The 57,306-nt window shown below is 54.2% G+C and carries 55 protein-coding genes and 1 pseudogene; 37 read left to right on the top strand and 19 right to left on the bottom strand.

Translation table 11 applies throughout. The features are described from left to right. Position 1 precedes the first annotated feature (1 nt). Together rhlB and ACMHXI_RS08285 are read left to right on the top strand one after the other, a co-directional pair. Positions 2-1,315, top strand: a complete 1,314-nt coding sequence (gene rhlB / locus ACMHXI_RS08290) for an ATP-dependent RNA helicase RhlB (protein ID WP_025011564.1) — start codon at positions 2-4, stop codon at positions 1,313-1,315. Then, the gene (locus ACMHXI_RS08285; protein WP_025888238.1) at positions 1,316-2,245 is read left to right on the top strand and encodes an exopolyphosphatase; all 930 of its coding nucleotides are present in this window, start codon (positions 1,316-1,318) and stop codon (positions 2,243-2,245) included. Between the two features lie 86 nt (positions 2,246-2,331). Here the strand turns inward: ACMHXI_RS08285 and ACMHXI_RS08280 are convergent, their stop codons facing one another. The 13 genes from ACMHXI_RS08280 to rraA form a co-directional block, all read right to left on the bottom strand. Then, positions 2,332-2,868, bottom strand: coding sequence for a thioredoxin family protein (locus ACMHXI_RS08280; RefSeq protein WP_028781367.1), 537 nt, complete (start codon positions 2,866-2,868; stop codon positions 2,332-2,334). Positions 2,869-3,071: 203 nt separating this feature from the next. Further along, positions 3,072-4,082 (bottom strand): porphobilinogen synthase, encoded by a 1,011-nt coding sequence (hemB, locus tag ACMHXI_RS08275; RefSeq protein WP_025011566.1) that lies wholly within the window; start codon positions 4,080-4,082, stop codon positions 3,072-3,074. Next, positions 4,079-5,980: a diguanylate cyclase gene (locus ACMHXI_RS08270; protein ID WP_123117031.1), complete on the bottom strand. Its 1,902-nt coding sequence runs from the start codon at positions 5,978-5,980 to the stop codon at positions 4,079-4,081. The genes hemB and ACMHXI_RS08270 overlap by 4 nt, the downstream gene beginning before the upstream one ends. Next, complete coding sequence (locus ACMHXI_RS08265) at positions 5,973-6,776, bottom strand: TatD family hydrolase (protein WP_109247129.1); 804 nt, start codon at positions 6,774-6,776, stop codon at positions 5,973-5,975. Before ACMHXI_RS08265 ends, ACMHXI_RS08270 begins: the two co-directional genes overlap by 8 nt. After that, positions 6,773-7,276 (bottom strand): hypothetical protein, encoded by a 504-nt coding sequence (locus ACMHXI_RS08260; RefSeq protein ID WP_144190978.1) that lies wholly within the window; start codon positions 7,274-7,276, stop codon positions 6,773-6,775. The genes ACMHXI_RS08265 and ACMHXI_RS08260 overlap by 4 nt, the downstream gene beginning before the upstream one ends. Before the next feature lie 48 nt (positions 7,277-7,324). After that, positions 7,325-8,080, bottom strand: coding sequence for a twin-arginine translocase subunit TatC (gene tatC / locus ACMHXI_RS08255; RefSeq protein ID WP_025011570.1), 756 nt, complete (start codon positions 8,078-8,080; stop codon positions 7,325-7,327). A gap of 10 nt (positions 8,081-8,090) precedes the next feature. Then, entirely contained in the window at positions 8,091-8,498 is a 408-nt protein-coding gene (gene tatB, locus ACMHXI_RS08250) for a Sec-independent protein translocase protein TatB (protein WP_028781365.1), read from the bottom strand. 6 nt (positions 8,499-8,504) lie between these two features. Further along, complete coding sequence (tatA, locus tag ACMHXI_RS08245; RefSeq protein WP_025888247.1) at positions 8,505-8,750, bottom strand: Sec-independent protein translocase subunit TatA; 246 nt, start codon at positions 8,748-8,750, stop codon at positions 8,505-8,507. 59 nt (positions 8,751-8,809) lie between these two features. Continuing rightward, positions 8,810-10,459 (bottom strand): ubiquinone biosynthesis regulatory protein kinase UbiB, encoded by a 1,650-nt coding sequence (gene ubiB, locus ACMHXI_RS08240; RefSeq protein ID WP_025011571.1) that lies wholly within the window; start codon positions 10,457-10,459, stop codon positions 8,810-8,812. Further along, entirely contained in the window at positions 10,456-11,088 is a 633-nt protein-coding gene (locus ACMHXI_RS08235; RefSeq protein ID WP_044735309.1) for an SCP2 domain-containing protein, read from the bottom strand. The genes ubiB and ACMHXI_RS08235 overlap by 4 nt, the downstream gene beginning before the upstream one ends. A gap of 1 nt (position 11,089) precedes the next feature. Continuing rightward, positions 11,090-11,845, bottom strand: coding sequence for a bifunctional demethylmenaquinone methyltransferase/2-methoxy-6-polyprenyl-1,4-benzoquinol methylase UbiE (gene ubiE, locus ACMHXI_RS08230; RefSeq protein ID WP_025011572.1), 756 nt, complete (start codon positions 11,843-11,845; stop codon positions 11,090-11,092). Between the two features lie 270 nt (positions 11,846-12,115). Then, entirely contained in the window at positions 12,116-13,138 is a 1,023-nt protein-coding gene (locus ACMHXI_RS08225) for a formimidoylglutamase (protein ID WP_025888250.1), read from the bottom strand. A gap of 108 nt (positions 13,139-13,246) precedes the next feature. Then, positions 13,247-13,732, bottom strand: a complete 486-nt coding sequence (gene rraA / locus ACMHXI_RS08220) for a ribonuclease E activity regulator RraA (RefSeq protein ID WP_025011574.1) — start codon at positions 13,730-13,732, stop codon at positions 13,247-13,249. Positions 13,733-14,066: 334 nt separating this feature from the next. Between rraA and ACMHXI_RS08215 the strand changes: the two genes are divergently transcribed. The 3 genes from ACMHXI_RS08215 (at position 14,067) to ACMHXI_RS08205 (ending at position 16,047) form a co-directional block, all read left to right on the top strand. Further along, a complete protein-coding gene (locus tag ACMHXI_RS08215) occupies positions 14,067-14,309 on the top strand; it encodes a YgjV family protein (RefSeq protein WP_028781361.1) in 243 nt (80 codons plus the stop codon). Between the two features lie 121 nt (positions 14,310-14,430). After that, the gene (locus tag ACMHXI_RS08210; RefSeq protein WP_025011575.1) at positions 14,431-14,943 is read left to right on the top strand and encodes a phosphatase PAP2 family protein; all 513 of its coding nucleotides are present in this window, start codon (positions 14,431-14,433) and stop codon (positions 14,941-14,943) included. 9 nt (positions 14,944-14,952) lie between these two features. Then, positions 14,953-16,047 (top strand): MJ1255/VC2487 family glycosyltransferase, encoded by a 1,095-nt coding sequence (locus ACMHXI_RS08205; protein WP_144164019.1) that lies wholly within the window; start codon positions 14,953-14,955, stop codon positions 16,045-16,047. A gap of 43 nt (positions 16,048-16,090) precedes the next feature. Here the strand turns inward: ACMHXI_RS08205 and ACMHXI_RS08200 are convergent, their stop codons facing one another. From ACMHXI_RS08200 to ACMHXI_RS08185, 4 genes are all read right to left on the bottom strand, one after another. Continuing rightward, entirely contained in the window at positions 16,091-16,471 is a 381-nt protein-coding gene (locus ACMHXI_RS08200) for a gamma-butyrobetaine hydroxylase-like domain-containing protein (protein WP_025011577.1), read from the bottom strand. A 156-nt stretch (positions 16,472-16,627) separates the two neighbouring features. Next, positions 16,628-17,326 (bottom strand): NAD(P)H-flavin reductase, encoded by a 699-nt coding sequence (fre, locus tag ACMHXI_RS08195; protein WP_025011578.1) that lies wholly within the window; start codon positions 17,324-17,326, stop codon positions 16,628-16,630. A 65-nt stretch (positions 17,327-17,391) separates the two neighbouring features. After that, positions 17,392-18,873, bottom strand: a complete 1,482-nt coding sequence (gene ubiD / locus ACMHXI_RS08190; protein ID WP_054744491.1) for a 4-hydroxy-3-polyprenylbenzoate decarboxylase — start codon at positions 18,871-18,873, stop codon at positions 17,392-17,394. After that, positions 18,870-19,004, bottom strand: coding sequence for a hypothetical protein (locus tag ACMHXI_RS08185; protein ID WP_256873028.1), 135 nt, complete (start codon positions 19,002-19,004; stop codon positions 18,870-18,872). The genes ubiD and ACMHXI_RS08185 overlap by 4 nt, the downstream gene beginning before the upstream one ends. 85 nt (positions 19,005-19,089) lie before the next feature. On the opposite strand from ACMHXI_RS08185, the gene ACMHXI_RS08180 reads away from it, so the two are divergent. The 32 genes from ACMHXI_RS08180 to tldD all read left to right on the top strand — a co-directional run bounded on the left by ACMHXI_RS08180 (position 19,090) and on the right by tldD (position 55,351). Next, on the top strand, positions 19,090-19,599 hold the full coding sequence (locus ACMHXI_RS08180) for a hypothetical protein (protein ID WP_413734644.1): 510 nt from the start codon (positions 19,090-19,092) through the stop codon (positions 19,597-19,599). Further along, positions 19,596-20,258: an SDR family NAD(P)-dependent oxidoreductase gene (locus ACMHXI_RS08175; protein WP_413734642.1), complete on the top strand. Its 663-nt coding sequence runs from the start codon at positions 19,596-19,598 to the stop codon at positions 20,256-20,258. The genes ACMHXI_RS08180 and ACMHXI_RS08175 overlap by 4 nt, the downstream gene beginning before the upstream one ends. Positions 20,259-20,337: 79 nt before the next feature. Further along, a complete protein-coding gene (locus tag ACMHXI_RS08170) occupies positions 20,338-21,174 on the top strand; it encodes a thermonuclease family protein (RefSeq protein ID WP_260851828.1) in 837 nt (278 codons plus the stop codon). A 175-nt stretch (positions 21,175-21,349) separates the two neighbouring features. Next, complete coding sequence (locus ACMHXI_RS08165; protein ID WP_025011583.1) at positions 21,350-22,597, top strand: malic enzyme-like NAD(P)-binding protein; 1,248 nt, start codon at positions 21,350-21,352, stop codon at positions 22,595-22,597. Between the two features lie 191 nt (positions 22,598-22,788). Continuing rightward, positions 22,789-24,702 carry an RNase E specificity factor CsrD gene (gene csrD / locus ACMHXI_RS08160; RefSeq protein ID WP_144190979.1) on the top strand — a complete coding sequence of 638 codons (1,914 nt, stop codon included), beginning with the start codon at positions 22,789-22,791 and terminating at the stop codon, positions 24,700-24,702. Positions 24,703-24,922: 220 nt separating this feature from the next. Continuing rightward, positions 24,923-25,807 (top strand): MSHA biogenesis protein MshI, encoded by an 885-nt coding sequence (locus ACMHXI_RS08155; protein WP_144190980.1) that lies wholly within the window; start codon positions 24,923-24,925, stop codon positions 25,805-25,807. Continuing rightward, positions 25,804-26,403, top strand: a complete 600-nt coding sequence (locus ACMHXI_RS08150; protein ID WP_129979912.1) for a PilN domain-containing protein — start codon at positions 25,804-25,806, stop codon at positions 26,401-26,403. The genes ACMHXI_RS08155 and ACMHXI_RS08150 overlap by 4 nt, the downstream gene beginning before the upstream one ends. Continuing rightward, positions 26,400-27,059: an MSHA biogenesis protein MshJ gene (locus ACMHXI_RS08145; RefSeq protein WP_317058750.1), complete on the top strand. Its 660-nt coding sequence runs from the start codon at positions 26,400-26,402 to the stop codon at positions 27,057-27,059. The genes ACMHXI_RS08150 and ACMHXI_RS08145 overlap by 4 nt, the downstream gene beginning before the upstream one ends. An 88-nt stretch (positions 27,060-27,147) precedes the next feature. Beyond that, a complete protein-coding gene (locus ACMHXI_RS08140; protein WP_223828866.1) occupies positions 27,148-27,366 on the top strand; it encodes a general secretion pathway protein GspB in 219 nt (72 codons plus the stop codon). Continuing rightward, positions 27,366-29,057, top strand: a complete 1,692-nt coding sequence (gene mshL, locus ACMHXI_RS08135; RefSeq protein WP_186265060.1) for a pilus (MSHA type) biogenesis protein MshL — start codon at positions 27,366-27,368, stop codon at positions 29,055-29,057. Before ACMHXI_RS08140 ends, mshL begins: the two co-directional genes overlap by 1 nt. Before the next feature lie 8 nt (positions 29,058-29,065). Continuing rightward, positions 29,066-29,977, top strand: a complete 912-nt coding sequence (locus tag ACMHXI_RS08130) for an ExeA family protein (RefSeq protein WP_025888264.1) — start codon at positions 29,066-29,068, stop codon at positions 29,975-29,977. Further along, positions 29,974-31,329, top strand: a complete 1,356-nt coding sequence (locus tag ACMHXI_RS08125; protein WP_345869511.1) for a tetratricopeptide repeat protein — start codon at positions 29,974-29,976, stop codon at positions 31,327-31,329. Before ACMHXI_RS08130 ends, ACMHXI_RS08125 begins: the two co-directional genes overlap by 4 nt. Beyond that, entirely contained in the window at positions 31,326-33,080 is a 1,755-nt protein-coding gene (locus ACMHXI_RS08120; protein ID WP_107005199.1) for a GspE/PulE family protein, read from the top strand. Before ACMHXI_RS08125 ends, ACMHXI_RS08120 begins: the two co-directional genes overlap by 4 nt. Before the next feature lie 2 nt (positions 33,081-33,082). After that, entirely contained in the window at positions 33,083-34,303 is a 1,221-nt protein-coding gene (locus ACMHXI_RS08115) for a type II secretion system F family protein (protein WP_045282601.1), read from the top strand. Next, complete coding sequence (locus ACMHXI_RS08110; RefSeq protein WP_107352863.1) at positions 34,303-34,797, top strand: MSHA biogenesis protein MshF; 495 nt, start codon at positions 34,303-34,305, stop codon at positions 34,795-34,797. Before ACMHXI_RS08115 ends, ACMHXI_RS08110 begins: the two co-directional genes overlap by 1 nt. Before the next feature lie 65 nt (positions 34,798-34,862). Further along, complete coding sequence (locus tag ACMHXI_RS08105) at positions 34,863-35,465, top strand: Tfp pilus assembly protein FimT/FimU (RefSeq protein ID WP_044735297.1); 603 nt, start codon at positions 34,863-34,865, stop codon at positions 35,463-35,465. Between the two features lie 34 nt (positions 35,466-35,499). Further along, positions 35,500-36,018: a type II secretion system protein gene (locus ACMHXI_RS08100; RefSeq protein ID WP_025011848.1), complete on the top strand. Its 519-nt coding sequence runs from the start codon at positions 35,500-35,502 to the stop codon at positions 36,016-36,018. 17 nt (positions 36,019-36,035) lie between these two features. Beyond that, positions 36,036-36,536 carry a type II secretion system protein gene (locus tag ACMHXI_RS08095; protein ID WP_045282603.1) on the top strand — a complete coding sequence of 167 codons (501 nt, stop codon included), beginning with the start codon at positions 36,036-36,038 and terminating at the stop codon, positions 36,534-36,536. Between the two features lie 108 nt (positions 36,537-36,644). Beyond that, a complete protein-coding gene (locus ACMHXI_RS08090) occupies positions 36,645-37,112 on the top strand; it encodes a Tfp pilus assembly protein FimT/FimU (RefSeq protein ID WP_044735296.1) in 468 nt (155 codons plus the stop codon). After that, positions 37,102-37,602: a prepilin-type N-terminal cleavage/methylation domain-containing protein gene (locus tag ACMHXI_RS08085; protein WP_045282604.1), complete on the top strand. Its 501-nt coding sequence runs from the start codon at positions 37,102-37,104 to the stop codon at positions 37,600-37,602. The genes ACMHXI_RS08090 and ACMHXI_RS08085 overlap by 11 nt, the downstream gene beginning before the upstream one ends. After that, entirely contained in the window at positions 37,602-38,438 is an 837-nt protein-coding gene (locus ACMHXI_RS08080; RefSeq protein WP_146508372.1) for a PilW family protein, read from the top strand. Before ACMHXI_RS08085 ends, ACMHXI_RS08080 begins: the two co-directional genes overlap by 1 nt. Further along, positions 38,428-38,901, top strand: coding sequence for an MSHA biogenesis protein MshP (locus ACMHXI_RS08075; protein ID WP_071238664.1), 474 nt, complete (start codon positions 38,428-38,430; stop codon positions 38,899-38,901). The genes ACMHXI_RS08080 and ACMHXI_RS08075 overlap by 11 nt, the downstream gene beginning before the upstream one ends. Continuing rightward, a complete protein-coding gene (locus tag ACMHXI_RS08070; RefSeq protein ID WP_345845379.1) occupies positions 38,894-42,358 on the top strand; it encodes a DUF6701 domain-containing protein in 3,465 nt (1,154 codons plus the stop codon). Before ACMHXI_RS08075 ends, ACMHXI_RS08070 begins: the two co-directional genes overlap by 8 nt. A gap of 120 nt (positions 42,359-42,478) precedes the next feature. Next, entirely contained in the window at positions 42,479-43,921 is a 1,443-nt protein-coding gene (locus tag ACMHXI_RS08065; protein ID WP_345852348.1) for an inorganic phosphate transporter, read from the top strand. A 208-nt stretch (positions 43,922-44,129) separates the two neighbouring features. Next, entirely contained in the window at positions 44,130-45,179 is a 1,050-nt protein-coding gene (locus ACMHXI_RS08060; RefSeq protein ID WP_025011854.1) for a rod shape-determining protein, read from the top strand. A gap of 42 nt (positions 45,180-45,221) precedes the next feature. After that, complete coding sequence (gene mreC, locus ACMHXI_RS08055; RefSeq protein WP_345852347.1) at positions 45,222-46,100, top strand: rod shape-determining protein MreC; 879 nt, start codon at positions 45,222-45,224, stop codon at positions 46,098-46,100. Next, positions 46,097-46,585: a rod shape-determining protein MreD gene (gene mreD, locus ACMHXI_RS08050; RefSeq protein WP_025011856.1), complete on the top strand. Its 489-nt coding sequence runs from the start codon at positions 46,097-46,099 to the stop codon at positions 46,583-46,585. Before mreC ends, mreD begins: the two co-directional genes overlap by 4 nt. Position 46,586: 1 nt before the next feature. Then, the gene (locus ACMHXI_RS08045) at positions 46,587-47,189 is read left to right on the top strand and encodes a Maf family protein (protein ID WP_045282606.1); all 603 of its coding nucleotides are present in this window, start codon (positions 46,587-46,589) and stop codon (positions 47,187-47,189) included. Between the two features lie 131 nt (positions 47,190-47,320). Beyond that, positions 47,321-48,787, top strand: coding sequence for a ribonuclease G (gene rng / locus ACMHXI_RS08040; RefSeq protein WP_044735291.1), 1,467 nt, complete (start codon positions 47,321-47,323; stop codon positions 48,785-48,787). Next, entirely contained in the window at positions 48,787-53,097 is a 4,311-nt protein-coding gene (locus ACMHXI_RS08035) for a YhdP family protein (RefSeq protein WP_413734632.1), read from the top strand. The genes rng and ACMHXI_RS08035 overlap by 1 nt, the downstream gene beginning before the upstream one ends. Next, the gene (locus ACMHXI_RS08030; RefSeq protein ID WP_413734630.1) at positions 53,021-53,866 is read left to right on the top strand and encodes a carbon-nitrogen hydrolase family protein; all 846 of its coding nucleotides are present in this window, start codon (positions 53,021-53,023) and stop codon (positions 53,864-53,866) included. The genes ACMHXI_RS08035 and ACMHXI_RS08030 overlap by 77 nt, the downstream gene beginning before the upstream one ends. Positions 53,867-53,902: 36 nt before the next feature. Further along, complete coding sequence (tldD, locus tag ACMHXI_RS08025) at positions 53,903-55,351, top strand: metalloprotease TldD (RefSeq protein ID WP_028781336.1); 1,449 nt, start codon at positions 53,903-53,905, stop codon at positions 55,349-55,351. A gap of 988 nt (positions 55,352-56,339) precedes the next feature. Here the strand turns inward: tldD and ACMHXI_RS08020 are convergent. Together ACMHXI_RS08020 and ACMHXI_RS08015 are read right to left on the bottom strand one after the other, a co-directional pair. Next, positions 56,340-56,864: a hypothetical protein gene (locus tag ACMHXI_RS08020; protein ID WP_025011860.1), complete on the bottom strand. Its 525-nt coding sequence runs from the start codon at positions 56,862-56,864 to the stop codon at positions 56,340-56,342. A gap of 215 nt (positions 56,865-57,079) precedes the next feature. Next, positions 57,080-57,288, bottom strand: a pseudogene (locus tag ACMHXI_RS08015) (IS630 family transposase); the annotation flags it as partial. Between the last annotated feature and the right edge of the window lie 18 nt (positions 57,289-57,306).

Raw genomic sequence — 57,306 nt, 5'->3', positions numbered from 1 at the left:
TATGAGCGAAACACATTTATCCCAACAAAAATTTGCCGAACTGCCACTCCATCCTGAAGTAATTCAGGCACTTGCAGAAAACGGTTTCGAATATTGTACGCCTATTCAGGCGCTTTCCCTGCCGGTACTTTTGCAGGGCAAAGATATCGCCGGTCAGGCGCAGACAGGTACGGGCAAGACCCTGGCCTTTCTGGTAGCAACTTTTAACCACTTACTTTCTACCGACATCCCCGCAGAACGCCAACTTAATCAGCCCAGAGCCATCATCATGGCACCAACCCGGGAATTGGCGATTCAGATAGCCAAAGATGCCACCTTGCTGTCCAAACACACCAAACTCAAGGTGGGGATTGTCTATGGCGGCGAAGGCTATGATGCCCAGCGCAAGGTGCTGGACAAGGGCGTGGATATCCTGATTGGTACTACAGGACGCATCATAGATTACGTGCGTCAAGGAGTTATCAACCTCAGCGCCATTCAGGCCGTAGTGTTGGATGAAGCGGATCGCATGTTCGATCTGGGCTTTATCAAAGACATTCGTTTCCTGTTCCGCCGCATGCCGGATGCCAAAGACAGGCTCAACATGCTGTTCTCGGCAACCCTGTCGATGAAGGTGCAGGAGCTGGCTTATGATCATATGAATGATCCGGTCAAAGTCGAAATTGCACCGGAAGAGAAGACCTCAAAAAACATCAAGGAAGAGCTGTTCTATCCTTCGATGAAGGACAAGATCCCACTGCTGCTTACCCTGATAGAGGAAGATTGGCCGGATAAGGCGATAGTCTTTGCCAACACCAAGCATCAGTGTGAGAACCTCTGGGGCTGGCTCGAAGGTGATGGTCACAGAGTCGGTCTGCTGACTGGTGATGTGCCGCAGAAGAAACGTCTTAAGATCCTGGAGTTGTTCACCAAGGGTGATCTGGATATTTTGGTGGCCACAGACGTAGCGGCCCGTGGCCTGCATATTTCTGATGTGTCCCATGTCTATAACTTCGACCTGCCTGATGACTGTGAAGACTATGTTCACCGTATCGGTCGTACCGGCCGTGCCGGTGCCAAAGGGGTTTCAGTCAGCTTTGCCTGTGAAGAATACGCCCTCAACCTGCCGGCTATCGAAGACTATATCAAGCACTCGATTCCGGTAACTTCTTACGATGCCGAAGCTTTGCTCGATGATATTCCAGCACCGGTTCGTATTCATCGTAAGCATGCCGGACCACGTAATACCCGTGATCGTGGCCAGGGACGTCCTCAGGGAGCCCATCGTAGCGGCGGTCGTCCGCCTCGTCACGACAGGACCCGCAGACATTCCTGAATGCCAAAACCCGCCTACGCAGCCATAACCCTTGGCTCCAATAGCTTCAATATGCTGGTTGCCCGCACTGTCGGCGGCCAGCCCAAGGTTCTCGCCAAATACAAACGTAAGGTGAGGTTGGCCGAGGGAATCGAGGCCGATGGCAGTCTCAACCTGGCGGCATTCGAACGTGGCCTCGATTGCCTGGCCATGTTTGCCAATATGCTCGTGGAGCATCAAGTCGATGATGCCAATGTGGCCGTCATTGCTACCGCAACCCTTCGCTGTATCAGCAATGCCGATGAATTCAATCGTCGTGCTTTGCAAATATTAGGTCACCCGATAGAGATCATCTGTGGTATGCGCGAAGCCGAACTTATCTATCAAGGCATGGTGGCGACCACTCATGGTGAAGGGCGACGCCTGGTGATAGATATAGGTGGCGCCAGTACCGAGTTTATTGTGGGTGACGGTGAAAAGGTGCTGTTTAAAACCAGCCTGCCCATAGGCTGTGTCACCTACAATCAATGCTTTTTCACCTCAGCTCCCCTGCAACCGCTGGACTTTGACGATGTGAGAGACAGGGTGGATCAGACCTTGGCTGAACACAAATCGACTTTGAAAGCGCTGGGCTGGCATTCGGTGGTCGGCGCTTCCGGAGCAGTGCAGTCAGTGGTTGAAGTGTTGCAACACAGGCAGGAATCGGAAACTCTGACCCTGACGGTGTTGGAATCACTGAAGCAGGAGTTGTTGGCTCAGGAGAGCCTGACTCTGAATGGGATCAGCGGTCTGTGTCCCGAGCGGGCACCGACCTTTGCATCCGGTATCGCTATTCTGCTGGCGCTGTTTGAACTGCTGGGTATTGAACGCCTGCATTTATCCGGCGGCGCTTTGCGCGAAGGGGTGTTGCAGATGTTGGCCAAAAGGCAGTCTTTAGCACCGGCACAGTAAAAAGGACCTTCACCAGGTCCTTTTCTCATTTTTGGCTGCTACGGCCCGAGTGCACCATAGGTTACCCGGCCTAGTGGCTTGAAAGATTACTTGAGGATCTTGGCCAGATCCTGCTCCAGAGAGACTTCCGGGCGTTCAACGATACGGCCAATCTCTTTGCCATCCTGAAGCACAATAAAGGTTGGGATCCGCTGGAAGTCATATTGGGCGGCCAGGCCCTCCGGATCCTTTTTCTGGCGATCCACCCCGATATAACGCACCTGGATATTAGGGTTGGCCACTTGCTCCATGATACGGATAAAGCGTGGTGTTTCTCTATGGCAGTCCGGGCACCAGGTACCTATGATGACTACAATTTCTGTAGCTTTATCGACGGCTTTTATTGGGGCCAAGGCATCTGTCTCTACCTGATAACTCTGGTAGCCACTGCTGAATTCGGGTAATTCTGTCACCAGTTTCTGCGCTTCGACTGCGCCCGTTAAGATCACTTCCTGTTTCTCCTCGCTGCAGGTGGCGATAAAGCCTTCCTGTTTGTCTTCGAAACCACAACCGCCATTGGCCATAACCTGGCAACTGAAGAATAACGCGGTGGTGGCGAGTAACGCTTTTACATTCTGGTGCATCATACTACCTCGGGTGGGGTGACTCCATACCCTGATTCAACCATTGGTGAGGGATATGGCAAAGAGACAAACACTATGTATGTTAGCAAGATCACTAAATAATTTTGATCTGAACCAACAGGGGAGTCAGCGGGGGAATTAACTCATGCCGGGAATGGGGCAAATACAAAAAAGCCGCCTTGAAGGCGGCTTTGGAGTTCAATTTACTTGGCGTCTTTCAGCCATTGGGCGGCTTGCTTGGCAAAGTAAGTGAGAATGCCATCGGCGCCTGCGCGTTTGAAGCACAACAGAGATTCCATCACTATGGCTTTTTCTGCCAGCCAGCCGTTTTGAATTGCTGCCATATGCATGGCGTATTCACCGCTGACCTGATAGGCAAAAGTCGGCACACCCAGCTCGGTTTTGACTCTGCGCACTATATCCAGATAAGGCATGCCTGGCTTCACCATTACCATATCGGCACCTTCCTGGATATCCAGGGCGACTTCATGCAATGCTTCGTCCGAGTTGGCCGGATCCATTTGATAACTGTGTTTGTTGCCGCCTTTGAGGTTGCCGGCAGAGCCGACCGCATCGCGGAAGGGGCCATAATAGTTAGAAGAATACTTGGCGCTGTAGGCCATGATCTGGGTGTTGACATGGCCGGCGGCTTCGAGTGCCTGACGTATGGCGCCTATGCGACCATCCATCATGTCTGAAGGAGCCACCATATCGGCACCGGCAGCGGCGTGGGACAGCGCCTGCTTCACCAGAATTTCAGTGGTGACGTCATTGATAATATAACCGGTCTCATCGATGATGCCGTCCTGTCCATGGGTGGTGTAGGGGTCCAGCGCGACATCTGTCATCACGCCCAGCTGAGGGAACTCTGCCTTGAGCTCACGAACGGCTCTTTGCACTAAACCATCGGGATTGTAGGCTTCTTCGGCCATCAGGGACTTTTTCTCCGCCGGTGTGACGGGGAATAGGGCAATCAAGGGGATCCCCAGCTCTACCAGCTCTTCGGCTTCCTTGAGCAGCAGATCTATGCTGTAACGCTCAACGCCCGGCATGGAGGCCACCGACTCGGTACGTTTGTTGCCTTCGAGCACAAACATGGGGTAGATGAGGTCATTGACCGTCAACTGGTTTTCAGCCATCAGGCGGCGGCTGAACTCATGCTTGCGCATACGGCGCATACGACGCTGTGGGTAGGCACTGGTAATTATGTTCACTTTGGGCTCCTGGCTGGATCTGAAAGGGTATCTTGCTCGGGATCGAAGGCGTAGACCCGATCCCTGCCTGAATTCTTGGCACGATACAGCGCCTTGTCGGCTTGCTCCAGCAACTGGGTGATGTGCATGTCCGACTCTATGATGGCGACGCTGACGCCGATACTTGCCGTCAGAGGGATAGTCTGTTTATCCCAACTGACATCCAAGGCCGAGATGGCGTGACGTATCTGTTCTGCCACTCTCAAGGCCCCGCTAGTATCAGTATTGGGCAATATAATAGCAAACTCCTCACCGCCAAAACGTGATACCAGATCACTTGGACGCCTGAGGATATTCTTGAGGGTATCGGCAATACTCTTAAGGGTTTGATCGCCGGCCAGATGGCCATGTTTGTCGTTAATGGTCTTGAACCTGTCTATGTCCAGCATCAGCAGTGCCAGCGGCGTCTGTTGCCGACGGCTGATCCGCCCTTCGGCCTGCAGACGCTTGTCGAAGGTGGAACGATTTTTAACTCCGGTAAGGCTGTCTATTGTGGCCTGCTCGGTGAGCTTCTGGTTGGCTTCGTTCAGCTCTCTGAGCGCGATTTCCAGCTCCAGAGTGCGCTCTTGCACCATACGCTCCAGCTTCTCGTTGCTCTCGGCTTCCATCCTCAGGGTTTCTTCCCTGGCTTCGCGGATCCGCTCTGCCTGTTTCAGGGCTTCCTGCTGAATTCTTTGCTTGGCCTTGCGCTCATCGTTGTAGCGTATTGCCAGCACTGCTGCCATAAACACCACTTCGAAAGTGAGCCCCAATAACACTGGCGTTTGTGGCATCAAGGGCAGTTTGATAAGACCCAGATACATGAGACAGGAGACGAAGATCCCCAGCGTCATTCCACTCCAGGAGACGGTGTAGAGCTTGGCGAGTTTATTGCCACGCATCGCTTGCAGGATACTGAAAATCAGCAACATTAAACTCACTGACATCACTGAGATTATCTCAATATAGATGGCGAGTGCATAATCGATAAGCACAGTCGCGAACATCAGCAGTATGGCGCAGGCCGCCGTGTAGCGACAGGCCCTCAACATGCGAATGCTGTGATATTTGAGCTGTAATACCTTCTCGGTAAAGAGGATCCCAAAGGCGATAACCAGAGGAACCAACAAAGGGATCACATACTGTTGCAACTGTGGCACATTGGGCCATAGGTAGCGAAATGCCGTGCCATTGATGCAGGCAACCAATAGGGTCATTGTGAGCACATAACCGGCGTAATAGCTGTAACTGAAGGAGCGGGTAGTCACTGCAATGAACAGTGCAAACAAGCCTATAGCGGCCAGGGCACCTAACTGTATGCCATTGAGCATATTGCGGGTTTCATGGCTTTGCAGTAGCGCGTATGGCTCCCAGAGGTGAATAGGCAGATAGCTGCTGCCGGCCGTGGTCAGCTTCAACCAAAATTGGTGCTGTTCCTGCTGCCTGATGTCAAAGGCGTAGAGGAAGTCGGTACTCAATATGCTTCTGTGGCCAAAGGGTTGGGTATCTCCCAGAGTCAACTGACGTTTGAGACGACCATTGACGTAGTGGTAAACCTCCAGCCTGTCCATACTGGGGTTATTGAAGGCCAATATTCTGTTGAAACTGCCGGGTTCATCGGCGTAGAGGCTAAAGTTGAACCAGAGGCCATCGGTTCCCATGTCGACAAAGCTGTAGTCATTCGCTGGGTGCCAGGCTGAATCCGGCAGGTTGAGCACCTGGCTGAGGCGACTATCTGGGCCTTGCTCTGTTACTCGGGCACTGGGGCGCAAGTCCGAATCCAGCCCCTTTGAGGCTGAAACTTCGACGCTGGGCTCGGCGTTAACCGCCAGAGATAGCAAACTACAGAAGAGCAGCAGTACAGAGTAAGCATTAGCCATGGGTGCTCTCCAGCTTAAAGAAACGCAAGCTGTTGCTATAGCACTGGCGTGCCAGACTGTCCAGCGACTGACCGCGGATGTCGGCGACAGCCTGGGCTATATAAGGCAGATATTTGGGCTCATTGCGGCCGGATTTGGGCTTGGGTCTCATGCTGCGTGGCAGTAGATAGGGACTGTCGGTTTCCAGCAATAATCTGTTATCCGGGATCAAGGGCAGGGCGTTTACCAAGTCCTGCCCCCGGCGTTCATCACAAACCCAACCTGTCACGCCCAGGTACAGATCTCTGGCAATATAGTCCTCGGCCTGTTTGGGGCCGTCGGTAAAGCAGTGCAGTAGCGCCGCCGGTAGTGCTTCCAGATAGTCGTCCAAAATAGCCAAAAAGTCATCATGGGCATCGCGCTGGTGCATCAGTACCGGGTATTGTAGTTCTGCCGCCAGTGTCAACTGGGCCTCAAAAGCCTGGCGCTGCTGCCGGCGCGGCGAAAAGTCCCTGTTGTAGTCCAGACCGCATTCCCCTATGGCAACGACTCCAGGTTGCCTGGCCAGTTGCCTCAGTTCGGCGGCGCTCTCTGTCTGCCACTGGCTGGCATGATGGGGGTGGACACCAGCTGTGGTGTAGATTTTTTTGGGGTATTGTCGGCAAACCTGGATGCAACTTCGGCTTTCATCCAGATGGCTGCCAATAAGGATAAGCGGCGAGACACCTTGGTCCGCCGCTTCATTGATAACTCGATTGAGATCTTGTTCCAGGTGGCTGCCAATCAGATTGACAGCGATATCCAGGTATTGATTCACTGCAGACGCTTGACCCTGATAGTGCTGTTGCGCCCTTCAGTTCCCAACAGGAATGAGCCTAAGGCGGCTTTTTCGATATAAACTTTCTGCCCGGATTCCAGGCGGAAATTGCGGCTGTCGGTTTGTTTCCAAACCTGACCGTTACTGAAGCTGATCTTGAGGGCACCATAGGGGTCTTTACCGACCTTGCTGATGGTCAGGAAAATCTTCGCAACTTCGTTTTTCTTGCTGGCCTGGATAGTGGATTCCAGGTTGTCGGCACCGAAGTCGGCCACAGGATCGGCCTGGACACTCTTGGCCACAGGCGCAGCGGCAACCACTGCAGCCTCTGTAGGGGTGACTTTTGCATGGGTGACTTTGGCAGCCAGCTCATCGTAACAGATGAGCCGGTCAAGCTTGTCAGATAGGGAGGCACACTGAGCCAATTGCTGTTCTATTCCGGCCTGAGCCTGAAAACAAAGCAGTGCAGCAGTAGAGGCAGCAATCCAGGTTAAACGCATGAATATCATCCTTCTTTTATTCTTGTTTTTACCCTTGCTGCCCGCTGATTACGCTTGCTTTTCTTCGGTCTCGTCCTCGTCTGATTCATCCGAAGCCTTGCTGTAAAAACGGGCAGCCAAGAGTCCGCCCTCAAACAATAACAGCATTGGCACGGCCAGCATAGTCTGAGAAATAACATCCGGAGGTGTCAGTAACATGCCCACCACAAAAGCGCCGACAACGATATAGGGGCGTTTGGCTCTTAGGTCTTCCGGAGTGGTGACACCGGCCCAGCACAGCAAAATCACGGCGACCGGGATCTCGAATGCCAAACCAAAGGCAAAGAACAGCTTCAGAATAAAGCTCAAATAACTGCTGATATCGGTCGCAACCTGAACCCCTTCCGGAGCCACACTGGTAAAGAAACCGAATACAACCGGGAACACCACATAGTAGGCAAAGGCGATCCCCAAATAAAATAGCAGAGTACTGCTGAACAATAGCGGGACTACCAGACGTTTTTCATGTTTATACAGTCCGGGCGCAACAAAGGACCAGATCTGATACAGCACATAGGGTACAGCAATGAAAAAAGACAGTACCAGCGTCAGTTTAAAGGGAGCGAAAAACGGTGCGGCCACATCCGTTGCAATCATGCTGCCGGTATCCGGCAGTGACTGCATCAATGGGATCGCCATGTAGTGATAGATGTCGTTTGCCCAGTAAACCAGGGCGATAAACACGATGAGCACACTTGCTATAGCTCTGAGCAGTTTAGTGCGCAGTTCCAGCAAGTGGCTGATTAATGGCTGCTGTTGCGACATGCTTTACCCATTATTTAGTGTCAGTACCTGTCGGCTTGGGAGCCGTCTCGGTGGCAGGTGTCTTCTCCTCGACAGCGGCTTCTGCCTTGGGTGCTTCCTGGGCTGGAGATTTGCTGTCTTCAACCTGATAAGGACGGTTGACCGATTGGGCCGCCTCTCTCAGTTGGTCGATAGACTCCTGCAGTTCGGGAGACAGATTGCTGAGGCCCTTGCTCTCGGCCTTCTTCAGGTCTGCATGTAACTGCTCGATCTTGAGCTCCTGCTCAAGTTCATCTTTGACCGAATTGGCCATGCGTTTCATGGCACGGATCCAACCGGTAATTGAACGTACCGCTACCGGGAGACGTTCGGGGCCGAGAACGACCAGCCCCAATACCCCGATGAGCAGCAGCTCCATAAAGCCGATACCATCGAACATAGGGAATTACGCCTGTTCTTTGTCCTTGGATTCTGGCTTCTTATCAGCCGCCTGTGCTTTGGGGTCTGCCTGAGTGTTCTGTGCAGAAGTGTCCTCGATGGCCTTCTTGTCATCCTCACTGGACATGGCGTTCTTGAATCCCTTGACTGCTCCGCCGAGGTCGCCGCCCAGTGAACGCAGCTTCTTGGTGCCGAACAGCAGCACTACAATTAACGCGATGATGAGAAGTTGCCAAATACTGATACCACCCATGAAGGTTTCCTCTTAGATAATCTTGGTTCAATTATGAACCTTTAATTAAAATGTACTAATTAAAATTTCTTAATTTTGGGCCTGGATCGCCATCCAATAAACCACAGGATTGCTCCGGCTCCCATACTGACATAGGAAGGCCACAGTGTAGCGTCCTGACTGAGTGAAATCGTGCCACAGATCAACAAAATTGCGGATGTGATTAACAAATAATTGCTCTTGTGCGCTTTCTGCTGGTGCTTCAGATATTTGTCCAACATCTGCTGCTGAGCTCCAAGGAGATTTCGCCCCAGCTTCAGATTGTCATATATCAGCTCCGGAAACTCTGGAAGTTTATCAGACCAGAAGGGCAATTGTGTTTGCACTTTTTTGAACATTGCCTTTGGACCGACCTGTTCGGCCATCCACTGTTCGAGGAAAGGCTTGGCCGTTTGCCACAGATCCAACTGAGGATAGAGCTGACGTCCCAAGCCTTCGATATAGAGCAAGGTCTTTTCCAGCAAGACCAACTGTGGCTGTACCACTATGTGGAAGCGGCGAGCGGTACGGAACAGTTCCAGCAGCACATGGCCGAAGGAGATCTCATCCAGCGGCTTGTTGAACATAGGTTCACACACCACTTTGACTGCTTGCTCGAAGGCCTGAATGTCGGTATCGGCCGAAACCCAACCGGATTCCACATACAGCTGGGCGATACGGCGGTAATCACGATTAAAGAAGGCAAGGAAGTTTTCCGCCAGATAGCGTTTATCCGTGTCGTTGAGCGTTCCCATGATGCCGCAGTCCAGACCAATATAGAAAGGATCTTCCGGGTGCTCGCGGGAAATAAAGATGTTGCCCGGATGCATGTCGGCGTGGAAAAAGTTATCGCGAAATACCTGGGTAAAGAAGAGTTCCACCCCACGCTCGGCCAGTAGCTTGAGGTTGGTACCCTGGGCCTTGAGCGCGGCAACGTCCGAAACCGGGATCCCCTCGATGCGCTCCATCACCATCAGCCTTGGATAGCACAGCTCTTCATAAACATAGGGAATATAGAGGGCGTTGGAGTCGATAAAATTGTTGCGCAGCTTGACCGTGTTGAGCGCTTCCAGTTTAAGGTTGAGCTCTCCCAGAATGGTAGTGCGGTAGTCTTCCACCACTTCGGCCGGGCGCAGGCGATTATCCGGGCCGAGAATGGTTTCCAGCAGATTGGCACTCTGGCTCATCAGTTGCAGGTCGGCGAGAATGTTTTGCTCTACATTGGGGCGTAATACCTTGAGAACCACGGGCTTGCCGTTGGACTTGAGCGTTGCCGTGTGCACTTGGGAAATAGATGCCGAGGCCAGCGGGGTATCGTCAAAGTCGTCAAACAGGGTTTCTATGGGGGCCTTGAGTTCGGCTTCAATGGCTTCCCGCGCCAGCTTGGAGTCAAATGGCGGGACTCTGTCCTGCAACATGGCCAATTCATGGGCCCATTCATCGCTGAGCAGATCGCGACGGGTGGAGAGCATCTGGCCGAACTTGATATAAACCGGCCCCAACTCTTGCATGGCCAGTTTCAGCCGTTCACCACCGGCCTTGGATTTATGTTTGTTACGCAGCCAGAACAGACTGCGGCGCCAGAGTTTGAAGTACCAAGGGGTCAACTTTTTCGGCAACAGCTCGTCCAAACCATAATGCAGGGCAATGCTGATAACCTGATATCCTCTCTTGATACTGGCGAAACTCATGGGCTTTTCTTGTCCTTCAAATTGGCGAGTCGTTGTTCCAGAGCGTCCGTGGCGGCCGCAAGCTCGTCAATTTTGTCGCAATGGTGAATAAATTCAAGCCGATGAGGGGCTAATCTGTACTCTTCGGTGGTTAATTGCGCCAGATGGGATTGGGTCTTGTTAAAAACCCGGCTTAAATCTGCCTTGGCTCGCTGCAGACCACTTAACAATATATGAGTCGGGGCATCGCCCAGATACCGGGACAAAGGCTCGGCAAAGTCAAACCTGACCTGCTGCAGAAAATGGCTGAATGTTTGCAGCAAGGCGAGTTCCCCTTCGATTACCAGCTTATCTTGTTTGATAAGCTCGGTGAGGCTTTCGCCTTCGCCCAGGCGGTAGAGGGTGGTGGCATCGGCCTTGACGGTAACCGCTGCCTCACCTTCATAGCTGGAAAGCACCTGAATTTTTTTGGCAAACACTAAATAAAGCGGCCAGTTCAGTTGACTGAGTTGCAGACACAGGACTTTACCGTGCAGCGATTTCAACCGGGCATATTCGCCCTCGGCTTGGTCGGTGACTTTCTCTAGCGCCATCTCCAGAGCGGCGCAGCACAGCAGCCGCCACTGGGATGTCAGGCTCAGCTCATTCATCTCAGAACTTATAGCCTCGGTGCAGAGCCACTACGCCGTCGGTCATATTGATGTAATCCACCTGCTCCAGGCCGGCATCTTGCATCATCTGTTTCAGGGTTTCCTGATCCGGGTGCATACGGATGGACTCGGCCAGGTATTCGTAGCTGTCGGCATCTTTGGCAACCAGCTGACCCATCTTTGGCAGGATCTTGAATGAATACAGATCGTAGGCCTTACGCATGATCTCATGCTGTGGCTTGGAAAACTCCAATACCAACAACTTACCGCCTGGCTTGAGCACACGTTGCATGGAGCGCAGCGCCGCGTCTTTGTCGGTCACATTACGCAGGCCAAAGGCGATGGTGATGATATCGAAGTGATTGTCCGGGAAGGGCAGTGCTTCGGCGTTGGCCTGTACATAACTGACGTTGCCCACTATGCCCTTGTCGCGCAGCTTGCTGCGACCGACTTTGAGCATGGAATCATTGATATCCGCCAGGATAACCTGACCCTTGTCACCCACCAGGTGAGAGAACTTGGCGGTCAAATCACCGGTACCACCGGCCAGATCCAACACCTTCATTCCCGGACGGGCACCGGCGCACTCAATGGTGAAGCGTTTCCAGAATCTATGGATACCAAAAGAAGCAACATCGTTCATGATGTCGTATTTAGTGGCAACGGAATGGAAGACTCCGGCTACCAGGTCGGCCTTCTTATCGGCTTCGACAGTTTTATACCCGAAATGTGTACTCTTTGGTGAGTCTTCAGACATCAGTGTATTCCTATGACTAGCTCGTAGTGCAGCGAGTGTAAGCTATTGGTACAGCTTGCTGAATCTTTGCGCGGCCAAGCTGTGATCGCCGCAGTAAAAAATGCTGTTGGCCCCCAGGCCAGACTGCGCATTAGACCACAATATCCGCCGGGGGTGAATAGCCCCAGCCGCCATAGTATTCCCTATTGCGGCTGAACTTCGCTAAGCCGTCCTGCCTATTTGAGCACGGGCAAGCTTGGCGGTGCTAAAGCGAAAAGAGTGTGGCAGTGTTCAGACCTGTTTGGCCTGTAGATAGGCGTAAATCAGTTCGGCAAGGCACTGACCGACGGCCTTGTAGCCGGCGGCTAAACCTGCGTCGTGGCATGCCGGGGCGCCTTCGGCCAGATGCAGATAAACACTTGGGGTGTGGCGCGCCATATGGCTGACGTAATGTGCCGCATCCAACAACGGAATACCGGCAACGGTTGAGGCACTGGATGGCATCTGGGTTATGGCATCCAGATCCAGCTCTATGGCGACCGGTAGACCTGTATGACGCAGCTGGCGGGCAATGTCGCTCAGTGCCTGTTCTAAACTCAGCTCGCGACGTACCCAAATCTGCTGCAGGCTGTGCCAACTGCCTCCAAATGCCGTAAGTTGTTCCAGATTGGCTTCACTGTTTTTCAGTTCATGCAGCCCGAGCACGTGATAATGCCCCAGGGCGCCGTTGGCCGCGGCATAACTGAAACCATTGCCACTGTGGCGGCCTTCACGCAACCTGAAGTCTGAATGAGGATCCAGATTGACCGCCGCCAGCGGCTTGGATAATGCCGCCCGGGCGGCGCTGAGTAAGCCAAAGGCGTTGTTGTGGCCACCGCCGATGACGATGGGCTCAAGCCCGGCGGCAAAAACCGGAGTCAGGGCTTCGATGACCTGCTGATCCAGAGACTCCACCTCTTGTCTGAGTTGCTGACAATCATTGGCAGCATTGGCAACCGGGGTGATTTCCCCCAGCAGCAGGCATTCTTCACCACTTAAAAAGCGGTTGGACTGCAGATTAAGCAGCGCCGGCAACATGGCGGCAAAGGCCTGGTTGGCACCGCCTTGCCCTAGATTAGCCCTGGGCCCAAGGTCCTCCTTGATTCCGATAATGGCAAAACGGGCGCCTGCGGCTTTGGCCTGGGTCAGCGCATCCATATAGCTTGCCGCGCCTGGCAGCAGGCGCACTTTCTGACCCAGACGGGTTTCACCTTCTCTGGGGCTGAAAGATTGAGCCAGCTTGGCTTGCGTGATGGGGGAGAGCGGCAGTTCCATAGAATATCCCTTTCTCTGACGGGGCAAGAATAGCCTCTATTCTGGCCGAGGCTGAGCAAAAGGCAACAAAAAAGCCGGCAGAGGCCGGCTTTTGTGCAGAGGTCGTTATCAGTCGATATCCAAAGGCTCGGGAGAAAGAATCACCCCAGTGTTATCGGCATAGATATGATCGCCAGGCAGGAAGGTGACGCCACCGAAGTTCACCGGAATGTCCACTTCACCAATGGCATTGCCATCGGCACCAACAGGAATGGAGGCCAAAGCCTGGATACCTATATCCAGCTCTTCGAGGGCATCGACATCGCGCACGCTACCGTAAACGATAATGCCTTCCCAGTTGTTGTTGACCGCAACCTCGGCAATCGAGGCATCGATCAGCGCCCGGCGCAGAGAACCACCACCGTCTACCAGCAGAACCTTTCCTTCGCCATCGTCCTGCAATACATCGAGAATGAGGCCGTTGTCTTCGAAACACTTGATGGTGCTAATGGAGCCGCCAAATGAACTACAGCCACCGTAGTTGCTGAACATGGGCTCGACGACATCGACAACATCCAGGTACATGTCACAAAGTTCTGAGGTGTTGTATTCCATATTTACACTCCTGTTGAACCGCAGGGTCTGACAAGACCGCGGGATAACGCACTGAGTGCCAGTATATAAGGGATTCTTGAAAAGAAAAGTGTTATCAATCACGGTATTGCTGGATTTTCTCTCCGTTAACATTTGCGTGGTAATATTTCGTAACTCCTGTCTATATATGCAGCGTTTTTTGATGCAGCTCATTAAATAACGTATTTTTATTACAACTCTGTTGTGACTTTTGTTAGCATTGGCACCATTCAAACTTACTTAACTTTAACCTGCTTTAGGGGCACGGATCCCCCGTCAGGCTTATGGACGGCAGAGGGCCTTAATGAGGTGCCTTATGGAAGCTCTTAACACAGTTGAAATCGTTGGCTATTTTGCCTCCATCATGGTGGCCATTTCACTGATGATGAAGGACATTATCTGGCTGCGTTGGATCAACTTTACCGGTTGTACCCTGTTTGTGATTTACGGTGCAGCTATTTCTGCCTGGCCGGTAGCGGGGATGAACGCCTTTGTGGCTTGTATCAACATCTATCATTTGATCAAAATCTATCGTGGCCGGGCTACTGTCACTGCCTGATGTCATAAAAGCTTAGGGCAGGTGTCACCTGTCCGTCACACCCCTTGACTAGGCTCTTTACTGCTACACAGATTGGAGCCCTTGACCCGGCTCCTTACTGTCCACAGAAGGAGCCTCAGCCATGTTTACCTACCTTGCTGAACTCGATCTTCGAACCTTTCGCGCGCTGACACAATTTGGCCGCAAACATGATCTGGAAGCCAGCGCCCTCAAGTTTTCTGCATCGGGTAATGGTCCGCTTTACCTGTGTCTGGCGCTGCTTATGTTGCTGGAGCAGGATGGACAGCGCTTCTTCGCTTTGTTGCTGTTGGCGTATGCCGTGGAATTGCCTTTGTACCTGTTACTCAAAAATGCCATTCGACGTAAACGCCCATGTCATCAGGTTCTGGTGGGCTTCAGGGCCAGCTTTGAGCCCTCTGACAAATTCAGTCTGCCGTCCGGCCATACGGCGGGTGCCTTCGTGTTTGCCAGTGCGGTATGGCAAATTTACCCGCAGCTGGCAGTGCCGGCATTTATCTGGGCTGGCCTGGTTGGGGTTTCCAGAGTGTTTCTCGGTGTTCACTACCCTCTTGATATCTTGGCCGGTGCCCTTTTGGGCTGCAGTGCCACTCTCATAGCAGTAGTTTGGATATAAGGACTATCAATGCGGATACTTTACGGCGTTCAGTGCACAGGGAATGGCCATTTAAGTCGCGCCAGAGTAGTAGCCAAATCCTTGGCAAAGCACGATATTCAGGTTGATTATTTCTTCAGTGGTCGCCAGCCGGAGCAGTTTTTTGATATGCAGGCCTTCGGCGATTACCGGGTCTGTGCCGGGCTGACCTTTGTGACTCAAAAGGGACGGGTCAGCATCCCCAAGACACTGATGCACAATTCCGCCATTGAGCTTTGGCGAGACATTCGCGAGTTGGATCTCAGTGGCTATGATCTCTTGCTCAATGACTTTGAGCCGGTTTCGGCTTGGGCCGCCAGGCGTCAGGGAGTGCCCAGCATAGGCATTAGTCATCAGGCTTCCCTCAAATACCCTGTGCCCAAAGTAGGAAACTCCTGGTTCAACGACTGGTTGCTGGAAAACTTCGCTCCCGTGGATCAGGCATTGGGGTGTCACTGGCATCACTTTGGTTATCCGATATTGCCGCCCTTTGTCGATGTCAGCCGCTGCGCCGTGGAACATTCGCACGATATTTTGGTGTATCTACCGTTTGAGAGCCCACAAGCTATCGCCGAATTATTGCACCCTTTCCATGACTACCGTTTTATGGTGTATCACAGCCAGGCGGCGCCAGTTGCTTTACCTGAGCATATTCTGTGGCATGGTTTTGATCGTGAAGGTTTCAAGGCCGATCTCGCCAGCTGCGGTGGGGTGATAGCCAATGCCGGATTTGAACTGGCCAGTGAAGCCCTGACCCTGGGTAAAAAGCTCTTGGTTAAACCCTTGCTTGGGCAGTTTGAACAGCTGTCGAATGTGGCCGCCCTGGAGCTGCTGGCAGCGGCCGACAGCATGATGACGCTGGAGCCGCAAACGGTGAAACGTTGGCTCAAACGGGGTAGCCCTGAGCCGATTAACTACCCGGATGTGGGCGATCTGCTGGTGCCTTGGCTGTTGGCCGGCAATTGGCAGGACAGCCAATCGCTGTGCCGGGAGCTATGGCAGCAGGTGACATTACCCGACACCTGGTTTTCCAAGCAGGATGCCAGGGCGCTCAGCGGGCTGCCTTTGGGCTCGCTGATCCGCTAGCAAAGGTACGAATAAGTCCTCGTGGAATCTGTTCGCACCTTCCTCAGTTATATTTGATATTCATGCTGATCAGGGCTTCACGGCTGCCCTTTTCGGCACGCAGCCGAGCCAGATATTGTTCCCAGAGTTCGGTGTGTTGGGTGCAGAGCTGGTGCAGTATCTGCCAGGAATAGAGGCCGGTATCATGGCCGTCGTCGAAGACCAGCTTCACCGCATAATTGCCGACCGGCTCAATGGCGCTGATGTTGACCTCTTTCTTGTGAGTCACCAGCTTGGGGTTGCCATGGCCGTGTACTTCGGCCGATGGAGAGTGAACCCGCAGAAATTCGCAGCTCAGCTGATACTGACTGCCATCATCGAAGCCTATCTCGAGCAGTTTGGATTTACGCTTCAGTTTCAGTGATGTGACTTGAGGATGACTCATGGGAACTCCATTGTGTCCGGGGTTTCTGTGTATCTGTTTATTCTATGTCAGAGCGCTGGGACTGTGCACCCCGATGGATGAGAGCTGACACACATTAATGGTGGCAAAAAATAGCGGCCGCTGGCAGCGGCCATTATTGGATAAAGATGAAGACAGTTATTTGATAAAGGCGAATGCATCGCCGTAGAGGTGGGCTTCATCCAGTCCCATCTCGCGGAACAGCTCCCGCGCGGCACCGACCATGTCGAAACGACCGGCAATATAGATGTCATAGCCCACCAGGCTGACAAAGTCCGAGCGTATCTGCGCCAGCAGATTGGCCTGTTTTCCTTGCCAGTCGGCCTCGGCCTGTTCTACTACCGGCACGAAGTGCAACCAAGGGTGCGCTTGATGCCACTCTCTGGCGATGGCTTCGTAGTACATGGCTTCAGGATTGCGGCAGCCCCAATAGAGTAGGGTTTCAACCTTTTGCCCCAGGGCGATTTGCTGCTCTACCAGGCTCTTGATATAGGAGAAGCCTGTACCACCGGCAACCAGCAGTCTGGGCCTGATACTCTGGTGTCTGAGGAAGGCTTCACCGCCCGGAGCTTCGATATCGATATGGCTGTTGTTTCTCAGCCGCTCGACCACTTGCATGGGATAGCTCTCGCTGACGGCTGCGCCTATGTGAAGTTCTATGAGTTCGCTGCCGGGAGCCGAAGCTATGGAGAAGGGACGCTTGTCTTTCTCACCCATTACCACACACAGGTATTGACCGGCTTTGAACTCCAGCGGTTTTTCGGGGCGCAGCAATACTTGGTACACAGCGTCATTGAATGGGGCAACTTTCTCTATCTTACAGCGGATGCTATTCATCGAACTTCCTTTTTACCTCTCTGTTGAAGGCTTATTTTAATAATGGCTAAAGCAGTTATTGCGGATTATAGGGTAGCTTGGTCTTCTATGCCCAACTGCTCCCAAATCTCGTCCACTCGCTGTTTAACCTCTTGGTCCATCACTATTGGGGTGCCCCATTCGCGGTTGGTCTCACCTTCCCACTTATTGGTGGCATCCAGGCCCATCTTGGATCCCAGTCCCGCCACGGGTGACGCGAAATCCAGATAGTCAATGGGTGTGTTGTCTATCATCACAGTGTCGCGGCTGGGATCCATCCGAGTGGTTATGGCCCAGATAACGTCCTGCCAATCGCGGCAATTCACGTCTTCATCGACTATGACAATAAACTTGGTATACATAAACTGACGCAGGAAAGACCAGGCTCCCATCATCACCCGCTTGGCATGGCCGGGATATTGTTTGCGGATGGAGATCACCGCCATCCGGTAAGAACAACCCTCCGGTGGCAGGTAAAAGTCGACGATTTCCGGATACTGCTTGCGCAGGATAGGAACGAAGACCTCATTGAGTGCAACCCCGAGCATGGCCGGTTCATCCGGTGGTCTTCCAGTGTAGGTGCTGTGGTAGATGGCGTCTTTTCTGTGACTGATATGGGTCACGGTAAACACAGGGAAACTGTCGGTTTCATTGTAATAACCTGTGTGGTCACCGTAGGGGCCTTCCACCGCCATCTCCTCGGGATCGATATAACCTTCGAGAATGATCTCACTGGTGGCCGGCACTTCCAGATCGCAACTCAAGGCCTTGACCACTTCGGTGCGCTCACCGCGCAGCAGTCCGGCAAAAGCATATTCACTCATGGCATCGGGCACTGGAGTGACGGCACCGAGAATAGTGACAGGGTCGCTGCCCAGAGCCACTACCACAGGATATTTTTCACCTGGGTGCTGCTGCTTGAAGTCGGCAAAGTCCAATGCCCCGCCTCTGTGTGACAGCCAGCGCATGATCAGCTTGTTTTTGCCCAGCAGTTGTTGCCGGTAGATCCCCAGATTCTGGCGTTTCTGTCTCGGCCCTTTGGTGATGGTCAAACCCCAGGTTACCAGTGGTGCAACATCGCCGGGCCAGCAGTGCTGAATGGGCAGGGCGGTCAGGTCGACCTGATCGCCTTGCAACACCACCTCCTGGCAAGGGGCGTTACGCACTGTCTTGGGCGGCATGTTCAGCGCTTGCTTGAACATGGGGATCTTGGCAATGGCATCCTTGAAGCCCCTGGGTGGCTCGGGCTCCTTGAGAAACGCCAGCAGTTCGCCCACGTCCCGCAGCGCCATGGGATCATCCTTGCCCAGCGCCATGGCGACCCGCTTCGGAGTACCGAAGAGGTTCACCAGCACGGGCATCTGTTTGCCCTTGGGATTTTCAAACAGCAGGGCCGGGCCACCGGCACGCAGCACCCGATCGGCTATTTCGGTCATTTCAAGATAAGGATCAACCGGATAGCTGATACGCTTGAGTTCACCCTGACTCTCGAGGTGATCGATAAAACTGCGTAAATCCTTAAAACTCATGTGGAAATAGCCTCGCTGCCGAATGCATTAATGGCGCGCACTATAGCATTAATCCCGGCAGCGGTTAACTGCTGTCGCATGGGGGAGCAGAGACAAACAGGCGCCCCTTGGCTGAATGCACGCTGAGTCATCTTTATTTCTCCTGCGATTCACTGATGAATCCGGGCGCCAGCCGTAGTAGCATGAAAGCTGCGGGCCTTGAAGCCTGGAGGCTATATGAAACGAGCATTTTTCCTGAGTCTGATACTGATGAGTTTGCCACTGGTGGCTGCTGCCAGGGATAACTCCCATGCCGAGCGCCACTATCAGGGTGATATTCATAGAGGAGATGACAACCGCCGGCATAACCATGGCTCACGAAGTCATTGGGGCCTGTATTGGGGCGTTAACAATCCCTGGCTATCGCCCTGGCGCTACGACCCGTGGAATCGTTGGCAGTGGGATGATCCTTGGTACAGAGATCGCTGGCAGCGCCCCTATGTATATCGCAGGCAACCCAAGCCGGAGCCTGTGGTAGTGGCGCCACCGCAGCGAGTAACGACTCACTTTGAAACCTTGGCCGATACAGGGAGTCGTGCCAGCCTACCGGCCAATGCCAGGGTGATACAACAGGGTAATCTCACCTTGTATCAATGGCAGGGCAAAACCTATCAATTTGACTGGCAAAGCCAAACCTATCGGCCTCTGTCACAGTCCCCATCTGAAGTCGGAGAACAAAGCAAATGAAATTGATCACCGGGGCCAGCGGTGGCTTGGGGGCAGCGCTGGCGAGGCATTATCATGCTGAAGGTGCGTCCTTGTTGTTAACCGGCCGCAGCGAACAGAGGCTGCAACAATTGGCGGCAGAGTTGCCTGGTGTCAGTTGCCAAGCCACAGATTTAACCAATCCGCAAGCGATTGAGGCTCTGCTCGATACCTTGGGCGAGGCCCCCGAAATGCTGCTGCACTGTGCCGGCAGCGGCCGCTTCGGTAACCTGGAAACTCAGTCACCGGTCGAGATAAAGACCCTTATCGACAATAATCTGCTGTCCACTCTGTTGCTGCTCAGAGCCATGTTGGCCCGTTGGCGGCAAGAGTCCATGACACTGGTGATTGTCATGTCTACCGCGGCGCTGCAACCCAAGGCCGGAGAGAGCAGTTACTGCGCGGTAAAATGGGCCGTCAGAGGCATGCTGGAGTCCCTGCGCTTGGAACTCAAGGGCAGCAAGATAAAACTGATAGCTGTCTACCCCGGCGGAATGGCAACCGGGTTCTGGCCCAGCAGCGGTAAATTGGTGGATACGTCGAGCTTTATGACTGCCGATGAAGCCGCAGCCATGCTCAGTCAGGCCTTGCAAAGTTGTGCCCACGGTTATGTTTCGGATATCACCTTGACCCGGGGCTAGGGGGCAACGTTAAGAGTTAAAAAGGATTTTGACCGTGATTCCACTCAGCCAAGAGGCAATTACAGCCAAGGGAGGCGCCATGATATCTCAATGGCACAGTACTAACTCAGGATCTGGCTTTGGGCGTCATTCATGCATAATTAAATGTCTGTTGCTGCTGGGCAGTTTGCTGTCTTTGGGATTGGCGCAGGCCAGCACAAGCGGCAATCTGTGCATTCCCTATACTGCCAGCGAAAAGGTTACACTCGCCTATATCAATGATGGCGATACCCTTACACTCAAAGATGGCCGCCTGATACGCTTGATAGGTGTCAATGCCCCCGAGATAGATCATCAGTATCCCAGTCTCTCTCAGCGCTACAGTCTGGAGGCCAGGGCCTTTGTCGCCTCTAAGCTCAAAGCGGGGGACGAGCTGGCGCTGATGTTTGGCCCAACCAAGCTGGATCCCTATGGTCGCACTCTGGCCTATGTCTTTACTCCGGATGGTTTATTGTTGCAGCAGGAACTGCTGCAACAGGGTTTTGCCATGGCCAGGGTCTATCAGGAACATCCGTTTTGGGAATGCTTTGCCAAGCTGGAGCAGCAAGCACGAACTCAGAGTACAGGTTTGTGGGTGTTTGACGACTATGCCCCCAAGGCGGTTTCGGCTATCGGCCAGCAGGATTTAAATCAGTATCGGCTGGTCAGAGGTGTGGTGACAGATTTTGAAAGAAAGGGACAGTATTTGTGGCTTATTCTGGATAATAACTTCTATGTCGGCATACCTCAGGCCGGATCTGGTAATTTTAGCAACCTTTTAGCGCTGAACTCGCTTAAAAGAGCCGTTATAGTGCGGGGTAAGTTGTATTTTTCCTACAAAAAATGGCAGATAATCGCCACTCATCCATCACAGATAAGTTTGGAAAATCCCCCTTAGAAGCAAAATGCCTGACTTAAGCGGAAAATTTCTATCTCACTGTTTTAAAACAGTGCCTTTTCGCGTATCTTTAGCGCCTTGTGATTTGAGTCACTGTAGAGGAAGTTCTGCAGTGATCCAGACCTGTGTTTGTACGGTTTTTACTTAATATCATTCCGCATTTCAGGATTTAAAAATGACAGATTTCCGTCAAAAAGCGCTCGATTACCATGAGTTCCCCGTTCCAGGCAAAACCGCAGTGACGCTGACCAAGCCCGCCGAGACCAGTATGGATCTGGCGCTGGCGTACAGCCCGGGGGTGGCAGAGCCGGTACGTGAAATCGCTTCCAATCCTGCCAATGCGTACAGATACACCAACAAGGGCAACACGGTTGCCGTGATTTCCAACGGTACCGCCATTCTGGGGCTGGGTAACCTAGGCCCCTTGCCATCCAAGCCGGTAATGGAAGGAAAGGCTTTGCTGTTCAAGCACTTTGCCAATATCGACGCCACAGATATCGAAGTAAAACACCGCACAGCTGAAGAGTTTATTCATACAGTCGAAGCGATTGCCGACACTTTTGGCGGTATCAACCTGGAAGACATCAAGGCGCCTGAGTGCTTTGAAATTGAGCGTGAGCTGATCGAGCGCTGCCAGGTTCCTGTGTTTCACGACGACCAGCACGGCACGGCAATCGTTACTGCCGCCGGGATGATCAATGCCCTCGAGATCCAGGGCAAGAAACTGGAAGAGGCGGTGTTTGTCTGTATGGGCGCAGGCGCAGCGGCCATCGCCTGTATGAGCATGCTGGTCAAGTGTGGAGCCCAGCGTGAAAATGTCTACATGCTGGATAGAAAGGGCGTAATCCATACTCGTCGTGAAGATCTCAACGAGTACAAGGCACTGTTTGCCAACAACACAGACAAGCGCACGCTGCAGGATGTGATCAAGGGGGCCGACGTGTTCCTGGGGCTGTCTGGCCCTGATGTTCTCGGCGCCGAGGAAGTGGCTATGATGGCCGAGAAGCCGGTGATCTTCGCTTGCTCCAACCCGGATCCTGAGATCAAGCCTGAACTGGCTCATGAGATACGTAGCGATTTGATCATGGGAACCGGTCGCAGCGACTATCCCAACCAGGTCAACAATGTGCTCTGTTTCCCATTCATTTTCCGTGGCGCCCTGGATGTGCGTGCCAGCCGCATTAATGATGAGATGAAGATAGCCGCGGTTTATGCCATTGCCGAACTGGCCAAGGAACCTGTGCCAGCATCTGTGTTGGCGGCTTACCCCAATGTCAGCGAGTTGAGTTTCGGCCCGCAATATGTGCTGCCCAAGCCTATGGACCCTAGATTGTTGCCCAAAGTCGCCAAGGCTGTGGCGCAAGCAGCCATAGACTCTCAGGTTGCTCAGATAGACACACTGCCGCAATACCCGGAAGTCTGATAGCAGCTTTACTCCCAAGGGGCCTTGTTTGGCCCCTTTGTTGTTTCTGCAAGGCAAACGGGGCATTTGCCGTGCTGTGCAGCTTGTCGGTTGCCTTTTGCGTATGGCTGCTGAATAATCAACAGACTGAGTTCCCGCAGTGAGGCGGCTCAACACTTAGAAGAATAAGAAGACTGGCAGGATCGCCCTCGATGAAACTCACCCGAATTCTCACAAAAAAACTCACCAGTTTTTGGCTCTTGTCGCTGACGACAGTGGCGTTTGTGTTTCTGCTCTGTGCCATGATGAGTTTCCTGCAGCTGACCTACAAGTTCCAGCAACAGAAGGTCATGGAGCTGGAAACCATGCTGAGCAACCAGTACCAACCCAGCAGCAATTGGGAACTGGAGTCCTGGCTGCCTCCCATGTTGATTGCCTACAACGCCGCCAGCTTTAAGCTCTGGCATTACGACAAGTTATTGTTTGAATATAAAGGCAATATAGGCACAGAAAACCTGGTGCGTTATCAGTCACAGCTGAAGAACAACCCGGGTATCCGCATGGAGCTGGAACTACCGCAGCCGTTTTCCCAGCACAGGCCAGGTTGGTACGAAGTCTTGATCATTCTGGTCGGCGTGGGTGCCGTGCTGGCGTTTGTCCGTTTCGGCTATCTCTGGTATTCGCGGCAACTGGAGGGGATTGAGGAGCTGGCACAGCGCAGCCGTTTAATTCTCCTGGGTGAGCATGAAAAAGCGCTGGCGATGCCGGGCAAGGGTAAGCCCAGATTGATTAACCGCGCCCTCAGTCGCTTGCTGGAAGAGCTGGCCGATGCCCAGAAAGAGCGGGCCAGATTTGACAAGTTTATCCGCAGCAATACTTTCCTGGATCCCGACACCCGCATAGGTAACCGCCTGTTTCTCAAGAATCGCCTCGATGCCCTGAGCAATGAACAGGGCATGATAGCCCATGGGGTGCTTTATCTGTTGGAGCTGGAGGACCTGGATCTGCTGCAGCAACAGCTGGGAGACAGCCTGACGCTGGAGCTGCTAAGACAAAACGTCAACGGCATCAGCCAGATACTGCAGTCTCAGCCCAACAGTTTCTTTGCCCGCCGCTCCCATAACCAGTTTGCAATAGTGGTGACCCAGATTTCCCTGGCGGAGGCCGATCAACTGGCGATCCGGCTGCTGAAAGTCTGCCAAAGCCAAGTGTTGCCCAAGCTGGACAACGCCGACAACTTCTATCATCTCGGCGGCGCTTACTTCAAGGTGGGCGATGGTCAGCAACAGTTGCTGGAAGAGGCGGAAATGGCCCTGAGAGCGGCTCAGCTGCAGGGGATCAATACCTGGTTTATGTATGACAAGGGCGCGGTGGATCAGGAGTTTGCCAAGGGCTCGGTGCGCTGGCGCAGCTTCCTGGAAATGGCCTTGGTCAACAAGCGTTTTCTCGCTTATACCCAGCCAGTGATGGATTGTGACGGCAAACTGCACCATAGAGAGGTGTTCACCCGGGCCAGAGATCCCGAGGGCAATCTGGTGCGGGCGACCCTGTTTCTGCCTATGGCGGTTAAATGTGGGCTGATGCCGCAAATTGAGCGCCAGACTCTGGAAAGAGTCTTGTTTGAGTTGCTGCCGAGTGAGCCGGACAAGAAGGTTTGTTTCAGCATCAACCTGAGCCTGGATTCGCTGATGAGTCGCGCCTTTATCCGTTGGCTGCGTACCACCTTGCTGGAATACCGGGATCTGACCGGCAGGTTGATCTTCGAGGTCAGTGAGGATATCGCGGCGCCCAATCAGGAGAAGATAGCCTCCAGGCTGCAAATGATCCGCAAAATGGGCGCGCGCCTGTGTGTCGATCATGTGGGGCAGCAGGTGATCAGCACCCAGTATATTCAGGACACGGGGTTCGAGCTGATTAAACTGCACAGATCCATAGTGCGGCAGATCCATTTACGGCCCGAAAATCAGCTGTTTGTTCGCAGCCTGATAGGTGGACTCTACCGCACCGAAGTACAGGTTTGCGCCGAAGGCGTGGAGCTGTTCGAAGAGTGGCAGACTTTGAGAATACTCGGCGTCAGCGCCGCTCAGGGCAGCTGGTTCAGCGAGCCTATGCCGGCCAGCGCCTGAGCTAGAGTACAAGCCTTGTATTCGTTTGACTTGTTTATCAGCATGGGTGAGCCTATCTTTAGAGCAGTTCTCAGTTTGAGAATATTTGCCTATAAAATGAAGTGATTAGTGTTTAGAATGGATACGCCAAAATATTGACTTAATTTTTAAGGTTGCAGCAAGTTGTTAACCTTAAGGCCGAGGTCAGGCCAACCACTTTCACAGGGACTCAGGGTTACCTATGACGAACAAGTCATTCATCAGTCGTCTTTTTAGCTTTGGCTCGTCCGAATCCGGCGTCGCTACCGGCATCTTCCTCGCGGCCAATCACGCCTGGGTCTTTCGCCCCGGCAGTGACAGCCAAGGCGCACTCTGCCACAGCTATTCACTGCAAAAAGATGACTGGAATGCACTGTTTTCCGCTATCTATGCCGACTTTGGCCCCTCGAAACTGCAGTTGGCGTTGGGCTTTGGTCATTATCAACTCCTGAGCGCCGACCGGCCCAAGGTAGAAGCCGATGAGATGGCTCAAGCGCTGGTTTGGGCGGTCAAGGACATGGTCAGCACGCCGCCGGCCGATATCCATCTGGACTACTTCGAATCACCAATTAAAAGCAGTGACAAACTCAATGTGGTGGTTTGCTCCCGCAGCAGCCTATCTGCTTTGGCCCAGGGAATAGACAAGGCCGGTATGGAGTTGGTGGGGATCAGCATCGAAGAGTTACTGCCCACTAACCTCTTTGGCCAAGACCCTATGGCCAGGCTGGTGATCAGCCAAATTCCCGGGCAGGAGTTACTGCTCACTGTGGTGCGCGAGGGTGAACTCTACATGCAGCGGCGCATTCGCGGATTCGCCGAACTGCACCAGACCGATGCCGAATCCTTGGGGTTCGGCGTTGCCGATACCCTCAGCCTGGAGATCCAGCGCTCGATGGACTTTTTTGAAAGCCAGCTCAGACAAGCGCCGGTAGCCTCGATTGAAATCATGGTTCAGGGGCAAACCGATGCCCTGGCGCAACTTGTGTCCAGTAACTTTAACCAGCAGGTGCGTCCGGTCAATGGCATGGATGTCGGTATGAAAATGGCTGAGCTCAGCTATCTGGAACTGGAGCGGGGTAGCAAATGAGCAAGACCCGGATCAATCTCTATTCGTCTTCACTCTTGCCTCCCAGGCTAAGGCTCAGTTTTGTTCGTTTGCTGGTTATTGCTGGTGTGTTCTTGTTACTGGGACTCTCACTTATCGGCTTGGGATGGTGGCAGCAAACGCAAGTGTCCAGGCAGTTGCTTGAGGTCGAGTCGCAGCGCCAGGCCTTGGAGAGCCAAAAACAACAACTGGAAGCCGAATTGGCCAAGCGTCAGCCTAGTGCCGAGCTGGTCATTGAGCTGGAGCGTCGTACTCAGGAGCGAGAGCTCAAGGGTTTATTGTTGACCGAGCTTGGGCAGCGGGAGCGCATGACGTCCAAGGGCTTTGCGCCTGTGCTGCAGGAGTTGGCCCAAGTGTCCGATGGCAGCGTGTGGCTGAGCCGCATCAAACTTGAAGAAGACAAGCTGGAGTTTGAAGGTTTCGGCCAATATCCGCAGAGTCTGCCGCGCTGGATAGACAAGCTCAAACAAACAGAGAGTCTGAGAGGGCGCTCGTTTGCTTCCATGACCATGGCTCGGGAGCCAGGCCAGCCACTGGCCTTCGTCCTGACCAGTGAAGCCCGGGAGGTGAAGAAATGAATTTCCTTCGGCGTCTGGGCCAAGCCTTTGATGGTTTGAGTCAAAGAGAGAGGATCATGGTGGCGGGAGTCAGCCTGTTATTGCTGCTGTTTCTGCTGTATCTGCCGCTGGAGTCTTTCTGGCTGGAGCGCCAGAGCAATCTGCAACGCCTGCATGCCGGCCAGAGTAGCATCAAACTCAGTCAGCAACAGCTGGAGCTCTATCGCCAACGCCTAGCGGAAGACCCTGATACGCCGCTTAAGGCCCGCTTGGGGCAAGTCAATCGTGATATCGCCGCGTTGGATCAACAACTGGACCGCCAGATGGTCGACATGGTGCCCGCCAGCTATATGCCATCATTGCTTACCGCCTTGCTGGAACGGGTGCAAGGAATACAGCTGACCGGCTTCAAGTCTGTCGCCCCAACACCTTTGCTGGTGGTGGGTAAGGACGATGAGCAGCAGATGAATCTCTATAGTCACGGCATAGTGCTGGAGTTTGAAGGCGACTATTTCGCCGTGCTCAAGTTTGTGCAAGCGGTGGAAAACATGCCGGACAAGCTCTATTGGAAGCGCCTGGATTACCGGGTGTCTGAGTATCCCAAGGCCAGTGTGCAACTTGAGTTATACACGCTCAGCATCAATGAGGACTTTATCAGTGTGGCATCATCCAGCTAAGTGCTTAATTTTATTGGCGATGCTCTGCAGCCAGGGTCTGGCAGCAGCCAGCCTGCGGGACCCTACCATGCCGGCACAGGGGGTAAATTTGCCAGCCAAGGAGCAGGGAGGACAGGGCCTGATACTGAGCAGCCTGCTCAGCGGACCTCAGGGCAGGCGGGCCGTGATTAATAACCAAATTTACCGCCAGGGAGACAGGATTCAAGGGGTGGTGTTAAGCCGTATCGATCAGGACAGTGTTTTGCTGGCCGATGGTCGCCGACTCTATCTGTTTCAAGCGATTACCGAGCGCAAGGAAAAACATTAATGAAAACCAGACTCGCCTATATGCTGCCGTTGTTGGCTCTGGGCCTGGCGGCCTGCCAAACCACGGATAGGCCCAACCCAGCCGCCTCCAAAGAGGCGCTGCGCGATTCCATGGCGCAGCAAAATGCCAGGGCAGCGGTGCCTCCTCCGGCCAGCTTGCCTCCCGGTGTGCAGCAAGAGTTGAATGCCGATGGTCTTCTGGCCGGGCTGGCCGCACCTATGCAGACCGAGCGGCGTTTTGATGTCTCGGCCAATGATGTCGATGCCAAGGTGTTTTTCCCGAGTCTGGTGGAAGGCACTCCCTTCAGTGTGGCTGTGCACCCGCAAGTGAGCGGCAATATCTCTTTATCGCTCAAGGGCGTGACCCTGAGTGAAGCCTTGCAGGTGGTACAGGACATTTACGGCTATGAGATCAGCCGGGAAGGACGGATCCTGAGGGTCTATCCGGCAGGCCTGAGAACCGAGACTTTCCCGGTCAATTACCTCTATATGGAGCGTATCGGTCTGTCGCTGACTTCGGTCAGCTCGGGAAGGATCTCTGACAACAACAATAACAACAACAGCAATAACAACCTCAACAATAATGGCCTGAACAACGGCAATAACAGCAATTTCAGCAATAACCGTAGTAACAACAACGGCAACGACCAGAACAGCAATAACACCAACGGCACCTTCATCAGTTCCCGCACCAAGACAGATTTCTGGGGCGAGCTGCAAAAGACCCTGGAATCGATTCTCGGCAGCAGTGGCGACGGCCGCTCTGTAGTGGTCACTCCCCAGGCTGGCTTGGTAACCGTCAGAGCCAATCCGGACGAGCTGCGGCAGATCCGCAGTTTCCTCTCCACCGCCGAGAGCCATTTGCAGCGGCAGGTTATTCTGGAAGCCAAGATCCTCGAAGTGACCCTCTCCGATGGTTACCAGCAGGGGATCCAGTGGCAGGATGTGCTTGGCAGCGCTTTGGCCGACGGTAACACCAAGGTTAATTTTGGCACCAGCGAGGGCTCGTTTGGCGATCAGATCACTGAGGCCATAGGAGGGGTGACCTCTTTATCACTCAAGGGTACGGATTTCACCGCCATGATCACTCTGCTGGATACCCAAGGCGATGTCGATGTGCTCTCCAGCCCCAGGGTGACAGCGTCCAACAACCAGAAGGCGGTGATCAAAGTTGGCCGTGACGAATACTTTGTTACGGATGTCTCCTCTACCACAGTGGCCAGCACTACACCGGTGACATCACCTGAGGTGGAGCTGACGCCCTTCTTCTCGGGAATCGCTCTGGATGTAACGCCCCAAATAGACAAAGATGGCAGTGTCTTGCTGCATGTACATCCTTCGGTCACAGATGTGAAAGAGCAGAAAAAGAGCATCAAGATAAGTGACTCTTCGTTGGATCTGCCCTTGGCCCAGAGTGAAATCCGTGAGTCTGATACTGTCATCAAGGCGCTTTCCGGTGATGTGGTGGTGATTGGCGGCCTGATGAAGAGCGAGAATACCGAAGTGGTATCCAAGGTGCCGCTGCTGGGCGATATACCCTTTATCGGTGAAGCCTTTACCAACCGCAGTAAGTTAAAGCGCAAGACAGAGCTGGTGATTTTGCTCAAGCCGACCGTGGTAGTTGATGGCACCTGGCAAAAAGAACTGCAACGCTCTCAGAGCTTGCTTGACCGCTGGTATCCACAGGAATAGCTGCTTCTATGTATCTGCAGCATTTTGGCATGCAGAGCATGCCTTTTGCCCTGACCCCAAATACAGGATTTTTCCTGGGGTTGGCTCCCCATGTGGAGGCCTTGCAGGTGCTGCAGGTGGCGCTGCAAACCGGTGAAGGTTTTATCAAGGTCACCGGCGAAGTGGGAACCGGCAAAACATTGCTGTGCCGCAAACTGCTCAACGAGTTACCGCAGCAGTTTCGCTGCGCCTGGTTGCCCAATCCTTATTTGACCCCGGCAGAACTCAGGCTGGCGATTGCCGAGGAGCTGGGGATTGCCGTGAATGATATTAAAGATCAGCAGCAACTCAGTGGTCTTATCCAGCAGCAGCTGTTGGCGCTCAGTGCCCAGGGGCTCAATATTGTTTTGTTGCTCGATGAAGCCCAGGCCTTGCCGGATGAGAGTCTTGAAGCCTTGCGGCTGTTGACCAATCTGGAAACTGAGAGCCGCAAGTTGCTGCAGGTGGTGATCTTCGGCCAGCCCGAACTGGATTCGCGCCTGGCGCAACAAGAGTTTCGACAGTTACGCCAGAGGATCACCTTCAGTTATCGCTTGCGGCCGCTGACCCGGGATGAAGTCTATGCCTATCTGCGCCATAGATTGGCGGTGGCCGGCTATCAGGGGCCGGCGTTATTCAGCGCCGCAGACAGTAAACGTATCGCCGTGGCTGCCAGAGGGATCCCCAGATTGGTGAATATTTTGGCGCACAAGGCGCTGCTGCTCTGTTTCGGTGAAGGCAAACAGCAAGTGAAAACGGCGCATATCAAGGGCGCCATAAAGGATACCGAAGATGCTTCCCGTACTTCGAACTGGCGCTGGCTTTGGCCGACTCTGGCACTGCTCCTTACTTCAGTCGGCGCCTCGGTCGGGGTTTATGCCATGAAGGGAGTCTGGTTATGAGTGTGGTCAATCAGATGCTCAAGGACCTGGATAAACGCCAGCAGCCCCACAACTTAGCTCATGTGCCGGTGGGGCAGGCCAGTCAAGCGGCGGCCAATCCCTGGTGGTTGCTGCTCGGTGGCACGCTGCTTGGCATCTCTCTATTGGCGTTGGGGTTATGGTTGGGCGGTTATTTGGGAAGTGGCAGTCAAAGCGCTTCTCAAACCCTAAACCAAAGTAGTGACCGAGCAGAGCCATCGCAGACAGTGCCGTATGAGCCGGGACCCACGGGCCGTAATCGGCCGCAGCCGAAAGTAGTCTCAAGCGCTGCCGATGGCAGCGATAGATTAAGTTTGGAGCCTGAGGCGCAGAACTCGGCGCTGCAACTTCCCAGCAAGAGCCTGGCTCCAAGTGAACAATCCAAAGCTCCTGATACGGGCTTGAATGCTCAAGGCTCAGCCTTTGAAACAAAAAGCTCTGAAACGAACGACTTTGAAACAAAAAGCCCGGAAATGTATGGCTCAGAAACAGGCAACTTAAAATCAAGCCGGGCCGATGACAGCCTTGAAACCAGTGCAGTTGCCGAACGTTTGGCAGCCAAGGAAGAGCCGCTCGGACTGGAGGCTGGACAAGAGCCGGCTCAGTCAGTGCAAATAGAAAGACCTGGTCGCAATGAAAAATCAGGCTTGGATCAGAAGCCCAGCCCCAATGAGAGTGGCCGGATAACCCAATCCACATCAGGGGTTGCCAAGCCAAGCCAGGCGAAAATGAGTGTGACTCAGGTATCTCTGACCCCGGCAGAGCTGTCGCAAAAGAAATTACAACAGGGACAACAGGCTAAGGAACTGGGGCAGTTGGACAAGGCAATGTCGGCCTATGCCGAAGCCTTGCGTTTGAATGATGCCAATCACAACGCCCGCCAGGAGCTGGCGGCGCTGTTTTATGGCCGCGGCGAATTGGACAAGGCAGCAGTACTGCTGCGTCAAGGCGCCGAAAGCTATCCGCAGCAACCGACCTTTTGGTTGTTGCTGGCCCGGGTGCAGAAGGCTCGCAGCGAGTTACCTCTGGCGCTCGCCAGTTTGCAACAGATAGCCGATGGCAGCGAGCTTGGGCGCGAGAAATGGCTGCTGCAGGCGGAAATTGGCCAAAGCCTCAAGGATTGGCCCTTGGTACAACAAAGTTATCTTAGCCTGATCCGGCAGGATGCCTCCCAGGGACGCTGGTGGTTGGGGCTGGCCTATGCCCAGGATGCGAGTGGTGATTATGACGCTGCCAAGGCCAGTTACCAGGAAGCACTCAAGCGCCAGGGCTTGTCCTCGGATGCTCGTGATTACATAGAAAACCGACTCGCCCAGATAGGAGGCCGCCAGTGAAACCCAAGTTGAAAATGCGCCTCGGTGATCTCCTGGTACAGGAGCAGATTATCAGCGAGGTGCAGCTGCAAAACGCGCTGTCACAACAAAAGCAAACCGGCCGCAAGCTGGGGCGCACCCTGATAGACATGGACTTTATCAGCGAGGAGCAGCTGCTGCAGTTTCTCTCGCATCAGTTGAATATTCCCTTTATCGATATCAGCAAACGCCCCATTCCTACCGAGGTGGTCAACCTCTTGTCCGAAGTGCAGGCACGGCGTTTTCGGGCTCTGGTGATTGAAGCCGACAAGGATTCTGTGCTGGTGGCCATGAGCGATCCTGCCGATCTGCAGGCGCTGGATGAATTGGATGTGCTATTGGCACCAAGACGCCTGAAACTGGCGGTGGTCAAGGAACAGCAGCTGTTCGATGCTTTTGACAACCTCTATCGTCGCACCGGCCACATTGCCCAGATGGCCGGCAAGCTGGAGGAAGAATACGCCGCCGATGATCAGTTTGATCTCGCCAGTCTGACCGAAGGTGACAGCGACAACGAAACCACAGTGGTTAAGCTGTTGCAGTCGATTTTCGAGGATGCAGTACAGATCCGCGCCTCGGACATTCACATTGAACCCGGCGACAAGTCGCTCAGGATCCGCCAGCGGGTGGATGGTCTGTTGCAGGAAAACGTGCTCAAAGAGGTCAATATTGCCGCAGCGCTGGTGCTCAGGCTCAAGCTGATGGCCGGCTTGGATATCTCGGAAAAACGTTTGCCCCAGGATGGCCGTTTTCATATTGAAATCAAAGGCCATCAGATAGATGTGCGTATGTCTACCATGCCCATCTATCACGGCGAGTCTGTGGTGATGCGGCTGTTGGACCAATCGGCAGGGCTCTTGACCCTGAATGAAACCGGAATGCCGCCGCATATTCTCGAGCGGGTACGGCGGCAGATAAAACGCCCCCACGGCATGTTGTTGGTCACAGGTCCTACAGGTTCGGGTAAGACAACCACTCTTTACGGCATTCTCAGTGAGCTGAACAAGGCTGAGAGTAAGATCATTACCGTGGAAGATCCGGTGGAATACCAACTGCCGCGGATCAACCAGGTGCAGGTCAATCACAAGATAGGCCTGGATTTTTCCAATGTACTGCGCACCACCCTGCGCCAGGATCCCGACATCATAATGGTGGGGGAGATGCGGGATCAGGAAACCGTCGAAATCGGCTTGCGCGGTGCCCTGACAGGTCACTTCGTGCTCTCGACCCTGCACACCAATGATGCCATTACCAGTGCCCTGCGTTTGCTTGATATGGGGGCGGCCAGTTATTTGGTGGCCAGTGCCCTCAGGGTCATCATAGCCCAGCGCCTGGTGCGGCGGGTGTGTAAGAACTGCGCCACCGATTATCAGCTCACGCCGCAGGACAGGGTCTGGCTCCAGAGTATCAGCAAGCGCGACTTTTCCGATGCCAGGCTCAGAGTGGGCACAGGGTGTCAGAGCTGTTCCGGCACCGGCTATCGTGGCCGGATTGGGGTATTTGAGATCCTCGAACTGGATGAAACCATGATAGAGGCGATGCGCAGCGGTAATCCCCATGAGTTTGCCCGTGCCGCTTACGCCAGCGAGCAGTTTACCCCGCTGGCTGAATCGGCTCTGGAGTATTTACGCAGCGGCCTGACGACCATAGAAGAGGTCGCCAAGCTGGTGGAAGATGTCTCCGAGTCTCAAGTGCCGTTGGCGGCCGAGATGATGGAACGGGATGAGGTCTGATTATGCCGCTCTATGCCTATCGGGGCCGGGATGCCCGCGGTGAACAGGTCAAGGGACAATTGGATGCTGCTTCAGAGAGCGTGGCGGCCGATCTGCTGCTGGCCAGAGCCGTGATCCCATTGGAGCTCGTTGAGCTCAAGCCTGGCCCGGATCTCAGTCTCAAAGGTTTGCTCAAGCGTAGGGTTGGCCTGGATGAGCTGCAGATATTTACCCGGCAGATGTACTCCCTGACCCGCTCCGGCATTCCTATTCTGCGAGCCATTGCCGGGCTGTCGGAAACCACCCATTCCAAACGGATGAAAGAGGCATTGCAGGATGTCTCTGAACAGTTGACCGCCGGACGGCCGCTGTCGTCGGCAATGAACCACCATCCGGATGTGTTCGACGCCTTGTTCGTCTCCATGGTTCATGTGGGAGAGAACACGGGCAAACTGGAAGATGCTTTTCTGCAGTTGTCCGGTTATATCGAGCGGGAGCAGGAAACCCGCAGACGGATCAAGTCTGCCATGCGTTATCCCATGTTTGTTCTGTTGGCGGTGGCACTGGCACTGGTGATCCTCAATATTATGGTGATCCCCAAGTTCGCTGAAATGTTTTCCCGCTTCGGTGCCGAATTGCCTTGGGCGACCCGGTTGCTTATCGGTACTTCCAACCTGTTTGTCAATTACTGGCCCTTGATGCTGGTGGGGTTGGTGGTAACTGTACTCGGGGTGCGTTATTGGCATAGAACCGAGAAGGGCGAAAAACAGTGGGATCGCTGGAAACTGCATATTCCAGCGGTGGGTTCCATAATCGAACGCTCGACTCTGGCCCGTTATTGCCGCAGTTTTGCCATGATGTTGGGGGCCGGAGTGCCCATGACTCAGGCGCTCAGCTTGGTGGCCGATGCCGTAGACAACAGCTATATGCACGACAGAATCGTCAACATGCGCCGTGGGGTCGAAGCGGGGGAATCCATGCTGAGGGTTTCCAATCAGAGTCAGTTGTTTACGCCCCTGGTGTTGCAGATGGTTGCTGTTGGGGAAGAAACCGGCCGTATAGATCAACTGCTCAATGATGCCGCCGATTTTTACGAAGGTGAGGTAGATTATGACCTCAAGAACCTCACCGCCAGGCTGGAACCTATTTTGATCGGCATAGTGGCCATTGTGGTGCTGATCCTGGCCCTGGGTATCTATCTACCTATGTGGGACATGCTCAATGTAGTCAAGGGAGGTCGCTGATGCCAAGCCAGCATCAGGCCGAGGAAGATCTGCTACGAACCTTCGCCAGACTGGCCGCGCTGCTGCTGTTGTTGGTCATTCTGGCGGTGTTGGGAGTACGTTATTTTTCAGCCGTGGATCAGGTGTCGGCCAGGGGGTTGCAGCTTGAACACCACAGGTTGCTGAATGTATTGGCCATGGTGAGATCCCAGTGGCTGAGCCTGGGACGCCCTGAACAGATGCAACTGGATTGGCAGACGCTGGAACGCCCAGAGCCTCCAGGTCAATTGGCTATGAATAAGGCCGGTTGGCCACAGGCGCCCAGCCGGGATGACAGCGGCTGTGTGGCTCTTTGGCAACAGCTTCTGGGAGGCATGCCGGATAAGGCTGTTATCCGGGTGCAGTTTCTCAGCCAGGATCAAAGCTGCCGCTATGTGAGCCCTGCCGGTGAGAGCCTGAGTTATCAAATGGACACCGGCAGGGTCATTTTTTTGACAGCTGATACAGATTATTGACCGAGTTGGTTTTTTATCTTAACGGAACTGCTAAAATCAGTGGCGAACAGGTGGAGGAAACCTAGATGAAACGACAGATGCAAGGCTTCTCGTTAATCGAGCTGGTGATAGTGATAGTGATCCTGGGCCTGCTGGCTGCAACCGCTATTCCGCGTTTTTTGAATGTGACAGATGATGCCGAGGATGCCAGTCTCGAAGGTGTAACAGGTGGCCTCGCCACTGCAGTCAGTTTTGTGCGTTCCCAATGGGAGGTCGATGGTCGCCGTAACAACTCGGTGATCCTTGATGGTACGACAGTGTCTCTGGATACCCGCTTCGGCTATCCGACCGGTACTGGCAATACCTCGGCCACTTCCATGGATGATGCCAGTTGCCAGCAAGTGTTCAATACCGTGCTGCAGAGTGCACCCAAGAATGTGCTTTACAGTGCCGATGCCAGAGATCAACGCTATACCGTCAGGGCCTTGGAAGGAGCAGGTGCAAGCGCTACAGCCATTGACGGCACTGTGGTAACCGGGCTGGATCTCTGCGTCTACCATCAGGTGGCATCTCTGGTGCTGAATCAAAGCTCGGGGGTGGCGACACCGGCTCCGGATCTCAACACCACAGGCGCCAAGGGAATTACCTATAACCCGGGTACCGGCCAGGTATTGAGTTTCAGCAACTGATTGAATTGAATTTTTTGAACTAAAGGAAAGCGCTATGCAAAGGCAACAAGGTTTCACCCTGATTGAACTGGTGGTGGTGATCATAATTCTCGGTATTCTGGCGGTGGTCGCTGCGCCCAAGTTTATCAATCTGCAATCCGATGCCAGGGTGTCTACCCTTCAGGGAATGAAGGCGGCACTTCAGGGGGCCAATGCCATGGTGTATTCCAAGGCTGTTATTGCCGGTCAAGGTAAAACTACGGGTGAGAGTGTTGTCATTGGAAAGAGCGGTAACAGTGATATTAGTGTTACTGTGGATTATGGATATTTGGACAGTGCGGCCAATTCCACCACAGTGAAAACCAATCTGGAAAAAGCTATGGACAATACTTTCGAGGCTATTACCGGAACAGATACCGTTGCAACTGAAGACTTTGGGGTGATCTATGTTAGTGACACTTCTTTCATTATTGTCCCTAAGGGTAAGAAAGGCAGTGAGGCCTGTCGTATTAACTATACCCCAGCCACAGCAACTTCGTTGCCACAGTATGTGGTAACTGGTACAGATTGCTAATTTGAAAGGAATAGAAAATGAAAAAACAACAGGGTTTTACGCTGATTGAATTAGTGGTGGTGATTATCATTTTGGGGATACTGGCTGTCACTGCAGCGCCTAAGTTTTTGAATCTGCAATCTGATGCAACCAAGTCAACTCTTTCTGGTATGAAAGCAGCGTTACAGGGCGGTAATTCCTTGCTCTATTCGAAAGCTGCTATTCAAGGTAAAGAAAAAGACGACGGTAGCAATGGTGACAATGTTGATCTTACAGGGGATGGTAGTGCGGATATCACTGCTGTATATGGGTATGTGAAGGCTGATGCAACCAATATTCTCAAAATTCTGGAAGCAGATACCACCTCCAGCGGGGACTGGGTTATCGCAGCTCCCAGCGCAGCCAATGTCAGTGCTGCTGATGTGATCATTTATCGCAAGGGAACAACGCCTTCAGACACCTATAAATGCTTTGTTGAGTATTCGGAAGCTACCAGTAACTCATTGCCCGTATATGAGATCGTGGATACCAACTGCTAATAGCCTGTAGCTGAAAAGGCCTGCCAAGCAGGCCTTTTTTACGTCAGGATTCAAACTATTGGGCTTATTTGCCATACTTGACTGAGTATGGAATTGGCGGGAAATCATATGGCTGTGACCAAGGGGACAGGCACCCGGGGATTTACTCTGGTGGAGTTGGTAGTGACTATCATGTTGCTGGCCATACTTTCCGTCGTGGTGCTGCCAAAATTGGTATCCTCCAGCAGTTACAGCGCCTGGACGCTGCGACAGGAATTGATTGCCGAGTTGCAAAAGACTCAGATGTTGGCACTCAATAATCCCGACCGTTGCTATCGGCTCTCCATCAGCAGCGGCGCTTATCAACTCAGCCATTTGACCCAGGACTGTACGAGCGTCATCCGCAACAATAGCGCCGAAAGTCTGCCGCGTAATACCCGGATACTGCTTCAAAGTAACGGTGCTGACAGTTTTCAGATCCAGTTCGATGCTTTGGGCCGCACCAACCTTGCCTGCAGTGGCGCCTGCCTCTCTGTGGTCGCCGATGAAACCCTGACTATCGCCATAGAGTCCGAGGGCTATATCCATGAGGGCTGAAGCGCGGGGATTCACCCTGATAGAGCTGGTGATCGGCATGTTGGTGCTCGGTATCGCCCTGGTGCTGTTGACCAGTGTGCTGTTTCCCCAAAGCGATCACGCGGCGCAGACCCTGCATAGAGTGCGCAGCGCCGAGTTGGCTCAGGCTGTGATCAATGAAATCTGGGGCAAGCGTTATGATGAGCATAGCGGCGCCAACGGTGGTCTACCCGCCTGTGACGGTTTGGGCGGTGTCAGTTGTACCCAGGTTAGCGATTATGGCCCGGATGGTGAGAGTCGGGATCAGTTTGACGATATCGACGATTACCATGGCCTTAACGAGCAGAGCCTGATGCTTAATTCCAGCCTGAGTTACCTGAGTCACTACCCTGGGTACAGTCTCAGCGTCCAGGTATCCCAGTATCAAGCCAACAGCAAGTTGGTGACTGTCACGGTAACTACCCCTGCGGGCGAGGCTATCCGTTACGACGTGCTGAGGAGTAATTTCTGATGCGCAGCAGGCAGGGTAAGAGATTCATACAGATCAAAGGACAAGGTTTCGCCAAGGGCTTTACCTTGGTGGAGTTGGTCACAGTGATCCTTATCCTGGGGATTCTGGTGGTGGGTGTCAGCAGCTTTATTATCTTTGGTACCCGTATTTTTGTGGATTCTACCGCCGTCGACAGAGTGCTGGGCAGCAGTCGTTTCGTGATGGAGCGACTGAGCCGGGAGCTGCGTAATGCCGTGCCTTCCAGTCTCAGGTTGCAGTCCAGCTCTCAGCTGCAGTGTTTGGAGTTTCTGCCCATCAGTGCCAGCGGCAGCTATCTGTCATTGCCACTGGCGCCGGATGTCCTAGCGGACAATGCCACAGTGTTTGCGCCGGCAACGGCTATTTCGGCCGGTGAACAGCTGTTGGTATACCCGCTGACCAATGCGGAGATTTATGGCAGTGGCAGCAACAAGCGCCACGCCATAGATAAGGTGGTGCTCAATGGCTCACAGCTGACCTTGCAGTTTGCCGCTGCGGTTAATTTTGCCGAAGCCTCACCGGCGAAGCGTTTTTATGTGGCCGGGCAACCTGTCAGCTATTGTTTTTCTCCGGTGAATGGCAGCATTCGCCGTTATAGCAACTATGGTTATCATGCCGGTCAACCTCTGCCCGATACTATGGGCTCTGGAGCCTTGATGGCCGAAGGCTTGAGCAATGATATTGCCACCAACCCGGCGGTGCAGCTGTTGCCTGCCACTCTGGTCAACAACGCCATAGTGCAATTGCGGCCAGAGTTCTCGGTCGTCGGAGAGCATTTTCAGTATCAACATCAAGTGCAGGTGATCAATGTTCCCTAGTCGAAATTATCACTGTTATGCGCAAAAGCATCAGGGCGGCAGCGCCTTGGTGATAGCCATCTTTGTAATATTGGTGATGTCGCTGTTGGCCGTGACTCTGTTGCGGGTTGGCGGCGACGCCGATGAAAGCGTCAACCTGGAAGTCTGGGGCTTAAGGGCGCTCAACGCCGCCAACAGCGGCGCCGATGCGGCTCTGGCCAGGCTGTTTCCCTTAAGCGGCGGCATTGCCGGCTGCGCCGCCGTGGGCTCAAGCTGGACAGCGCCGGATGTGACCGGATTTCACGGCTGCAATGTACAGCTCAGTTGCGATACCTTAAGCCAGGACACCAGCCCGGGCAGTACCAAGTTGTATCGTATTCGCAGCACGGCGGTATGCGAGAGCGGCAGTTGTGGTGTGGGCGCGGCAGATGACAGTCAATGCCTGAGAGTGAGCCGGGTTGTGGAGGTGGAAGCCCGTGAATAGTCGCATATTACTCTTGCTCGGGATATTGCTTGGCGGCCTGCCTGCGCTGGCACTGGCGGTGCCTCAGTGCAGTGATATATTTACCGACCCTCCGACAGGGAACCATTTCAATGATGGTTTTGTGCCGCCTGCCAATCTGCCGCCTAGCCGTGGTAACTTAACTTGTAGACAAAGTTGGTTTGATCCTTTTTTTTGTGATCAGTCACTGGCTCCGGGAGATTATGATTTTGATCGCGGTAGTTTCTCCCATGGCAGTTTCCTGAATCCAACAACAACGACCACCAGGTTATATTTCGATGACCTAGAGCTGAACAATGCCACTCTGAACCCAGGTGGAAAGGCCGAGAATCTGATCATCTATGTGCGTAACTCTTTGAGTATCAATGGTCATGACACCATAAATGCGATCTTGTATGTCGAGGGCGCAGTGCAGATAGCTGGAAATGGGTCCTTGGATGGCGCTCTGGCATCTGGGGGGGCTTTGGTGATTACCGGTAACTCGGATGTGGATATTGATCTCGGTGCAGTCGAAGACGCCGATTTTGGCGGCATGTGCAGTAATGACCAAACGCCAGTGCTGGGGTGTTTCAGCGATGACTTCAGTTCGGCTTCCCTATCGGCAGATGATTGGGCCATCAAGGTGCTGGGCAATTCAGTACCGCCCAGCATAGTGGGCGGGCGTCTGCGTTTGACCCCTGCCCGAGGCAATCAGGCAACCTCCAGTACCTATCAGCGCTTATTTCCGGCCGAAGGCAACCTGGTAACAGTTGAATTTGATTATTACGCCTGGTCGTCACAGAGTGGTACCGGCGGTGATGGTGTGGCGGTGATCCTTTCTGATGCGGCCGTGACGCCGCAGCCGGGCAGTTTTGGTGGCGCCTTGGGTTATGCCCAGCGTAATGATGGCACCCCGGGCTTTGCCGGAGGCTGGTTGGGGGTGGCACTGGATGAATACGGCAACTTTTCCAACCCCACAGAAGGGCGTATCGGAGGCCCGGGATTTCGCCGCCAAGCCGTGTCTATTCGGGGCGCTCAGGCCGGTTCCTATCGATACCTGACAGGTACAGTTGCCAATATTTATCCCAAGATAGATGTGCGCAGCAGCTATTACCCAGCTCCTGGGCACAGGTATAAGATTACCGTAGATTCCCGCCAGGCCAACATGGCTATGGTGTCTGTTGAGCGAGATACAGGTGCCGGTTACCAAACTTTGGTGAGCCCATTCAATGCCCGGAGTTTTATTGGCCAAGGGAGTGTGCCGACAGATTTTTACCTGTCGCTTACCGGTTCTACCGGCGGTTCCAACAACAACCATGAGATAGACAATTTCCAGGTTTGCGCTTTGGACTCCAAGGCCGTGGGTGAGCAGGTTCATCATTTTGAGTTTGATTACAGCAGCGCGCCTTTTACCTGTCGTGCCGAACCCATCACCTTGAGGGCCTGTAAAAATGCCAGCTGCTCAGAGCTCTTCACAGGTACTGTCACCGCCAATCTGAGCCCTAACCCCGTCAGTAACGGCCGTTGGTTGCCGGCAAGTTCGGTGACCTTTAATGGTGGCAGTACCCAAATTCAGCTGCAAAAGTTTGATCAAACGCCGCTGACACTGGGGGTTTCCTCCTCGACTCCGGCCACCCGCCCAGGCAGTGATACCCTTTGCCGAAGAGGCAGCGGTCCCTTGAGTACGGCCGCCTGTCGCCTGAGTTTTGCCGATAGTGGTTTCATTTTTGATGTGGCAGATAAGCTGGCCAACAAGCCAGAGACAGGAGTGCTTGTTAAGGCTATGAAGTCAGATGGCACAGCCCAGTGTGTACCGGCCTTTGCCAGTACCAACAAGACGCTTTCGTTCTGGAGTGAGGCGCTGTCGGCAGTTGTCGGTTCACCCAAGGTGCAACTGAAACCGACAGGCGCCCTGAGCTGGCAGGATATAGGCAGCAATCAAGCTGCCGCCACACCGCTGACCTTGGCCTTCGACAGTCAAGGCCAAAGCCGAATCGATATCAATTATGGCGATGCCGGTCGGGTCGAGCTAAATACCCTCTATAGAGGAACGACCAGCGAAGGGGATGCCGGGCTGGTGATGCATGGCGCCGATGATTTTGTCAGCTTCCCGTTGGGATTCTGTGTCGAGGTAGAGCAATACTGCCAGGCCGCGGATGCCTCCTGTGCGCCTTTTCGGCGAGCGCAGGAAAATTTCCCACTCAGCATCAGTGCCAAAGCCTGGGCGGATAATGGTAATGCCGATTTCTGTAAAAACCTCACCACACCTTCCTATCAGCAGGCAGATCTCTCTTTATGGCATAAGCTGATTGCACCGGCTTCAGGTCAACCCGGTAAACTGCAGCTGCAGCAGTATGATCATTTGCGCCAGCAAACGCCTGAGAATAACCGGCTCGCTCAGGCGGTCAGTGAGGTTGGGGTGTTTGAATTCGGCGTCACGGCGCCTTTGCCCTACGAGGGCAGTGTGGCCTTCCCGAGCCTGGTGGCCAGCGCTTATTGGCAGGGACCTAGCGGCAAAACCATAATGCCAGTCGGGCGTTTTGTGCCGGCCTTTTTCCGAGTCGATGAACCCAGTTTGCTGCCGGCCTGTAATGGTTTCAGTTACATGGATCAGCCATTTGAAGTCAGTTATAAAGTCAGCGCTTTGGCACTGGATAGACAAGTGACTCAAAACTATGTCGGTGATTTTGCCAAGGCTTACAGTCATTATCAGGCAGCCAATCAATTCGACGGAGTGGCGTTGGACAGCCGAGTTTCGGGGGGCGAGATCACTTCAGATACCTGGGTGGATGGCCTGGCTGAGTTCCAAGGGCAACTCAAGTTTGCCCGCAAGGACCCGGTTGCAACAGACGGGCCTTTCCCGCTTTTGGATATAGGCCTGGAAATTCAGGATCCGGACAAGATTGCCGAGCTGCTGGACAGCAATATGCAAAGCGATTTCAGCGGTGACTGCTCTGTGGCAGGCAGCTGCAGCGCCGTGCGTCTTGGTAGCCAAAAGATGCGTCATGGGCGTTTGCTGTTGGACAATACCTTTGGCCCGGAAACCCAAATCTTGAGCATGGCGGCGAGGACAGAGTATTGGGATGGCAGTGGCTGGCGTTTGAACGCCCTGGATAACTGCAGTGTGTTCAACACGCCGCTTGAATATCAACAGGATCAACTCACCCTGGGTTACCACTATGAACCTGCGCTCAGTGCCGGGCAGAGTATTAGCCGCTCCGCCAGCGGCGGCAACACAGTCACAGCCTTTGGCGGCGAGTTTGAACTCTTGTGGCGTGCGCTCGGAAGCTCCGGCTATCGCGGCAAGGTGACGGCGCCGCTCAAGACGCCTGAATGGTTGCAGTGGTACTGGAATTGGAATGGGCTTAATGACGGCACACTTAGCGACCCCAGAGCCAGTGCCTTCTTTGGCCGTTATCGCGGCAACGACAGGATCATCAGTTGGCGGGAAGTTAACTGAAGCCGAATAACAACAGTGTGAAGCAAATCACTAAAGCGCCAAGATGTAGATAATTTAACTTTGTCTTCAACTCACATTGAGCATAATCGACAGCCTCTGCTGTATTTGGCTGATTAAATTATGTTGGAAGCGCTTGCGGGTTTGGGGTGGATCTGGTCTTTGGGGCTGATCCTGGCTGTACTTTTTGTGTTGGCATACGAGTTTATCAATGGCTTCCACGACACCGCCAATGCGGTAGCCACTGTGATTTATACCAATGCCATGCCGGCCAGAGGCGCTGTGCTGGCCTCGGCGCTGTTCAATTTTGCCGGGGTGTTGCTGGGGGGGCTCGGTGTGGCGTACGCCATAGTGCATCTGCTGCCGGTCGGGCTCTTGTTGGACATGGACTCCTCCCAAGGCCTGTTGCTGGTGTTCTCCCTGCTGTTCTCGGCCATCGTCTGGAACCTGGGTACCTGGTTCTTCGGTATTCCCGCCTCCAGCTCCCACACTCTGATCGGCTCCATCATGGGGGTCGGTGGCGCCTATGCCTGGCTCAACGGCCAATCGCCGCTGGATGGGATCAATACCGGCAAGGCGATAGATATCATGCTCTCCTTGCTCTTGTCTCCAACCCTGGGCTTTATTCTGGCGGCGATTTTGCTGTTGGTGATGAAACGTATCTGGCGTAAGCCCAAACTGCATCGCACTCCGGCAGAGCAGATGGCGGTCAACGGCAAGAAGCATCCGCCATTTTGGGCCCGGATTACCTTGATAGCCTCAGCCATGGGGGTCAGTTTCGCCCATGGCTCCAACGATGGTCAGAAGGGCATAGGTCTGGTGATGTTGGTGCTTATCTGCATGGCGCCGGGTTATTTTGCCCTGGACTTGAACAGCCAGGGTTTCGATATGGACAAGACTCAGGATGCCAACCGGCGCATCATGGCTCTGTATGAGCGCAACCCGCAGCTGGTGGCTAACCTGGGTGAGCACGCCGCTGACAGTCGCTGTCAGGACTCGGCCATAGCTTCGATGCAGAGCCTGGATAGGCTCCTTGAACAAGGGAGTACAGTAACAGAGTTGACCCAGGAACAGCGCCGGCAAGCCAGGCAGTTGATCCTTTGTATCGATGACAGCACTCGTAAGTTGGCCAAGCAGCCCTTGCCAGGAGCCGAGGCTACTCAATTGAAGCACTGGCGTGGTCAGCTTAACGCCATGACCGAATATGCGCCGCTATGGGTCATAGTAGCCGTTGCCCTGGCTCTGGGTTGCGGCACCATGGTGGGCTGGCGCCGGATTGTGCACACGGTTGGCGAGAAAATCGGTAACGGTGGCATGACCTACAGTCAGGGGATAGCCGCGCAGTTGACCGCCGCCGGTTCTATCGGTATCGCCAGTATGACAGGCATGCCGGTATCCACCACCCATATCCTGTCTTCGGCCGTGGCTGGCACCATGGTAGCTAACGGCTCCGGGCTGCAAAAAAATACCATCAAACAGATCCTGTTAACCTGGGTACTGACATTGCCTATGACCATAGTTTTGTCGGCCGGGCTCTTTATGTTGGTGCAAGCCTTTTTCGCTTAAGAAATGTACAAATCATGTCAAGGGATTGGCATGATCCAAGCTTTTGGCAACTTTATTTCAGCGCATTCCGATCTCTTTTACCGAGATATGCTAAAAACCCTCACGGATTAGCGAATGTTAACTCCGTGAGTCTTGTGGAATGCCGGAGGCATTGATAAAGTTAGCTGATTTTCATTTCTTCTGACTCCACAGAATACAGGCTAGTTACATGTTCAAGAAGCTGCGTGGCATTTTTTCTAACGATCTGTCGATCGATTTGGGTACAGCTAACACTCTCATTTATGTTCGTGAAGAAGGCATTGTATTGAATGAGCCTTCCGTGGTCGCCATCCGTGGCGAACGAAGCAGCTCTGGGCAGAAATCCGTGGCCGCCGTCGGTACTGAGGCGAAGCAGATGCTGGGACGTACCCCCGGTAATATTCAGGCCATCCGCCCAATGAAAGATGGGGTTATCGCCGACTTCTACGTGACCGAGAAGATGCTGCAGCACTTTATCAAGCAAGTGCACAACAACAGCTTTTTCCGTCCAAGCCCCAGGGTACTCGTGTGTGTGCCTGTAGGTGCCACTCAGGTTGAACGCCGCGCGATCAAGGAGTCAGCGATGGGCGCCGGCGCCCGTGAGGTTTACCTGATTGAAGAGCCAATGGCAGCCGCCATAGGGGCCGGCCTGCCGGTTTCCGAAGCCACTGGCTCCATGGTGGTGGATATCGGTGGTGGTACCACTGAAGTGGCCATCATCTCGCTCAACGGCGTGGTTTACTCCTCTTCCGTGCGTATCGGTGGTGACAAGTTTGACGATGCCATCATCAACTATGTGCGCCGCAACTACGGCAGCCTGATTGGTGAAGCCACAGCCGAACGCATCAAGCACACAATCGGCACGGCTTATCCAGGCGATGAAGTACTGGAGATTGAAGTGCGCGGCCGTAATCTGGCCGAAGGGGTACCGAGAAGCTTTACCCTGAACAGCAATGAGATACTCGAAGCGCTGCAAGAGCCGCTGTCGGGCATTGTCAGTGCCGTGATGGTAGCACTGGAGCAGTCGCCTCCAGAGTTGGCGTCCGACATCTCTGAGCGCGGTATGGTGCTCACAGGTGGTGGTGCCTTGCTGCGGGATCTGGACCGTCTGCTGATGCAGGAAACCGGGATCCCTGTAATGGTCGCCGAAGATCCGCTTACCTGTGTGGCCCGCGGCGGCGGTAAAGCACTGGAGATGATCGATATGCACGGCGGTGACCTGTTCTCAGAAGAAAACTAATACTTTCCAGCACAGGCGGTATCTTACCGCCTTAGCTTTTCTATGAAGCCTATTTTTGTTCGCGGTATTTCAAATCAGTTCAGGTTGACACTGGCAGTGCTCATGTCGGTGATCCTGCTGGTTGCCAATGATCGTCTCGAACCTGCGAGACAGTCGCTGGCATCCTTACTGAGCCCTCTACAGTACCTGGCCAATGTGCCAGGTGAGCTGCTGGATTGGTCTGCCCAGAGTCTGGCGACCCGTGACATGCTGGAGCAGCAAAACAAAGAACTCTTGCGCCAGCAAATGCTGATGAGTGAAAGACTGCAGCGTTTTGAACACCTGCGCCAGGAAAACCAACGCTTGCGTGAACTGCTGGGCTCGCCGGTGCATATGGACTCGCGCAAGATGGTGGCCGAGGTGATGGAAGTAGCCAGCGACCCCTTCCATCACTATGTGGTGATCAACCACGGCAGCCGCAACGGCGTGTTTGTTGGTCAGCCCGTGGTGGATGCCCAGGGGGTTGTCGGCCAAGTGGTGCAGGTCAGCGAACTCACCGCCAGGGTGTTGCTGCTCTCCGACCCCAAACACGGCTTGCCGGTGCGTATTACCCGCAACGATGTGCGCCTGATAGCCAACGGCATAGGCGAACTCGATGAGATAGAACTCAGACACGTGGCCAAGAGTACCGACATCAAGGTCGGCGATTTGCTGGTGACTTCCGGGCTGGGCAACCGCTTCCCGGAAGGTTATCCGGTGGCGCGGGTGATTTCGGTTTCCCGGGACGATGGCCAGAGTTACCTTAAGGTCACGGCGCAGCCGCTGGCGGCGCTGGATCGAATCCGTTATCTGCTGCTTATCTGGCCTGAAGACCATCCCGGCGCCAAGCCTGAGTCACAAGAGCCGGCTGCAACCGACGCCAACAGTGGAGCCGAATCATGAGTCTGGAAAATGCCAATGGCCGTTTGGCGGTATGGCTGACCCTGCTGCTGGGTATGCTGCTGCAGATCATGCCGGTACCGGAAATGTTCAGCGCCTGGCGCCCCGATTGGTTGGTGCTGGTGATGATCTATTGGGCCGTGGCGCTGCCCCACAGATACAATATTCTCACCGCCTGGGTGTTGGGGGTGCTACTGGATATTCTACTGGGAGCTACCCTGGGGATCCGCGCACTGGCCATTTCCCTGGTGATCTATGTGGTGGTACTGCACTTTCAGAAGTTGCGTAACTTCCCCATGTGGCAGCAGTCTTTGGTGATCGCCAGCTTGATCTGCTTCTATCATCTGATTATTTTCTGGGCCCAGTTTGTGGTATCAGGGGCGCATTTCACCATGGAGCTATTCCTGCCTTCCCTGTCCAGCCTGGTCATTTGGCCCTGGGTCTTCTGGATACTGCGCCGCATCAGGCGCCACTACAAGGTACGTTAATATGCCGCTGATTTTGGCCTCAGCCTCCCCCAGACGCCGCGAGCTTTTGGCACAGCTGGCGCTGGGAAATCCGAACTTTGGTTTTGAGATCCTGCCCGCCGATATCGACGAGAGTCATCAAGCCGGGGAAACCCCGGAGCAGTTTGTCAGCCGTTTGGCCGAAGAGAAGGCGGCAGCAGGTTTAGCCCTGTGGTGCGGGAACCCTGAACATCAGCAAGGGTCTGATACTCTAGTGCTGGGCTCAGATACTATAGTGGTATTGGGCGACAGAATTTTGGGTAAACCCGTGGACAAGGCCGATGCCTGCGCCATGCTCAAGAGCCTAAGTGGCCGCAGTCATCAGGTGATGACTGCCGTGGCCTTGACCGATGGCAAGCACACAGAGGCGGCTATGGTGGTCACCCAGGTGTACTTCTGCGACTTGAGCGATGCCGATATTCAGGCCTATGTTGCTTCGGGCGAGCCCATGGACAAGGCGGGAGCCTATGGCATTCAGGGGCTGGGTGGCAGCTTTGTCGCCAAGATTGAAGGCAGTTATTCTGCGGTAGTGGGCCTGCCCATGGCCGAAACCCGGTCGCTGTTGCACAAGGCCGGATGTTTGTAAGCTCGCTTACACAAACTGACGAATTTTTAGCAGCTTTAACGCCCGCCAGCCGATAAAATCAATGAATTAACATCCAACAAGGGTAAATCGTGAATACCAGTCGCACAGTCAATAGCAAGGCTCCGCGGAAGATGGGGTCAGAACTGCTGATCAATGTGACGCCCACGGAAGCGCGAGTCGCATTGGTAGAACACGGTGTCCTGCAGGAAGTGCATATCGAGCGGCGTATGAAGCGCGGCCTGGTGGGCAATATCTACAAGGGCAAGATCAGTCGGGTTTTGCCCGGGATGCAGGCGGCATTCGTCGATATCGGCCTGGAAAAGGCGGCCTTTCTGCATGCCTCGGACATAGTGCCGCACACAGAGTGTGTTGCCGATGTGGAAAAGGGCAACTTCGTGGTGCGTGATATTGCCGAGCTGGTACGTCAGGGCCAGGACATCATGGTGCAGGTGGTCAAAGACCCCCTGGGCACCAAAGGCGCGCGGCTGACCACAGACATTACCCTGCCTTCCCGTTACCTGGTGTTTATGCCGGGCTCAAGCCATGTGGGCGTTTCTCAGCGAATAGACTCCGAAGAGGAGCGGGCGCGGCTGAAGAAGATTACCCTGCCTTTTGTCGACGATGACGGCGGCTTTATTATTCGCACCGCGGCCGAAGGCATAGGTGAGGATGAACTGGCGCAGGATGCTGCTTTCCTGCGGCGGGTGTGGGCCAAGGTCAGCGAACGGCGCAAAAGGCCCAAGGCCACGCTGTTGTATCAGGACTTGGCCTTGCCGGTGCGAATTGTCAGGGACTTTGTCGGTGCCGAGCTCGATCGCATTCAGGTGGACTCGGGCCACACCTTCGAGGAGCTGCTGCATTTCGCCCAGGAGTTCATGCCGGAAATTGCCGATAAGATAGAACACTACAGTGGCCCGGCGCCGATTTTCGATCTCTATGATGTGGAGAATGAGATTCAGCGGGCGCTGGAGCGTAAGGTGGAACTCAAATCCGGCGGCTATTTGATCATCGACCAGACAGAAGCCATGACCACTGTGGACATTAACACAGGAGCCTTTGTCGGCCACCGTAACCTCGAAGAAACCATATTCAACACCAACCTGGAAGCGACCCAGGCGATTGCCCGTCAGCTGCGGCTGCGTAATCTGGGCGGCATCATCATTATCGATTTTATCGATATGCTGCAGGATGAGCACAAACAAAGAGTGCTCAACAGCCTGGCCACGGCGTTGGCCAATGACAGAGTCAAGACCAATATCTCAGGTTTCTCCGGCCTGGGTTTGGTGGAGATGACCCGCAAGCGCACCCGCGAGAGCCTGGAGCATGTACTTTGTGGCGAGTGTCCTGCCTGCCGTGGTACCGGCTCGATGAAAACAGTAGATACCGTCTCCTTTGAGATCTTCCGCGAGATCATCCGCCTCAACCGCACCTATGATGCCGATGAATTCCTGATTTACTGTGCCCCTGCGGTACACGCCTGCCTGTCCGATGACGAGAACCACCTGGTGGCCGAGCTCGAAGTCTATATCGGCAAGCGTATTCGCATTCACTGCGAGCCCATGTATGTGCAGAGTAAATATGATGTGGTGATGGTCTAGTGCGGCTGTCTTTTTGCCCTCGAACCTTCGGCCGCTATTGCTGGCGCACCTTGGCCGTGACCTTGGTGCTGTTCGCCTTGATGGTGAGTCTCATCCGCGGGCTGTTGCCGCAACTGGATGAAGCCAAGCAGCAACTGGCCGACTATGTTGAGCGCGAATATGGCGTCGAGGTCAAGATAGGCAGCCTGGCTGCCCGTTGGCAGGCTTTCGGCCCGGCGCTGACGGTTGAGGACTTGGTGTTACCGCCGCAGGAGCGTTTGCCGGTGACACTCATGGTCGACAAGGTCGATGTCAAACTGGATTTCTGGCAGAGCCTGATGACCGCCAGCCCGCAAGTGGAAGATGTGATCTTCGACGGGGTGCAATTGGCGCTGGATCTGGACCATCTGGGGCAGAAATCGACCGGCGCAGCCGAGGCCGTGAGCAAGCCGGCTCCTGCCACCAATATCGACTGGCTCTATGCCTTGCTGCTGGAGCAGTTGGACCGTTTCTCTATCCGCGATGCCAGTGTGCAGCTGTTGTCCAGCAGCCATGATTATCGCCCCATTCATCTGCGGGACCTCAGTTGGCGCAATAGCGGCAAGTTGCACCAGGGCCGCGGCGCTCTCTACCTGGATGAACAGGCAACGGCGACCGAACAACTCACTCTAAGGCTGGATCTCAAGGGCGATGGCTACAAGCCAGATAGTATCAAGGGCCAGGCCTATCTGCAGGCGCAGTCGCTGGATCTCGGCAAGTGGGCCTCGCGCCAACCCAACCCTTATAACCCACAGGCCAAGTTGCCGCTGGAGGGGGTGGTCAACCTGGAGGCCTGGGTTGGCTTTGCCAACCGCGGCCTGGAATCCGGGGTGATCAAGCTGTTGCCCAGCTGGCTGCGCTGGTCACTCAGAGATGAGCCGCAGAAATTTGCCATAGATGGCGGTGTGATTGCCTGGCAGCCCATAGCTGATGGCTGGCGCCTGGACAGCAGTGAGCTCAAACTGGCAACCAATGACAAACCCTGGCCCAAGCTGGAGTTTCACGCCATGGAAACCGCCGGGGTGCTTTACGGCAAACTCAATGAATTGCAACTCGATAGCCTGTTGCCGCTGTTGCCGCTTATTCCTGGCATGCCTTTGGAAGGCCTTTATAGCTGGCAGCAACTCAAGCCTCAGGGCAAGCTCGGGCCTCTGGCTATCTATCGCCCCAAGGACGGTGAACTGCAGGCCAAAGTGGCGCTGGAGCGGGTTAGCTGGCAGCCTGCCGAGTCCATTCCCGGCAGCACGCCAATCGATCTCTCCCTGGGATGGCGGAACAACTTTCTCAGTGCAGTCTTGCCTAGCCAGGATTATAAACTGGACTTTGGCGATGGTTTCAAGGCGCCGCTCAGTTTTCGCGCCGATGCCTTTGAGCTGGGCTTCTCGCTCGACAGTCAGGCGCTGATGGTGCCGGCATTGCATCTGGGCAATGACGACATCAGCCTGGACGCCTCTATGCGTTTGCTGCTGGCCGACAAGCCACACCTGGCGCTGTCTTCCCGGGTCAAACTGCTCAACGCCGCCAATGCCGGGCGTTATTTCCCGCGCCATGCCATGGGCGAGTCGCTGGCCGCTTATCTGGAAGGCGCCATCAAGGCCGGTCGCAGCGATGATGCCACCGTGGTCTGGCACGGTGAGTTGGCCGGATTTCCCTATCAGGATCATTCCGGGGTATTTCAGGCTGGTTTCAATCTGACCCATGCCGAATATGCCTTCCAGCCGGATTGGCCGGCGGTGACAGATTTAAGTCTCAAGGCGCTGTTTGAAAATGCCCGGATGGATCTCTGGGTCAACAAGGGCAAACTGTTGAATGTGGCGACCGATGGCGCCCATGTCTATATCCCCAAGATGGATCACCGGAGTCTGCTGCGGGTCGAGGCGCAACTGGCGACTCAAGGCAAGGATGCTACTGAGGTGTTGCAGCGCTCGCCGCTTAAAGACAGTGTCGGTATCACCCTGGATGTAGTGCAGGTTCAGGGGCCTGTCAGTGGCAAGCTGGATCTCAGTATTCCGCTCTATGAAGGCGAAGAGGAGCAGATCCTGGGCGAAGTGCAGTTTGCCGGGGTGCCGATTTATATCCGTGAGCCCGGGGTGCTGCTCGATAAGGTCAGCGGCAAGGTGAGTTTTCATAACGAGGTGGTCAAGGGCGAAGGCTTGAGTGCCAGCCTGTTCGGCCAGCCGTTGCAGTTTGGTTTTGATACCGGCAAGGTCAACCAGAATATGGGGCTCAATGCCAGGCTCAAGGGCCAATGGAACCTCGCTAACTTGCCGTCCGAGCTGGACAATCCTCTCAGCGATTTTTATCAGGGCGCGTTGGATTGGCAGGGGAATCTGAAGCTGATCTTTGATGAGATAGGCTATCGAATTCAAGCCAATGTCAATGCCGATCTCAAGCAGACAGAGTTGCTGCTGCCGCCGCCTTATCAAAAAGCCCCGGGGCAGGCGCTGACGCTCAAGGCCGAGTTGCTCGGTGACAACAAGACCAGCTCCCTGGGCGTGCGTCTGGGGGATAAGGCCGAATTCTGGGGTGGCTTTGATGCAGACTCAGGTAAGGGCCTGAAACACTATGACCTGCTGCTGGGGCGCCTCTATCGCAGCGGCGATCAGTTGCAAAAACAGGATGGTCACTTACGGCTGGCCCTGGATGAGGTGGATTTTGCCCAGTGGCAGTCGCTGATCAATGCCTTTATCGGCGGTGGCAATCATGACAAAAAGGCTGCTGCCGAGAGCCAAACAGCAGTTCAAGCCGTGACTCAAGCTAAGACCCAGGCTGAGACTCAAACCGAGAGCACGGCCGGCACCACAAGCATTGCAGCAGATAAAGCTTTTTTCCCGCCGCTCAAGGGGATAGAGGCCAGAGTGAAACGGCTCGAGCTACTGGGGCAGCGCTTTACCGAGTTGCAACTCAGTGCCCGACCCGGAGAGCATGCCTGGCAGATAGAGGGACTGTCGCCGGAGTTTTCCGGTCGGGTAGAGATCTACCCGGATTGGTACAGCCAAGGATTGAAGCTGGTGGCATCGCGCCTGTATCTGAATCCGATAGCTGCAGCAGCGGCTGAGCCCGATTCCAAAGCGCAATCCGAGCCCGAGCCTGAAACCAATCTGCCTCAGGGCAGTGACCTGCCGCCGCTTGCGGTGGAGGTGGATGATTTCCGCTATCAGGATATGGCGCTGGGGCGTTTGTTGTTGCAAGCTAGCCCGTCTGCGACGGGCTATCAGATCCAGACTCTGGCGCTCAGCAGCGAGGATGCCAGTTTGCAGGGCAAGGGTGACTGGCTGAGCCGTGATGGTAACAACCGGACCCAGGTCGAGCTTAATCTCAAGGGAGATAAATTTGATCTGTTGGCTACTCGCTTGGGACTGGATCCCGGCGTGAAAGACTCGCCGCTGGAGGTCAAGGCCGAGCTCAACTGGCAGGGGGCGCCATCGGAATTCAATCTGGAGAGTCTCAGCGGTAAAGTGAGGTTCGATCTCGGCAAGGGGCATATCGAACAGCTCAGTGACAAGGGGGCGCGGATCTTCTCTCTCTTTAGTCTGGACTCGCTTTTACGCAAGTTGTCACTGGACTTTACCGATGTGTTTGGCAAGGGCCTGTATTACAACTCCTTTGGCGGCGATCTGACCCTGGAGAACGGGGTGCTCAAGACCACCAATACCGAGATGGACGCCATTGCCGGTAACATGAAGGTGCGCGGCTATACCGATCTGGTTACCGAGAGCCTCAACTATGATATTCGCTTTGTGCCGCAACTGGCCTCCAGCGTGCCGACCGTTGTGCTGCTCAGTACCAGCGCTTGGACCATGGGCCTGGGGGCTTTTGCCCTGACTAAGGTGCTGGAACCCGTAATTGAGATTATTTCAGAGATACGTTTCCGCTTGACCGGCACCATGTCAGAGCCCAAGCTGGAAGAGTTGGAGCGAAAGAGTAAAGAGATAGAGATCCCTGAGTCTGTACTGCCACGGCAACCCAAGTCGGCGCCTGGGAAAGGACAGACTCAAGTGCAGGACGATGAGCCTGCGGCCTCGGATGCAGGCCAAGGCGATCAAGCCAAGGACAACAAAGCCAAAGTGCTTAATAGCGACCAAGAGAGGGCTGTTGAAGAGGGTGGCGCTGAGACTGAAAAACCTTTGCCTCAAGCCGATAAAGTCACGCCGCTGCCGCTCAAATCGCCGAGTGAACCCAAGACAGAAGTGCCAGTGAAACAGGAAGTCGAACATGCAAGTCAGTCTGCTACAGTGTCAGAGTTGCCGCGAGCCGGAACAGAACCTGCAATTTATCGTCTCGCAGCTTGAGACTCTTCCCCGCCAAGATAATGAACCCCAACTCGTGGTGCTGCCCGAGTGCAGCCTGCTGTTCGGCGGCCATGAGAGCATGCAGTTGGCCTGGGCCGGTGAGCCTGGGCAAAGCCAGCTCAAACGGCAGCTGGCCGAACTTGCCACCCAATTTCAGGTATTCCTGCTGGCCGGCTCTATTCCGGTAGCCAGTGGCGATGGCCGGGTTTACAGCCGCTGTTATCTGTTTAATGATCAGGGGCAGGTACTCGGAGACTACGACAAGCTGCATCTGTTTGACGCGGAAGTGACCGACGGTACAGGCCAATACCGCGAGAGCGATACCTTTTGCCCGGGTGAGCGGATAAGCGTGGTGGATACCCCTTTTGGCCGCATCGGCCTGGCTATCTGTTATGATCTGCGTTTCCCGGATCTGTTTCGGGCGCTGCGTCTGCAAGGTGCCGAGATCATCGCCTTGCCCTCGGCCTTTACCAAGGTGACAGGCGAGGCGCACTGGGAAGTGTTGCTCAGAGCCAGGGCGATAGAAACCCAGTGTTTTATACTGGCGGCGGCGCAATGGGGCCAGCATAATCAAGGAAGCCGCGAGACCTGGGGCCAGAGCATGATAGTCGACCCTTGGGGACGCATTCTGGCGCAGAAGGCCGAAGGCACAGGCTGGGTGCAGGCGCGTTTGGACAAGGCCGAGTTAGCGCGGGTGCGCAGCGCCATGCCCGTAGAGACACACAATAGATTTTTGCCGCCGCAACTGGGCGACGGCAAGCGGAAATAACCAACAAGGCCACAGGGCCGGATTGAGAGAGACCCAATGCCATTTTTAACCCAAGTGGGACAGAGTTTACTGCAAGAGGGACTGCACCTCGACGATCTGCAAACTTACCTGGAGCGAATCCACCAACACCAGGTGGATTTTTCCGATCTCTATTTTCAGGGCAGCCGTCATGAAACCTGGGTGCTGGAAGATGGCATAGTCAAGGAAGGCAGTTTTCATATTGAGCGCGGTGTCGGTGTCCGAGCCATCAGTGGTGAAAAGACAGGTTTCGCCTACGCCGATGAGATAACCCCCAAGGCCTTGGCCGCCGCCGCCGATGCCGCCAGAGGCATAGCCCAGACTGGGGGCAGCTATCAAACTCAGGCCTGGAAGCGCCGCGGCGCCAAGGCGCTGTATCTGAGTGAAGATCCGATAGCGGCACTGGAAGAGGGCCGTAAAATTGCCCTGCTCAAGGAAGCGGATGCCTATATCCGTAGCTTGGATAGTCGCATCATTCAAGTGGTGGTCAGCTTGGCCGGAGTGCATGAAGAGATACTGGTAGCTGCCAGCGATGGTACTCTGGCGGCGGATATCCGGCCGCTGGTACGCTTCAACTGCTCTGTGATCCTCGAAGAAAACGGTCGCCGTGAACGGGGCGGTGCCGGTGGCGGTGGTCGTCACCACTATCAAACCCTGATGGCTGCCGCTGATGACGGCTTGCCCATGTGTTTTGCCTTTGCCCGCGAGGCCGTGCGTCAGGCACAGGTCAACCTGCAGGCGATAGACGCCCCTGCCGGTGAAATGCCTGTGGTTCTGGGCGCAGGTTGGCCCGGAGTCTTGTTGCATGAAGCGGTTGGCCACGGTCTGGAAGGTGACTTCAACCGTAAGGGCAGCAGCGCCTTCAGCGGTAAGATTGGCCAGCAGGTGGCCTCCAAGTTGGTCACTGTGGTGGACGATGGCACGCTGGAAAACCGCCGTGGCTCGCTGACCATAGATGATGAAGGTACCCCGGCGCACAAGACAGTGCTGATTGAGAACGGCATTCTCAAGGGCTATATGCAGGACAAGCTCAATGCCCGTCTGATGGGGCAAAAGCCCACCGGGAATGGCCGCCGCGAATCATACGCTCACTTGCCTATGCCGCGGATGACCAACACCTATATGCTGGCCGGAGAGTCGGCGCCCGCAGATATTATCAAGTCGGTGAAAAAAGGCCTCTACGCCCCCAACTTTGGTGGCGGTCAGGTGGATATCACCTCGGGTAAGTTTGTGTTCTCGGCCTCTGAAGCCTACCTGATTGAAAACGGCGAGATCACCAGTCCGGTAAAGGGCGCGACCCTGATAGGCAACGGCCCGGAAGCCATGGGGCAGATCTCCATGGTGGGCACAGATCTTGAACTCGACAAAGGCGTCGGCGTCTGCGGTAAAGACGGCCAGAGTGTCCCGGTCGGGGTTGGGCAGCCAACGCTTAAACTGGACCGTCTGACGGTCGGCGGCACAGCCTGAGAAATGCTGTCGAATCCCTGATTCGGCAGCTGAGTTTAGCGCTGGTTCCTGCATTGCTCTTGGGCGAAGTTGATAGCCGCTGTGACGGCAGAAAGTCCCGGAGCAAATGCATCCCTATTAATCTAAATCGATTGTGATCTTTGCAGAAACAGGCTTAAGCCTGCCGCAGGCAGGCCTGGCAAGGACAATTCTGCATGAACCTCCGAAAGTGAGCGTCTCAGAGAGTCTCAGACACTTTGCAGCGGGCTTCCTTGCAGCTCGGAAAGTGTTTAGGGTGTCTTGTATATTTGATATTAGCCGCTGTGCCAGCGGCATAAAGTCGTGGAGCTTCGCCCCACACCCGACCAAGAGGGGAACAACAGCAATCCCCTCTTGGATCTCCCTTGCCGCCCCACACGGTGTCGAAAGCCCCTCGGCCTAATGGCGCAAATAACTAGCGCTTCAGACGCTCATCCCTGATTCGACTGTCGCTGCTTCGGCATCCTTGCCTCAGCCACGTTATTTGCGCCAACGGCTGTCGGCGACACCGAGGGGGAAAGTCGGTGCAACTCTGCAATCATAGCGTTACTTGAAATTCCACAAACATACACCTATTTTCCAGGCATAGGCGGGACTGTGACCGTCGAAAACAGGGATGTTTTCGACGAGGCTACAGGGACGTATTCACGCCGTGTCACAGGATCGCCTGTGCGAGAGCGAACCGCAGGTGATGGGCTGCACCGTAGCCGGAAGCTCGGCCAATGCCTATTGGCGACACCTAAGGGGGAAGTTGGTGACATTCTGTAAAGTTTAAATCTACCAAAAGACAGGACAGCCAAAAGACAGGACAGTCAAATCTTTCTCAATACAACCTCCGGGTAATGGCATATCATGATAGCCGGGTTTAACACCATCAGAAGCCTGGTATGGTAATAAGGTGCAGCCCGTTAGACTTAAACCAATCAATGCCAATCAGCTTGCCAGCAAACAGTTAACCCGCATCAAATGACTAATCCGGTAATTGTTTGCAAAGGTCATCAAATAGCGCAAAACTTTCTGTTAGCACAGTTTGTAATTGTGTTTCGTTATAGCACCATGGCTGGTGTTGTGTACGCCAGTCTTTATCCCAATCTATCTTTTCACCTCGCGCTAACCGCTCGGCCACGGCAATCTGTTGATAAGTGCCGCCACCAATTCGCTTATCTTCACGCCACAAGTCAAAGTTGAACACTACCCACTGCAGCATCTCCATCATAAGCCTCATATGGGGGTAGGCGAACTTTTTGGCATTTAGCTTGTAATATCCCCCCTCGCTTTTGTAAAAGCGAATCGGGTAAGGGAACTGGGCAACCAATGCCTGTCGACGCTCCGTCGGCACCTTAGGATTAAAATCGCCAGGGAGTTTAGGAAAGCGCACCAACATGGAGGCATAGCGCTCGGCAAAATCGACCTCGCGGGCAATGGTAATCACGGGTTGTGATACTTCGCTCAGAATAAATTTGTGTTGTTGCTCTGTTAACATATCATTACTCATCTCGACTGTTTATGGTTTCCAGCCAGCAGGGGCTCGGCCCGAAATCTTAGCTCCCCCTTGGGTGCAGCAATGGCCTTGTAGATCAAATCAATCCCAGATAAGCAGGTTCCATCAGGGTTTTCGCTGTTAATTGAGCCGCTGGTAAAGAAAGACAAGACAGCCAGATCTTTTTGATGTTTCACACACCCTCGACTAAACAACAGATCCTAATACTGCTACATTTCCGCTGTGCCGTGTCCGCTGCCAGGAAATGGTGAAACCGTTTCCATAAATCGCCATACCCTGCTGAGGCGTTTCAGCATGGTCTTGCAACTATGATTGCGCGTGACCGTTTCATGCAGCGCCAGCCATAAGCGCTCTATCTTGTTAATCCGAGGTGAGTATACAGGTGAAACAGTAGCTTGAACCTGGAATTGTGTTTGAGCCGGTAGTCCGCCTTTTT

This window comes from Shewanella sp. BJSY2023SW005, from assembly GCF_047314585.1.
Lineage (GTDB): Bacteria > Pseudomonadota > Gammaproteobacteria > Enterobacterales > Shewanellaceae > Shewanella > Shewanella algae.
The sequence above is the reverse complement of the archived record's forward strand: the minus strand, read 5'-3'. Positions and strand labels throughout refer to the sequence as shown.

Excerpts from the sequence above, each read along its gene's own strand:
- ACMHXI_RS08215 (WP_028781361.1), top strand. The coding sequence starts at position 14,067 with ATGGAAGCTCTTAACACAGTTGAAATCGTTGGCTATTTTGCCTCCATC.
- ACMHXI_RS08280 (WP_028781367.1), bottom strand. The coding sequence starts at position 2,868 with ATGCACCAGAATGTAAAAGCGTTACTCGCCACCACCGCGTTATTCTTC.
- tatB (WP_028781365.1), bottom strand. The coding sequence starts at position 8,498 with ATGTTCGATGGTATCGGCTTTATGGAGCTGCTGCTCATCGGGGTATTG.
- ubiB (WP_025011571.1), bottom strand. The coding sequence starts at position 10,459 with ATGAGTTTCGCCAGTATCAAGAGAGGATATCAGGTTATCAGCATTGCC.
- ACMHXI_RS08060 (WP_025011854.1), top strand. The coding sequence starts at position 44,130 with ATGTTCAAGAAGCTGCGTGGCATTTTTTCTAACGATCTGTCGATCGAT.
- ACMHXI_RS08130 (WP_025888264.1), top strand. The coding sequence starts at position 29,066 with ATGTATCTGCAGCATTTTGGCATGCAGAGCATGCCTTTTGCCCTGACC.
- ACMHXI_RS08235 (WP_044735309.1), bottom strand. The coding sequence starts at position 11,088 with ATGAATGAGCTGAGCCTGACATCCCAGTGGCGGCTGCTGTGCTGCGCC.
- ACMHXI_RS08180 (WP_413734644.1), top strand. The coding sequence starts at position 19,090 with ATGAAACGAGCATTTTTCCTGAGTCTGATACTGATGAGTTTGCCACTG.
- ACMHXI_RS08110 (WP_107352863.1), top strand. The coding sequence starts at position 34,303 with ATGCCAAGCCAGCATCAGGCCGAGGAAGATCTGCTACGAACCTTCGCC.
- ACMHXI_RS08200 (WP_025011577.1), bottom strand. The coding sequence starts at position 16,471 with ATGAGTCATCCTCAAGTCACATCACTGAAACTGAAGCGTAAATCCAAA.
- ACMHXI_RS08080 (WP_146508372.1), top strand. The coding sequence starts at position 37,602 with ATGCGCAGCAGGCAGGGTAAGAGATTCATACAGATCAAAGGACAAGGT.
- ACMHXI_RS08020 (WP_025011860.1), bottom strand. The coding sequence starts at position 56,864 with ATGAGTAATGATATGTTAACAGAGCAACAACACAAATTTATTCTGAGC.
- ACMHXI_RS08115 (WP_045282601.1), top strand. The coding sequence starts at position 33,083 with ATGCCGCTCTATGCCTATCGGGGCCGGGATGCCCGCGGTGAACAGGTC.
- ubiD (WP_054744491.1), bottom strand. The coding sequence starts at position 18,873 with ATGAGTTTTAAGGATTTACGCAGTTTTATCGATCACCTCGAGAGTCAG.
- rhlB (WP_025011564.1), top strand. The coding sequence starts at position 2 with ATGAGCGAAACACATTTATCCCAACAAAAATTTGCCGAACTGCCACTC.
- ACMHXI_RS08225 (WP_025888250.1), bottom strand. The coding sequence starts at position 13,138 with ATGGAACTGCCGCTCTCCCCCATCACGCAAGCCAAGCTGGCTCAATCT.
- ACMHXI_RS08045 (WP_045282606.1), top strand. The coding sequence starts at position 46,587 with ATGCCGCTGATTTTGGCCTCAGCCTCCCCCAGACGCCGCGAGCTTTTG.
- ACMHXI_RS08085 (WP_045282604.1), top strand. The coding sequence starts at position 37,102 with ATGAGGGCTGAAGCGCGGGGATTCACCCTGATAGAGCTGGTGATCGGC.
- ACMHXI_RS08105 (WP_044735297.1), top strand. The coding sequence starts at position 34,863 with ATGAAACGACAGATGCAAGGCTTCTCGTTAATCGAGCTGGTGATAGTG.
- ACMHXI_RS08270 (WP_123117031.1), bottom strand. The coding sequence starts at position 5,980 with ATGGCTAATGCTTACTCTGTACTGCTGCTCTTCTGTAGTTTGCTATCT.
- tatA (WP_025888247.1), bottom strand. The coding sequence starts at position 8,750 with ATGGGTGGTATCAGTATTTGGCAACTTCTCATCATCGCGTTAATTGTA.
- fre (WP_025011578.1), bottom strand. The coding sequence starts at position 17,326 with ATGAATAGCATCCGCTGTAAGATAGAGAAAGTTGCCCCATTCAATGAC.
- ACMHXI_RS08150 (WP_129979912.1), top strand. The coding sequence starts at position 25,804 with ATGAGCAAGACCCGGATCAATCTCTATTCGTCTTCACTCTTGCCTCCC.
- ACMHXI_RS08210 (WP_025011575.1), top strand. The coding sequence starts at position 14,431 with ATGTTTACCTACCTTGCTGAACTCGATCTTCGAACCTTTCGCGCGCTG.
- ACMHXI_RS08205 (WP_144164019.1), top strand. The coding sequence starts at position 14,953 with ATGCGGATACTTTACGGCGTTCAGTGCACAGGGAATGGCCATTTAAGT.
- mreC (WP_345852347.1), top strand. The coding sequence starts at position 45,222 with ATGAAGCCTATTTTTGTTCGCGGTATTTCAAATCAGTTCAGGTTGACA.
- ACMHXI_RS08260 (WP_144190978.1), bottom strand. The coding sequence starts at position 7,276 with ATGCGTTTAACCTGGATTGCTGCCTCTACTGCTGCACTGCTTTGTTTT.
- ACMHXI_RS08170 (WP_260851828.1), top strand. The coding sequence starts at position 20,338 with ATGATATCTCAATGGCACAGTACTAACTCAGGATCTGGCTTTGGGCGT.
- ACMHXI_RS08095 (WP_045282603.1), top strand. The coding sequence starts at position 36,036 with ATGAAAAAACAACAGGGTTTTACGCTGATTGAATTAGTGGTGGTGATT.
- ACMHXI_RS08090 (WP_044735296.1), top strand. The coding sequence starts at position 36,645 with ATGGCTGTGACCAAGGGGACAGGCACCCGGGGATTTACTCTGGTGGAG.
- rng (WP_044735291.1), top strand. The coding sequence starts at position 47,321 with ATGGGGTCAGAACTGCTGATCAATGTGACGCCCACGGAAGCGCGAGTC.
- ACMHXI_RS08065 (WP_345852348.1), top strand. The coding sequence starts at position 42,479 with ATGTTGGAAGCGCTTGCGGGTTTGGGGTGGATCTGGTCTTTGGGGCTG.
- mreD (WP_025011856.1), top strand. The coding sequence starts at position 46,097 with ATGAGTCTGGAAAATGCCAATGGCCGTTTGGCGGTATGGCTGACCCTG.
- ACMHXI_RS08075 (WP_071238664.1), top strand. The coding sequence starts at position 38,428 with ATGTTCCCTAGTCGAAATTATCACTGTTATGCGCAAAAGCATCAGGGC.
- tatC (WP_025011570.1), bottom strand. The coding sequence starts at position 8,080 with ATGTCGCAACAGCAGCCATTAATCAGCCACTTGCTGGAACTGCGCACT.
- ACMHXI_RS08100 (WP_025011848.1), top strand. The coding sequence starts at position 35,500 with ATGCAAAGGCAACAAGGTTTCACCCTGATTGAACTGGTGGTGGTGATC.
- ACMHXI_RS08030 (WP_413734630.1), top strand. The coding sequence starts at position 53,021 with ATGCAAGTCAGTCTGCTACAGTGTCAGAGTTGCCGCGAGCCGGAACAG.
- ACMHXI_RS08145 (WP_317058750.1), top strand. The coding sequence starts at position 26,400 with ATGAATTTCCTTCGGCGTCTGGGCCAAGCCTTTGATGGTTTGAGTCAA.
- ACMHXI_RS08185 (WP_256873028.1), bottom strand. The coding sequence starts at position 19,004 with ATGACTCAGCGTGCATTCAGCCAAGGGGCGCCTGTTTGTCTCTGCTCC.
- ACMHXI_RS08155 (WP_144190980.1), top strand. The coding sequence starts at position 24,923 with ATGACGAACAAGTCATTCATCAGTCGTCTTTTTAGCTTTGGCTCGTCC.
- mshL (WP_186265060.1), top strand. The coding sequence starts at position 27,366 with ATGAAAACCAGACTCGCCTATATGCTGCCGTTGTTGGCTCTGGGCCTG.
- rraA (WP_025011574.1), bottom strand. The coding sequence starts at position 13,732 with ATGGAATACAACACCTCAGAACTTTGTGACATGTACCTGGATGTTGTC.
- ubiE (WP_025011572.1), bottom strand. The coding sequence starts at position 11,845 with ATGTCTGAAGACTCACCAAAGAGTACACATTTCGGGTATAAAACTGTC.
- tldD (WP_028781336.1), top strand. The coding sequence starts at position 53,903 with ATGCCATTTTTAACCCAAGTGGGACAGAGTTTACTGCAAGAGGGACTG.
- csrD (WP_144190979.1), top strand. The coding sequence starts at position 22,789 with ATGAAACTCACCCGAATTCTCACAAAAAAACTCACCAGTTTTTGGCTC.
- ACMHXI_RS08175 (WP_413734642.1), top strand. The coding sequence starts at position 19,596 with ATGAAATTGATCACCGGGGCCAGCGGTGGCTTGGGGGCAGCGCTGGCG.
- ACMHXI_RS08125 (WP_345869511.1), top strand. The coding sequence starts at position 29,974 with ATGAGTGTGGTCAATCAGATGCTCAAGGACCTGGATAAACGCCAGCAG.
- ACMHXI_RS08165 (WP_025011583.1), top strand. The coding sequence starts at position 21,350 with ATGACAGATTTCCGTCAAAAAGCGCTCGATTACCATGAGTTCCCCGTT.
- ACMHXI_RS08285 (WP_025888238.1), top strand. The coding sequence starts at position 1,316 with ATGCCAAAACCCGCCTACGCAGCCATAACCCTTGGCTCCAATAGCTTC.